Raw genomic sequence first — 57,671 nt, 5'->3', positions numbered from 1 at the left:
CCGAACACGTCGCCCGACATGTCGCCGACGCCGGCCACCGTCACCGGCTGCGACTGGATGTCGATATCCATTTCGCGGAAGTGGCGCTTCACCGCTTCCCACGCGCCGCGGGCGGTGATGCCCATCTTCTTGTGGTCATAGCCCTGGCTGCCGCCGGAGGCGAAGGCGTCGCCGAGCCAGTGATGCTTTTCCGCTGAGAGGGCGTTCGCCGTGTCGGAGAAGGTCGCCGTGCCCTTGTCGGCGGCGACGACGAGGTAAGGATCGTCACCGTCATGGCGCACGGTATCGGCGGGCGGCGTTATATGATCGCCCTCGATGTTGTCGGTGAGCTGCAGCAGGGTGCGCACGAAGATGCGGTAGCTTTCCGTGCCCTCGTTGAGCCAGGCCTGACGGTCGCTCGGCGGCGGCAGGTGCTTTGGAACGAAGCCGCCCTTCGCGCCGACAGGCACGATTACGGCGTTCTTGACCTGCTGCGCCTTCACGAGGCCGAGGACTTCCGTGCGGAAATCCTGCGGACGATCCGACCAGCGCAGGCCTCCGCGCGCCACCTTGCCGAAGCGCAGATGCACGCCTTCGACACGCGGCGAGTAGACGAAGATCTCGTATAGAGGCTTCGGCAGCGGCAGCCCCTCGACCTTCGCGCATTCGAACTTGAATGCGATGGTCTGACGCGGCAGGCCGTTTGGTTCCAACTGGAAGAAGTTGGTGCGGACCGCAGCTTCCATGAGATTGATGAAGCGGCGCAGGATGCGGTCGTCGTCGAGGCTCGTGACGCTCTTGAGCTGTTCCTCGATCTCGGCGCGTATCGCGGATTCTCTCGTCGCTCGCTCTTCCATCGTTTCGATGCGCGAATCGAAGCGGGCATAGAAATAGGCGACGAGCTTTGCCGCGATGGCGCTGTGCCGCGCCAGTGTCTCGGCGAGATAGTCCTGCGCATAAGGAATGCGGATCTGGCGGAGATAGCGGCCGAAGGCGCGCACCATCGCCACATCGCGCCAGCCGAGGCCGGCTTCCAGGACGAGGCGGTTGAAGGCGTCCGACTCGGCAAGGTCCCGGAACAGGGCGAGCAGGGCCGCCTCGATCAGGTCGCTGATCTCGGCAATGACGATGGGCCCGCCCGAGGCGCGCTCCAGCGTCATGTCGTGCAGCCAGATACGGTCCGCGCCGTTGGGGCCGGGCAGGACGACGCGATAGGTTCGCTCGTTCACCACCCGGAAGCCGAGGTTCTCGAGGAGCGGTACGCGCTCGGAGAGCGGCAGCGCCATCCCGCGCGAGAACACCTTCAGATGAACGCGCGTCTCCTCGTCGCCCTCGCGGCGGGAGAGATCGACGGCGCGCGGGCGCGCGTCTGAGAGCTGTTCGAGAATGCTCACGTCGACGATGGCTTCTTCGACGCTGAAAGCCTCGCGATAGCCGGCGCTGAAGGCGCGGGCGTAGCGGGAGGCAAGAGCGCGGGCGCGCGGGCCGCCGACGGTCTCGGCGAGGCGGTCGCTCAAGGAATCGGCCCAGGTGCGGACGATGGTGGAGATGCCCTTTTCGAGCGTCTCACGCGGCACCCTCGGCGTTTCGCCTTCATCGCGCCCGATGATGTAATGGGTGCGCGCCAAAGGCCCTTCCGGATAAGCCGGATAGATCGCGGAAATGCGGCCCTCGTAGATTCCGGCGAGGAATTCCGCGATGCGGCGGCTGGTGTCGGTGTCGTAGTGGTCCTTCGGCACGTAGACCAGGATCGAAACGAACCGGTCGAACTGGTCCGGCCGCGCCAGCGCACGCACGCGCGGCCGCTCGGACAGGTTCATAATGTCGATGGCGAAGTTATAGAGCGTGTCCTCGTCGATCTGGAAAAGATCGTCGCGGGGGTAGCTTTCCAGAACGTTGAGAAGCGAGCGGCCGGAATAACTCGCCGGATCGAACCCGGCACGCGCCACGACACGCGCCACCTTCAGGCGCAGGTAAGGCACTTCCGCCGTGGTGTTGTTATAGGCGCTCGATGTGAAAAGGCCGACGACGCGCAGTTCTCCCTGCACCTGACCTTTGCCGTCGAACAGCTTCATGCCGACGTAATCGAGATGCGCGCGGCGATGGACGAGCGACTTCACATTCGCCTTGGTGATGATGAGCGCCTTCGGCTGCGCCATGAAGGTGCGGATTTCCGGCGTCATCGCCACAAGCTCGCGCCCACGGCGCAGCACGCGCACGGACGGATCGCGCAACAGGCCAAGGCCCGTGCCTTCCACCGGATCGGCGGCGACATCACTCAAGGGCAGGCGGTATTCGCGCAGACCTAAGAAAGTGAAGTTGTTCTCGATGATCCATTCGAGGAAGGCGATGGCCTCCCGCGTCTCATCCTCCGGCAGCGGCGGCGGATTGGCCTTGTAGTCGCGGATGATATCGTTGAGGCGGGCGCGCATCGGCGACCAGTCACGCACGGCGACGGCGACATCCGCATAAACGCGTCTGAGGTTGGAAATCAGCCGTTCACGCTCCGCCGGCTCATCGATGCGCGGCAGATGAATGTGAATGAAGCTCTCGCGTTGCACGCTATCCTGCGCGGGGGCGGAAGCTTCGCCGACGAGACGAATCAGGTTGCCCTTCGCATCGCGCTCGACGGCGAGAATGGGGTGCGCCACGAGCAGCGGCTCAAATCCCTCGCTGACGATTTCGGCGAGCGTCGAATCGAGCAGGAACGGCATGTTGTCGTTGAGGACTTCAAGAACCGTTACATCCTTGCTGCGGCCATCATGCTCGATTTCGAAGTCGAGCAGGCGGATATCCGCCCCGTCCGCGCGCGGCGCGGCAAGGTGGGCGTAAGCTGCTTTCGCAAGGCTTGCGAGCGTTTGCGGCGTGTAGGCGCTGAGATCCTCGGACGGCACGCGGCCGAAGAGATCGCTCACGAATGTGGGGGGAAGGGTTGCGTGCTCAGGTTCGAGCAGAGCGACGGCAGCGGCAGTCAAGTCGCTTCCACTGGTTGGCGTTTCCAGTTTCATGCGGTGATCCTCTTAAGTGATCGTTATCGCGACCCCTCGCACGAACCACATATGGAAGCAACACCGGCCACGCATTCTTCAGCGCGCAATCGTGAAGTTTGAAACTTTCATGCGGCTTCAGCCCGTGTCGCCGTTACTAAATTCTCATCGCCCCAGATCTTCAGGGCCATGATGACCTGCTCAAGGCTGCGTCCGCGCACGGAAAGGCTGTATTCCACCCGCGGCGGCACCTCCGGATAGACCTTGCGTGTCAGAAGGCCGTCCGCCTCCAGTTCACGCAACTGGTTGGTCAGCATGCGCTGCGTCACGGCCGGCATCAGCCGGCGAAGCTCGTTGAAGCGTAGCGTTCCGCCTTTGAGCAACTTGTAGAGGATGACGATCTTCCACTTGCCGTCGATGAGGTTAAGCGTGGCCTCGACCGAGCAGGTGGGGCAGGCGGTCTGCCGCAAAGCCTTGCGGGGCATAATAGTATCCTTTTCGACACTATGTGCGTTGATTGTGCGTTCTTGCGTAAATGATTTGTATCATCGAACTTGCCTCCATCGCAACCAAGGAGGGTTTCATGCGTGCCGTCGCCTACAAGCAATCCCTGCCCATCGAGGCCGAATCGTCGTTGATCGATCTCGAGCTGCCCCGCCCCGAACCGGCGGGCCGCGATCTCCTCGTCGAGGTCCGCGCCGTCTCGGTGAACCCGGTCGACGTGAAGGTCCGCAAGCGGGCGCAGCCCGAGGCCGGGAACGCGCGCGTGCTTGGCTTCGACGCCGCCGGCGTCGTGGTTCAGGCCGGGCCGGAGGCGACGCTTTTCAAGCCGGGGGACGAGGTGTTCTACGCGGGCGACATCAATCGCCCGGGGACAAACGCGCAGTATCAACTCGTCGATGAGCGGATCGTTGGAAGAAAACCGTCCTCCCTCGATTTTCCGGCGGCTGCCGCCTTGCCTTTGACGGCGCTGACCGCGTGGGAGACCTTGTTCGACAGGCTCGATATCAAGCGCCCGGTGGCCGGCGCGGCGAATGCGGTTCTGATCGTCGGCGGCGCCGGGGGCGTGGGGTCCATCGCAGTCCAGCTTGCGCGCCAGCTCACGAACCTCACGGTGATTGCCACTGCGTCACGGCCCGAGACGCAGGAATGGGTGAAGGCGCTCGGCGCGCACCATGTGATCGACCATACGAAGCCGCTGGCAGCCCAGGTGGAGGCGCTTGGCATCGGCGCGCCCGCTTTCGTGTTCTCGATCACGCAGACGGACGCGCATTTTGGTGAGATCGCAAGCCTCATCGCGCCGCAGGGCCGCTTTGCGCTGATCGACGATCCCGAGCGGCTCGACGTCACCCTGCTCAAGCGCAAGAGCGTGTCGCTGCATTGGGAATCGATGTTCACCCGCTCCACCTTCAAGACGGCCGACATGGTGCGGCAGCACGAAATTCTCGATGAGGTTTCGCGGCTCGTGGATGCAGGTACGCTCCGCACGACGCTGGCCGAAACTTTTGGCGCGATCAATGCCGCCAACCTCAAGCGCGCACACGCCTTCATCGAAAGCGGCAAGGCTCGCGGCAAGATCGTCCTGGCTGGGTTCTGAAAAAAGAAAAGGCCGTCCCAGGGTGGGCGGCCTTTGTCTCGACGATGAAAGTGGCCCGGCCACCTGAAACGACCCAGGGGGCTGGGGGGCTGACGTGTCCGGGGAGGTCAAGGAGCCGGGCCGTCGAGGCAACACTGTCTGTATCGAGAGGCAGTGGGGCCGGTTCGCGGCGCGATTGCGGCAAGAATAAGATTTCCCAAATCGATCACGGTTCCTTGAACGGGCTATCGAAAACCCTTTGTTTCTGGCAGCCCGCCAAGGCGCTCCTGCGGAGTTGGTGAGCCGGCGAAAAGGATGGGGTTGAACCTGCTTCCGGCAAGGCTCATCATACAAATAGGATGAACGTTCGCCGGAGGCACCATGAGCGAAGGTGACATCGCAGAGCCGTTGCGCGGCAGCCCGGCCTCCGCAAAGGGGTCGGCCCAGATCCTGCCGTTTCCCGCCGCGCCAAGACACATCTCCTTCGATAGAAGCGAGTTGCAGACCATCCTGAATCTCTACGGCCGCATGGTCGCGGGGGGCGAGTGGCGCGATTACGCCATCGATTTCACGCCCGACAAGGCGGTCTTCTCCATCTACCGCCGCACGTCCGAGGTGCCGCTTTACCGGATCGAGAAAGACCCGAAGCTCGCCCGCAAGCAGGGGACCTACAGCGTCGTCGCCTCAAGCGGCCTCATCCTCAAGCGCGGCCAGGAGCTCGACCGGGTGATCCGCGTGATCGACAAGCCGCTCAAGGTGGTTTCGAGCTGAACGGGCGGTTCCGCTCGCAGCCTTCAGGCTGCGACGGAGGCCGCGCCCCTGAGTTGCAGCATCTGCCGCACTTCGTCGGGGGTGGCGACGCGATGGCCGAGCTCCTCCACGATCTTGCGGATCTTGGAAACCTGCTCGGCATTGCTCGCCGCCAGCTTTCCGCGCTCGATCATCAGGTTGTCCTCGAGCCCCACGCGCACGTTGCCGCCGAGAATGACGCCCATCGTTCCGAGCGGGAACTGATGGCGCCCCGCCGCGAGAACCGAGAAATGGTAGTCGTCGCCGAGCAGCCGGTCGGCGGTGGTCTTCAAGTGCATGAGCTGCTCCGGCGCGGGGTCGATGCCGCCGAGAACGCCGAGAACGAATTGCAGGAAGAGCGGCCCCTTGAGCAGGCCCTTCTTGCGATAGAACGCTACCGTCTGGATATGGCCGACATCGTAGCATTCAAGCTCGAAGCGCACGCCCTGACCATCGCCGAGATCGGCAAGGATCGCCTCGATATCGGCGAAGGTGTTCTGGAAGACGATGCTGCGCGTCGCTTCGAGGAACTTCGGTTCCCACTCGTGCCGCCATTCCGAATAACGTTCGGCCATCGGAAAGAGCCCGAAATTCATCGAGCCCATGTTGAGCGAGCACATTTCCGGCTTGAGAAGCCGCGCCGCCGCAAGCCGCTCATCGAGCGTCATGCGTGACGAGCCGCCGGTGGAGATGTTGAGAACCGCGTTCGTTTCCTTGCGGATCGTCGCAAGGATCTCGCGGAACAGGGCCGGATCGGCGGAGGGCAGGCCGGTCTGCGGGTCGCGCGCATGAAGGTGGATGATCGCAGCGCCCGCTTTTGCGGCGTCGATGGCTTGCCGCGCGATGTCCTGCGGCGTCACCGGCAGGTGCGGGCTCATGGTCGGCGTGTGGATGGAGCCCGTGATGGCGCAGGTGACGATGACCGGGTTGCTCATGCCGCCGCTCCGTAATCGAGGCCCTTTTCCTTCGCGAAGGCGTCGAGGCTGTCGGTAAGGATCGCCATGATCTCGTCGATCTGCGCATCGGTGGTGATGAGCGGTGGGCAGACGAGGAAGTGATCGCCGATGCGCCCGCCGCGCGTGCGGCGGGAATAGATGATGAGGCCGCGCTCATAGGCGATGTCGACGAGCCGGTTGTGAGCGCTCAGCTCCACCGGAAGCGGCTCCATCGTGTCGCGGTCGGAGACGAATTCGAAGGCGAGGAGAAGCCCCTTGCCGCGCACGTCGCCGATGAAGCCGTAGCGCTGCTTCAAGGCCTCAAGCCGCGCCTTGAGCTTGTCGCCCTGGGTTCGCGCCGCCTTCACGAGGCCGAGGCGGTCGATCTCGCCCAGCACCGCAAGGCCCGCCGCGCAGGCGAGCGGATTGCCCGCATAGGTGAAGCCGTGAATGAAGCCGCCATTGTCGATGACCGCATCGGCGATGCGCCGGTCGGCCACCATCGCGCCGAGCGGCACATAGCCCGCGCCGAAGCCTTTCGAGAAGGCGATAAGATCCGGGCGCATCTTCCAGTGGTCGCAGGCGAGATATTCGCCCGTGCGTCCCGCGCCGCTCATCACCTCGTCGGCGATGAGAAGAATGCCGAATTCGTTACAGATCTTGCGGATTTCTCCGTAGTAACTGTCGGGCGCGACCAGCGCGCCGGTCGACGCGCCGCCGACAGGCTCCATGATGAAGGCGAGAACCGTTTCCGGCCCCTGACGGAGAATTTCGTCGCGCAGGTAGCGCGCGTATTTCAGGCCGCGCTCGTGATCGGACAGGTTGTCCTTGTCGAGATAGCACGTCGGCGCGGGGATCTTCGGCATCTCGTTCATCATGGGCGAGAAGGGCGCGCTCATGAGCGACATGCCGGTGACGCTAAGCGCCCCGAGGCTCGACCCGTGGTAGGACGGAAAGCGGGAGATCACCTTCCAGCGGGAGGCCTGGCCCGTGGCGACGGCGTATTGCCGCGCGAGCTTCAGGCAGCTTTCCACCGCCTCCGACCCGCCGGAGACGAAAAAGACGCGGTCGAGGCCAAGCGGCATCCGCTCGGCGATCTGGCGGGCGAATTCTTCCGCCGGCTCGTTCTCGAAATGCAGGCGGTAGCCGAAGGTGGATTTCTCCATCTGCCGGCGCATGGCCTCCAGCACCACCGGGTTGGAATGGCCGATATTCGACACCATCGCACCGCTGGAGCCGTCGATGTAGCGCTTGCCGCTGACGTCCCACATGTAGACGCCTTCGGCGCGGTCCAGGAGGGGGCGACGCAGGCGCGTCTGGTAAAACAGGTTCGACATGGCCGCTCGTCTCGTTCTTTTCCGACTCGCCTCTCGCATCACGACCGGGCGGGGCCCGGTCGTCCGCGCCCTTGCCGCGATGGGGCACCAAGAGCAAGGGCGCGGACACCCGGCTGGAGGGCCGGACATGATGGAGGAGGCCGCTTTAACAAACACCGCTCGACATCAACGCGCAAATAAATAGGATGAACGCCTCGCATTCTCTAAAGGAATGGTCAGGCGTGAAGAACCGGCGCTCACAGCGATTCGTCTGGGACATCGACTGGAACTTGCTGCGGACCTTCATGGTCATCGTGCAGGAGAAGGGCATCACGTCCGCCGGCGAGAAGCTTCGGCTGAAGCAGCCGACCATCAGCAATGCGTTGCGGCGCCTGGAAGGGCATTTCGATTGTCGGCTGATCGAGCGGCGCCCCGGCGTGTTCGAGGTGACGCCCGCTGGCCAGCGCCTTTACGCGGAATGCGTCACGCTCTTCGATTCCGTCTCCGGCCTGCACACGCTCGTCCACGATCAGCCGGACGAGGTGACGGGGCAGATCGACATGGCCTTCGCCAGCCATGTGGTGTGCCCGTTCCTCGACGACATCCTGGCGGAATTTCATCGCGAGCACCCGCGCGTGACTTTCGCGACGTCCGTTCTGCCGAGCCAGGAGGTCATTGCGAACGTGACGCGAAAGGACGCCGCCCTCGGCGTGTGCCTTCTGCACGAGCGGCATCCCAAGCTCGAATTCAGGACGCTCTATCGGGAAAGCTTCGGTTATTTCTGCGGGCGGCAACATCGGCTGTTCGGCAGGAAGGACTTAAGCATCGTGGACCTGCGGGACGAGCCTTACGTTTCCTTCAAGACGGACCAGATGGCCGATGCCCTCTGGCCCATTGCGATGCTGCGCCAGCAGGAGAAGTTCACAGGCCCGATCATCGGCACCTCGTCCCATCTCGAAGAGGTCAAGCGCTTGCTCATCGCGGGTTTCGGCTTCGGCCCGCTGCCGATCCATGTGGTCGAAGAAGATGTGCGCAAAGGCCTTTTGTGGCGGCTGCCGCCTTACGAGAACCCGCCGGAGATCGACGTGCATCTCGCCTACGATCCGCAGGCCCGCCACACGCGCGCTGAAGCTCTCCTGCTCGAAAAGCTCCTGACGCGGATCGAGGAAACGCCGCTCTCCGAGCGCACCTATCCGATTTCCGGAGCATGAGCGGGATTGCCCAGAAACCTCATCCTGAGGAGCGGCGCAGCCGCGTCTCGAAGGAGGTTCCAGCGCGTACTGGAAACGCCTCGCCCTTCGAGACGCTGCTTCGCATCCCTCAGGGTGAGGCTCCGTCGCAGCGAAGTGTGAAAATGTTTCTGAAGGGAAAGATGGGCCGATGAATGCTCCCTGGATTTCGGTTCGCGAGATGGTTCGTGACGAATGGATCGACTTCAACGGGCACATGACGAACGCTGCTTACGTGACAGCGTTCGACATCGCTTCGGTTGCCCTGTTGTGCGACATTGGCATCGATCCGGACTATCGTGCGCGCCAACGCTGCTCGACCTTCGCGCTCGAACTCCACACGGTGTTTCACCGCGAATTGCCGGCCAAGGCGCCGTATCTGATCGAGACACGTGTGCTCGATTTCGACGCGAAACGCATCCACCTCTTCCATCAGATCAAGCACGCCGAAGAGGGGTTTCTCGCGGCGAGCCTCGAAGTGGTGACGATCCATGTGGATCTCGAGAAGCGGCGCTCGACGCCGCTGCCCGAGAGCATAACCGCGCGGCTGGAGGCCTATCGCAAGGCGTCCGACGCGTTGGAATGGCCGGAGATTGCCGGGCGTAGGGTCGGCCTCAAGCCCGCCTGATGCAGTGCGGTTTCAAGCCTTGGCGAGGCCGCACCATTGCGCGGCAAAGAGCGCGAGAACCTCACCGACATTAAGCATGCTGTCGATGGAAACCCATTCGTCGATGCCGTGATAGCTGCCGCCGATAGGGCCGTAGCAGGTGGCCGGGGTATCGCCGTAGAGCGCGAAGAAGCGTGCGTCCGTCGTCGCCGTCGAGGCGAGCCGCACAGGCTCTTCTTTCATGACCTGCCGGTGCGTGTCGGCCAAAAGCGTCATGAAGGGTGCATCCGGGTCTATGGTGCAGCCTTCCGCCTGAAAGCCGCTGTAGCAGATCTTGATGCCCACATTGGCGAGCTGGGGATGCTTCGCCTTGGTCGCGGCGATGTTGGCCTCGATGGTGCTCTTGACGCTTTTCAGCGAGGTTCCGGGATAGAAGCCGACGCGCACCAGCATCGTCGCCGAGCACGGCACCGTCGAACCCCAATCGCCACCATTGATGCGGCCGAGATTGAAGCTGACGGGATGCGCGTGGCCGCGAAATTCCGGATGAATGCTTTCAGGCTTGTTCCACTCGGCCTCGAGTTCACGCAATCCCTCGAAGAGCATGTAGGCGGCGGTGATGGCGCTTGTTCCTGCCGCCGCTTCCAGAACGTGAGCGGGCTTTCCCATCACGCGGATCGTCACCCACATCACCCCGAGCTGCGAGGTCATGATGGTTTGCTGGAAGGGCTCGGGAATGATCGCGGCATCCGCGCGATAGCCGCGCGCGACGCAGGACAGCGCGCCGTTGCCCGTGCATTCCTCCTCGATCACCGACTGGAACATCACCGGTGCCGCGGGCGCATAGCCAAGATCGCGCAAAGCCTCGAAGGCCAGGCAATAGGCGACGAGACCCGATTTCATGTCTCCCGCGCCGCGCCCGTAGATGCGCCCGTCGCGTATCGAGGGTTCGAAGGCGGGCGTCGTCCACAGGGAGGCTTCCCCCGGCGGCACCACGTCGATATGGCCGTTGAAGATCAGCGAGCGGCCTTTGGTCCCGCCTTTGGGCGTATGACGGGCGACGACATTCGGGCGGTTCGTGTAATCCGGCTGCACGGGCGGAGAGAAACCGGGAAGCTTGCCGATCACGTCCGGGTCGACGTCGAAGGTTTCGACCTCAAGCCCCATCTCATCGAAGATCCCGGCCATGATCTCCTGCCCGGCCAGTTCGTTGCCGAGGGTCGTCCGGGCGCGGACCAGACGGGTGAGCCGCTCGACAGCCTGACCGCGCCGCGCCGCGATGGCGGCACGCAAGTCGCTTTGGAATGTCTCGTCAATGGGCATCGTGACCTCGGCGGGCAGGGAGGGAATTTCCGTTTGAGGAGGAGCCCTGTTGTGCCGTTCCGTCAAATAAAAACCGGGAATGCCGCGCATTCACGGGCTCTATAAGGCGCGATAAGGCGCGCCCCGGCTTGCCGGGCCCGGTCCCTTCCCGCATTCTCAAAACCGATCCAACTTATTGCAAATATCTATTTGCGAAATGCCCCCGCGCCCCCTCATGCTCCGGGCGCGAGAAACAGGACATGGCGTGATGACGGTCAAGACCTTCCCCGATTTCGGCCTCACCCATGAGGAGCGCCGCCGCGCGGTGCGCGGGCACTATTACGAGCAGCCCGGCATGGACGGCACGCGCGGAGAGATCTGGTGCTACACCGACCGCTATTCCTATCGCGCCGGGGATACGCTTACCCTGTTCGTCAGTTCCACCGCCGGGCGCTACCGGCTCGAGATCGTGCGTGACGGCGGCGTGGAAACGCCGGTCATGGCCGTCGAGGGCTTGAGCGCGGCATGGCAGGATACGCCGGACCAATGCTCCGTTGTCGGCTGCGGCTGGCAGGCCTCTCATGCCATCCGCATTCCCGGCGAGTGGCCCTCGGGTGCCTATCGCGTCACGCTGACGGCGGAGGGCAATGACGGACGCCTGATCCGCTGCCATCACCTCTTCATCCTGCGGCCCGACGCGGGCAAAAAGCCTGGCCGCATTCTTCAGGTGGCGGCGACTGGTACCTGGACCGCCTACAACACCTGGGGCGGCTCCAATCACTACCAGGGCATCACCGGGCCGAACCGCGATCAATATGCGCCGGTGGTAAGCATCGAACGGCCGTTCTGCCGCGGCTTTGTCGTTTTGCCGCCGGGAGCGCCGCGCGTGCCGCTGGATGTCCCCGTGCCGCCCGCCATGCCGCCCCGCTATCCGCATATGGAATGGGCCTACGCCAACGGCTACAGCAAGAAATACGCCTCGTCCGGCTGGGCGAGCTACGACAGCCACTTCTTCCGCTGGGCGGAGCGGGCGGGCTACGACATCGACCTTGCCAGCCAGCATGAGCTGCATTTCGCACCGAACTTGCTCGACGGGTACGATTGCGTGGTCTTCGTCGGGCACGACGAATACTGGACATGGGAGATGCGCGACGCCGTCGAGGCTTATGTAAAGAAAGGCGGCAAGGTCGCGCGCTTTGCCGGCAACTTCATGTGGCAGACGCGATTGGAAGCCGAAGGCCGCCGCCAGGTCTGCTACAAGTACCGCGTCGAGGAAGACCCGATTTTGAACGGCGGCGACATCACGCGCCTGACGACGTCCTGGGAGGATGCCCGCATCGGGCGTCCGGGTTCGGAGACCTTCGGTCTTCTCGCCACGCGCGGGCTCTATGTGGGCTGGGGCGGCTGCGCGCCGCGCGGCGCGCGGGGTTTTCCGATCTATCGCCCCGAGCATTGGGCGTTCGAAGGCACCGGCGTTTATTACGGCGACATTCTCGGCGCGGATTCGCACGTCTTCGGCTACGAGGTGGATGGCCTCGATTACATCATCGAAGGCGGCCTGCCGCGCCCGGCAGAAGGAAGCGGCGCACCGGAGGGTCTCGAAATTCTCGGCCTCGGCATGTCCTCGCTCAAGGAAGAGAGCGCCGATATTCCCGCCGACGATCAGTTCCTCTCCGACGAGGACGCTCTTTTCGTTGCAAAGACCCTGATCGGCAATGAGGGTGCGGAGGCGGTGGACAAGGTCAAGCGCGGCGCGGGGATGATGGTCAATTTCCCGATGGGCAAAGGCGAGGTTTTCCACGCCGGAACCTGCGAATGGGTGGCCGGTCTCTTGCGCAGCGATCCCATGGTGGAAAGGGTGACCGCCAACATCATGAACCGGTATCTGAGAGCATGACCGAGGCCCGTGACATTGTCATTCGCGAAGCGGCGACGCCGGATCTGGAGAGCGTCGCGGCGATGCTGCGCCGGCTCGGCGCGCATGTGGGCGCAAATCCGAAAGTCACTGCAGACGATCTTGCGGCTTATGGGCCGAAGGGACGCGGCTTTACCGAAGTCCTCGTGGCGGAGGAAGGCGGCGCGATCATCGGCATCGCGCTCTACTCCATCGTCTTTTCCGCATGGCGCGGCCGTCCCGGCATCTACGTCTCGGACCTGTTCGTGGAGGACAGCGCCCGCGGAACAGGGCTAGGCACGCGGCTGTTACGCGCCGCCGTCGAACGGGAGACGCCGCGCGGCTGCGCCTACCTCAAGCTCGATGTAGACAAGAAAAATGCCGGGGGCATCTCGTTCTACGAGAAGCGCGGTTTCAAGCTCGATGACCACGATCACACGATGGTGCTTGAACGGGACGGCATGACGCGGCTGTGAATCAAAAGCGCGGGCTCCCGTGCGAAAGCCCGCGCCGAAAAAAGTTTTAAGCTGCGAGGGCGCTTGCTTCGAGCGCAATCGCCGCCGAGGCGATGATCGCCGCAAAGCGCACGGCGGTCTGAATAGCCTCCGTGGAGACGCCCCCCTGACGAAGCGTTTCCTCATGCGCGTCGATGCACATGCCGCAGCCGTTCATGGCCGAGACGGCAAGCGACCAGAGTTCGAAATCGATCTTGTCGACGCCGGGATTGCCGATCACGTTCATGCGCAGCTTCGCCGGCATCGTGCGGTAATCCTTGTTCGCGGCAAGGTGCACGAAACGGTAATAGACGTTGTTCATGCCCATGATGGCCGCTGCGGACTTCGCGGCGGTGAGTGCCTCCGGCGAGAGCTTGCCGGACGCTTCCGCAACGAGCGCGTTGCGCACGTCCTCATTGCGCGAGGCGATGCCGCAAGCAACGAAGAGGCCGTATTTCTGCTGCTCGGTCAGCACCTCGTCGCTCGCCATGGACGAGAGGTTGAGGCGCACGTCCTTGGCGAAATCGGGAATCGCCAGCTTCAGCGTTTCGATTGACATTGAGCATCCTTCCAATGGGCCGCCCTTGGGGCGGGAAGGTTCGGAGCGTGGTTATGCTCCGAACCCATTTGTTTGGCTTCAAGCCGGATCAGGCGGCCTTCAGCGTCTCGCCGCCGACCTGGCGGTTGCACGGGCAGAGCTCATCCGTCTGCAGCGCGTCGAGAACACGCAGCGTGTCCTTGGGCGCGCGGCCGACATTCAGGTTCGTCGCATAGACGTGCTGGATCGTGTTGTCCGGATCGACGACGAAGGTGTAGCGGTAGGGCACGCCATCCGGGGAGCGGACACCGAGACCGTCGATCAGCTCGCCCTTGGTGTCGGCGAACGACCAGATCGGCAGCTTGTCGAGATCGGCATGGTCGCGGCGCCAGGCCAGCTTCACGAACTCATTGTCGCCCGAGCCGCCGAGCACGACCGCGTCGCGGTCCGCGAACTCGGAGTTAAGGCGCGCGAATTCCGCGATCTCGGTGGGGCACACGAACGTGAAATCCTTCGGATAGAAGAAGATCACCTTCCACTTGCCGGGGAAGCTTTCGGCGGTGATGGTCTCGAAGGCCGAGACGCCGTTTTCTTCATGGCTGTTGAAACCGGGCTTGACGCCAGTCACGGAGAAGTTGGGCAGCTTGTCGCCGATGCCGAGCATTGATGTGGCTCCATTTCGAGGGAAATTTCGGACGCGGCGCCGCGAAGGCCTGAAGCTCGCCGCGCCGCTCTCGAAACAGATCTTGCATAAAGATGCGTTTCGGTCCAATCGATTAATAAAGAAAATAGCATCGATTTTTTCGATAGTGATGTTCCGCGAGGCCTTGCGATGGTGAACATTTCGGTCCGGCAATTGCGGTATTTCCTGGCTCTCGCCGATACGGCGTCCTTCTCGAAGGCGGCAAAGCGGGTCGGCGTCACGCAATCGACCTTAAGCGCGGCGATCCAGGAGATGGAGGCCGTTCTCGGCGTGCGCCTCGTCGACCGCAGCGGGCGGCATTTCGAGCTGATGGCCACCGGGGAGCTGCTCGCCCGGCAGGCGCGGGAGATTCTGGCGCGAATCGACGATCTGCCCGCCAGCCTCTCGCGGGAAGCGCGGCCATTGACGACGCGCCTTAGGCTCGGCGTCATTCCCTCCATCGCGCCGTTTCTCCTGCCCCGGGCCCTGCCGCATGTCCGCGCTGCGTTTCCCGAGCTTCATGTCGCGGTGCGCGAAGGGCTGACGCAGTCGCTGATCGCCGACATCCGTTCCGGCAATCTCGATGCCGCAATCATCGCGCTGCCCTTTTCGACGACGGGCTTTCAGGCCGAGCCGTTGTGCGAAGACGAGTTCTTCGTCGCCGTCAGCGCGCATCATCGTCTCGCCGACCGGGCAAACGTGTCCGCGAGCGAGTTGGAGGACGAACAGATTCTTCTTCTGGAATCGGGCCATTGCCTGCGCGACCAGATTCTCTCCACCACCGGCATTCGTCCGCCGGGCGATGCTGACAACATCAAGGCCATGAGTCTTCTGACGCTCGTGCAACTCGCCGAGAACGACCTTGGCATCACCTTCCTGCCGAGGATCGCGATTGCGGCGGGGATCGCTCAAGGGACGAGCCTTAGTCTGATCCCTTACCGGGGCAAGCGCTCATCGCGCACGCTCGCCCTGATCTGGCGCGCCGGCGCAAGCCGCACGCCGGATTACCTGATCCTGGCGAAGACGCTCCGAGAGCTTTGCCGGCAGTTTCTCGACGCTGATGTTCCCGCGCCTCGACCGGCTGCATGAGCTCTAGTCTTCGAGGTTCTTCGGCAAAAGCAGCAACCAGAGGCTCGACAATGTGAGGCCTAGCGCGGCGACCCACAAAACGGACCTGATGCCGACGATGTCCGCGCCTGCACCCGCGATCAGGGCCGCGATGAATCCGAGGCCTCCGGTCAACAGATGCAGCGTGCCGCCCTCGCGCCCGCGCATTGCATCGGGCGTCACCTTCTGCCGAAGGGCGACGGCGTTGGTGTAGAACACCACGTAGAGTCCATCGCCGAAAAGCTGCGAGACGCAGAGCAGCGCGGCTTTGAGCCAAAGCGGACCCTGCGCGAGGGGAATGAGGCAGCTGACGAGCCCGTAGGTGATCAGCATTCCCATCAGCAGGCGGCGCGGGGCGAACAGCGTGCCCGCCCGCTCGGCGAAGCGCGCGCCGATGAGCGCGCTGATGCCGCCGAGCGCCACGATGAAGCCGAGCATGCCCGGCTTTATGCCGAGATCGCGAACCGCGTAGAGCACGTAGAGCGGCGCGAAGAAGTAGAGACAGAACGTCATCGACGCGATGCACAGCGTCGTTGGTCGCAGGACAGGATGCGTGAAGACGAAGGCGAGCCCCTCTTTCGTTTCGCGCCAAAGATTGGGAGCGTGCTCACCCGTGACGAGGGGCGGCTCGACGCGCCTGATCGAGCCGAGCAGGATGGCAGACCACAGGTAGGACAACGCGTCGAAAAGTATGGCGAAGGGCGCGGTGAGAATCTGGATGCAGACGCCTGCGAGCGCGGGGCCTGCGGTTTCCGCGACAGCATCGGTGGTGGCGAGTTTCGCATTGCCCTCAAGAAGCTGATCCCGTTCGACCACTGTCGGCAGATAGGCGTTGTCGGCGGTGCTGAAGACCATCGAGAACAGGGCGACCAGGGTCGCGACGATCATGATCTGCCCGATAGTGATGGCGCTGAACCACGCCATGATCGGCAATGAGACCAGAACGGTGGCGCGCACGAGATCGGCCATGATGAGAACCCGGCGACGGCGGGTGCGGTCGATCCAGCTGCCCAGGAACGGGCTCAGGATTACGCCGGGAACCGCGCTCAACGCCACGAGCAGGCCGAGATCGGTCGCGGAAGCGTCGAGGGTCAGGGCCGCGATCATGGGCAGGCCTTCACGGGTGAAGCGGGTGCCGACGGCCGAGAGGCTCTGTGCGGCCCACAGCTTCATGAAATCAGGGTTCTGCCAAAGGCCACCGCGGGGCCGGGGCATCCAACGGGTCATGATGAAATTTCTTTGAAGGGGGTTAGGGATGGGGCGGCTGCGAGACGCCGGGCCCCAAGGGCCGTTGCATCAACACCGTCGAAAGCCAGCGGCCGTGCTTGTAGCCGATCCCCTTGAAGATCCCGACATGCTCGAAGCCAAGGCTTTTGTGAACGCCGATGGAGCCGTGGGATTCCTCATCACCGATGACGGCGACCATGAGCCGGAAGTCCTGCGCTTCGCATTCGCTAATCAGCGCTTCGAGGAGCTTGCGGCCAACGCCCTGCCGCCGGGCTTCTTCCGCGACATAGATCGAATCCTCGACCGTCGCGCGATAGGCGAGACGCGGACGGTACGGGCCCGCATAGGCATAGCCGAGAATCGCGCCGTCGCGCTCGGCGACGAGATAAGGGTAGCCACCTTCAAGAAGCGTCGCGCGGCGGCGGGTCATCTCGGCGGCATCGGGCGGATCGAACTCGAACGAGGCCGTGCCGTGCGTGACCGCATGGGCGTAGATCGCCGTGATGGCGGGAATGTCGGAATCGCGGGACGGGCGGATCAGGAGGCTCATGGGATGGCGATCCTAGTTTCAGCCATTCCTTTCGCGCAACAAAAAGCCCCGGCTTTGGGCCGGGGCTCGGTGTCTTTTAGTTAAGCGTGTTGCTTAGTTGTTGCGGTTGCCGAGCAGCGACAGCAGGAACTGGAACATGTTGATGAAGTCCAGATAGAGCTGCAGAGCGCCGTAGACCGAAATCTTGGCGGCGGCCTCGCCGTCGAAGTTCCCGTAGAGATACATCTCCTTGAGCTTCTGCGTGTCGTAAGCCGTGAGACCCGCGAAGATCAGCACGCCGATCACCGAGATGCCGAACTGCAGCGGAGCCCAACCGATGAACATGTTCACCAGCGAGGCGAGGATCAGACCGACGAGGCCCATGATCAGGAACGAGCCCATGCCCGACAGGCTGCGGTTCGTGGTGTAGCCCCACAGCGAGAGCGAGCCGAAGGCCGCCGCCGTGATGAAAAACACCTGCACCACGCTCGCGCCGGTAAAGACGATCAGAAGCGTGGAGAGGGACGCGCCCATCACCGCCGCGAAGGCGAAGAAGGTGCCGCGCGCGGCGGAAGCCGACATCTTGTCCATGCGGAACGAGAACAGGAAGATGAAGGCGAGCGGCGCAAGCGCCACAAACCACTTAAGAGGGGACATGTAGAGCGCATAGCCGAACTGAGTCAGGCCGATCCCACGGAAGTTAACCACTGCCTGGGAGGCATCGCTCGTTGTCGCAAGCATGTTCACGCCCAGGGCCACGAGGGCGGAGATCGCCAGGCCCAGGATCATGTTGTTGTAGACGCCGAGCATGAAGGCGCGCAGGCCCTGGTCGACCTCGGCGGCCGTTTTGACGCCAGCGCCGGCATATTGGTTCTGCTGATACGGTTGCATCGGAGTCCTCTCGCGGTGTCCCGTTGAATGTTCCCTCGACAGGCCGGAAATCGGCCTACGGCCGCCGGAATCCGGCGGCATCGGGAAATATGAGAGCACCCGCCCTTTTTCGCAAGGGGCAAGCTCAAGCTTCACGGGGGCGTGAAAGAAAAACCAAAGACGAAATGCGGCTGCACTCCCCGACAGGAGATGCGCGGGGTGCAGCCGGGAGTGGTGAAATCAAAGGTTTCTCAAGTATTGCGCGGGCTTCTGGTTCAAAATTCTCAACGTCCCGGCAAGGCCTAGACCCACCGTCACGAAAACCGCGAGGCTCGAAGCAAGGAGCGCGCCGGATAAATCCAGGGCAAAGCTTAGGTTCATCACGCGGGTGATGATGAGAAAGGCGGCGAGCGTGCCGGCGAGTAACCCGAACACGGCGGTGGCGAGGCCGAGCAGGCCGTATTCGAGGCCATAGGCCGAGAGCAGGCGCGCCCGCGTCGCACCGAGGGTTTTGAGCACCACCGCATCGTAGAGCCGTGCCCGGTGTCCGGCGGCGAGCGCGCCGGCGAGCACGAGAAGGCTCGCGATGAGCGCAATGGCGCTCGCCCCCCGGATCGCCATGACGAGCTGGGAGACGACATCGTCCACCGCCTCCAGCGCATCCTTCACCCGCACGCTCGTCACCATCGGATAGGCGAGCGCTGCGCTGCGCAGGATCCGCGCGTCGGTCTTCGCGTCCGAGCCGCCGGGGAAGGTGACGGTGGCAAGGTGCGTGTGCGGCGCGCCCGCGAAGGCGTTGGGCGAGAACACCATCACGAAATTGATGCCGAGAGAGCGCCATTCCACATGCCGCAGATTGGCGATGGTGGCGCTGATGTTGCGGCCGAGCACGTTGACCGTGATCTCGTCGCCAACCTTCAGGCCGAGGCCCTGCGCGACCTTTTCCTCGAAGGAGACCAGCGGCTTGCCGCGATAATTCTCGTCCCACCACTCGCCCTGAACGAGTTCGGAGCCTGAGGGAACCGCCTTGGCGTAGGTGATGCCGCGATCTCCGTCGAGAACCCACGAGGCGTCCTCGCTCGCCTTGACCTGCGCCACCGGCACGCCCTTCAGGCTCACCAGCCGTCCGCGCATCATCGGTACGCGGTCGATCTGCGCATTCGAAGCCTCGCCCTTGAGGAAGGTCTCGAACGCATCGGCCTGGGCGTTGGGAATGTCGAGGAAGAAGAAGCTTGGCGCATGCTCCGGCAGGGTCTGGCGAAGCTGGCGGGTGAGGTTCGAATCGATCAGCGCCAACGTCACCAGAAGCGTGATGCCGAGCCCCAGCGACAGGACGAGGGAGGGCGTCAGCGCGCCGGGCCGGTGGATGTTGGCAAGCGCGAGGCGCGGCGCGGTCCGCTTCGGTCGCGGCAGGCGGCGGGCAAGCGCCATGATGCCAAGGCCGATCACCCGCAATAATGCGAACGACGCGGCGGCTGCGCCCACGAACATCAGCGCGATGCGCCGGTCGTAGGCCGCGAAGACGGCAAGGCCCACAAGGGCGGCGAGAACGAGAACGAGCGTCGTCAGGTAGCGCCTGCGCGGCCATTGCCGCCCGGGCTCGATCTGGTCACGGAACAGGCCGGAGACCGGGACGTCGTGGGCGCGGCCCAGAGGCGCGAGGGCGAAGGCGAGGGCGGTGAGAAGGCCATAGAGAAGCGCGATGCCGAGCTCGCCCCACGCCAGCGTCGGGCGGATCGGAATCGGCAGGAGATGGCCGAACAACCCGTTGACGATGAACGGCAGCGCACCGCCGACGACAAGGCCGATGCCGATGCCGATGAGCGCGATCGTCATGACTTGCGTGAGGTAGAGCATCACCACCTGCCCGCCCGGTGCGCCGAGGCTCTTGTAGGTCGCGATGGAGGCGCGCTTGCGGTCGATGAAGCCGCGCACCGCGTTCGCCACCCCGACGCCGCCGACGAGAAGGGCGGTGAGACCGACGAGGGTGAGGAACTGCGTGAAGCGCTCGATGTTGCGGGCAAAGCGCGGATCGGCGTTGACCCGGCTGCGGATGTCCCACCCCGCTTCCGGCAGGGCGCTCTTCGTTTCAGCCTCGAGACGTTCGAGCGCCGCATCGTCGACCTGCGGAATGTTGAGCCGGTAGGTCCAGCGCACGAGGCTTCCGGGCTGGATGAGGCCGGTGGCGCGCAAGGCCTCCTGCGAGACGAGGAGGCGCGGGCCAAAGCCGATGCCGCTCGCGATCTTGTCAGGCTCGGAGACGAGCGCCGCGCGCAGTTCGATCTGTGCATCGCCGACGCGGATTTTGTCGCTGGTCTTCAAATCGAGCCGCGCGAGAAGGGCAGGATCGGCGACAGCGCCGAAGACGCCATCGCGGACCTTGAGAAGATCGGCGGGAGAGCTTTGCGGATCGGTTTCGAGCACGCCGATGGTGGGATAGGTCGGGCCGACGGCCTTCAGTTCGACGAGCGCCGAGCCCTTGTCGCCGGCAATCGCCATCGCGCGCATGGTGGCGATGGGAGCGACCTCGCCCTTTGATGTCAGAAAGGTGAGTTCCGCCGGGCTCGCTTCCCGCTGCATCAGCGAGAACGCCATGTCGCCGCCGAGGATGCGGCGCCCTTCCTTGGTGATGCCTTCCGTCAGCGAGCGCGACAGGGCGGAGACGCCCGCAATCGCCGCGACGCCGAGCGCGATGCAGGCGAGAAAGATGCCGAACCCGGCAAGCCCGCCGCGCAACTCGCGAAACGCGAGGCGCAAGGTGAGGGGCAGGGAGGCGAGGAAGGGGCGCTTCTTCGGGGCTGCGGGAATGGTGCCGTGCATGGGGCCGCCCTCACGCCGACGCTTTGGCGAGATCGGCCTCGATGACGCCTGAGCGCAGGCGCACCGTCCGGTCGCAGAGATGGGCGAGGTTGAGATCGTGCGTCACGAGGATCAGCGTCGAGCCTCGGTCGCGCTTGAGCGCGAAGAGCAGGTCGATGATTGAGCCGCCGGTGTTCTCGTCGAGATTGCCGGTCGGCTCGTCCGCCACCAGGATCGCCGGGTTCGGCACGATGGCGCGGGCAATCGCCACGCGCTGCTGCTCGCCGCCGGAGAGTTGCGCGGGATAATGATGGAGGCGATGACCGAGGCCCACCGCCTGAAGCTCGGCCTCCGCCCGCTCGAAGGCTTCCGCCTCGCCTGCGAGTTCGAGGGGCAAAGCCACGTTTTCGAGCGCCGTCATGGTCGGCACGAGGTGGAAGGACTGGAAGACGATGCCGATGCGCCGTCCGCGAAAGCGGGCAAGCGCGTCCTCGTCGAGCCCGGACAAGTCGGTGCCCTCGACGATCACCTTGCCGGAATCGGGCCGCTCGAGCCCCGCCATTGTCATCAAAAGGGTCGATTTGCCTGATCCCGAGGGGCCGACGAGGCCGACGGCTTCCCCACGCCCGATGGACAGGGAGACTCCCTTGAGGATATGCACTCGCGCAGCCCCGCGCCCGAGGCTCAAATCCACATCCTGCAGCGCGATGGCCTTGTCCTGCATGCCTTGTCATCCGATCTTTGAAAGCGCAGCCGGAAAACCGGCCATCCGAGCCATATAGGAATCATATCGATGAAGCGCCAATCGGGCCTGTTCATGGCAATCATTTTTGCGTGTGCGGGTTTTGTCGCGGAAATGGCCGCATTCCCGACTTCCAGCTTCGCGCAGGCCCAGCCCATCCGGCTGGTCGCGCTGGGCGACAGCCTCAGCGCCGGTTACCTGCTGCCGCAGGAGGCCGCGTTCCCGGCCGCCCTCGAGCGCGCCCTCAAGGCGAAGGGCTACAATGTGGAAATCATCAATGCGGGGGTCTCGGGCGACACCTCCTCCGGCGGGCTCGACCGGCTCGACTGGTCGGTGCCGGACGGAACGGATGGCGTGATCGTGGAACTCGGGGCCAACGACATGCTGCGCGGGCTCGACCCCGCCATTCCCAGGCAATCCATCGAGACCATCGTGGAGCGGCTCAAGGCCCGCAACATCGGCGTGATGCTGGCGGGCATGATGGCCTCCCGCAATCTTGGCCCCGACTACGCGCAAAAGTTCGATCCGCTCTATCAGGACATTGCGAAGAAGCACGGCCTTGTGCTCTACCCCTTCTTCCTGGAGGGAATCGCCGGCGACCGCTCCTTGAACCTTCCCGATGGCCTTCACCCGACGGCCAAGGGAGTCGAGGTCATCGTCGAGCGCATCCTGCCGAGCGTCGAGGCCTTCCTCGCCACTCTCCCCAAACGCTGACATCCGTTAGCGCCCTTCCTGCCTGAACGCGGCGGTCCTCCCGTCGCGAGGAGCCTTGCCATGCACTATCGCCGCCTCGGCCGCACCGATCTCAACGTCAGCCTGATCTGTCTCGGCACCATGACCTGGGGCCAGCAGAACACCGAGGCCGAAGGCCACGCGCAGATGGATTACGCCCTCGAGAAGGGCATCAACTTCTTCGACACGGCGGAACTCTATTCCATTCCTCCGAAGGCGGAGACGCAAGGTTCGACCGAGCGCATCATCGGCTCGTGGTTCAAGGCACGCGGCAATCGCGACAAGGTAATCCTCGCTTCCAAGGTCGTCGGCAGCACGGACATGACCTGGTTTCGCAAGGACGGCTCGAAGGGCGAACTCTCGCGCAAGCAGATCGAGGAAGCCATCGACGGCAGCTTGAAGCGCCTGCAGACCGATTACATCGACCTCTACCAGCTCCACTGGCCGGATCGTCCCATGCCCTGGGGCTCGAACCCGACGGTCTACCGGCCCGACACCCAGAACGGCGATGGCATCGCCATCGAGAAGACGCTGTCCGTCCTCAACGATCTCGTGAAGGCCGGCAAGATCCGCCATGTCGGCCTCTCCAACGAGAGCGCCTGGGGCACGATGAAGTTTGTCTCGACTTCCGAGACGAAGGGCTTGCCGCGCGTGCAGTCGGTGCAGAACGCCTACAACCTCGTCAACCGCACCTACGAGGTAGCGCTCGCCGAGGTGACCGCCCGTGAAGGCGTCGGCCTTCTCGCCTATTCGCCACTGGGCCAGGGCTATCTCACGGGCAAGTATCTCGGCGGTGCGCGTCCGGCGGGAGCCCGCACCACGCTCTTCAAACGCGGCCAGCGTTATGAGACGCCGGGTGCCGAGATTGCGATCCGTAAATATATCGAACTTGCCCGCGAGTTCGGGCTCGATCCGGCGCAGCTCGCGCTCGCCTTCGTCAATTCACGCCCCTTCGTGCATTCCAACATCATCGGCGCGACGTCGATGGAGCAGTTGAAGACGGATATCGCTTCCATCGACGTGACGATCACGCCGGAGCTCGAGGAGCGGATCAACGCGATCCATCTCCTGCATCAGAACCCGTGCCCGTGAAAAGCAAACGGGCGCTCTAAAGCGCCCGTTCTGAAAGTCAGATCTCGTGAAAGGGATGCGCCTGTTGAGTCGGGCGCATCCCTTTTTCGTTTCATGCGTAGAGGCGCTTCTTATCAAGCCGCTTCGGTGCGCTTGTTCTGGCGGTTCTCGACGAGATCGTCGACGACGCCCGGATCGGCCAGCGTCGAGGTGTCGCCGAGGTTGGAGAACTCGTCCTCCGCGATCTTGCGCAGGATGCGGCGCATGATCTTGCCGGAGCGGGTCTTCGGTAGTCCCGGCGCGAACTGGATGAGATCCGGCGAGGCGATGGGGCCGATTTCCTTGCGCACCCACGCCACCAGTTCCTTGCGCAGATCTTCTGTGGGCTCCACGCCTTCCATCAGCGTGACATAGGCGTAGATGCCCTGTCCCTTGATGTCGTGCGGATAGCCGACGACGGCGGCTTCGGACACCTTGATGTGGGCGACGAGGGCGGATTCCACTTCCGCCGTGCCCATGCGGTGGCCGGAGACGTTGATGACGTCGTCGACGCGGCCGGTGATCCAGTAATAGCCGTCCGCATCGCGGCGGCAGCCGTCGCCGGTGAAGTACTTGCCCGGATAGGTGGAGAAGTAGGTCTGGATGAAGCGCTCGTGATCGCCGTAGACCGTGCGCATCTGTCCCGGCCAGGAATCCGCGATAACGAGGTTTCCTTCCGCCGCGCCTTCCAGAACCTTGCCGTCGGCATCGACCACTTGCGGCTTCACGCCGAAGAAGGGCCGCGTCGCGGAGCCGGGTTTGAGCTTCGTCGCGCCGGGCAGCGGCGTGATGAGAATGCCGCCGGTTTCCGTCTGCCACCAGGTGTCGACGACGGGGCAGCGGTTGTCGCCGACGACGCGATAATACCATTCCCACGCTTCCGGATTGATCGGCTCGCCGACGGAGCCGAGGAGGCGCAGGGACTTGCGCGAGGTCTTCTTCACCGGCTCTTCGCCCGCCTGCATGAGCGAGCGGATCGCGGTCGGCGCGGTGTAGAAGATGTTGACCTGATGCTTGTCGATCACCTCCCAGAAACGGGAGATCGAGGGATAGGTCGGCACGCCTTCGAACATCAACGTCGTCGCGCCGTTCGCGAGCGGGCCGTAGACGATGTAGGAATGGCCGGTGACCCAGCCGACGTCAGCGGTGCACCAGTAGATGTCGCCCTCGTGATAATCGAAGACATATTGATGCGTCATCGCCGCGTAGACGAGATAGCCGCCGGTGGTGTGGAGCACGCCCTTCGGCTGACCCGTCGAGCCCGAGGTGTAGAGGATGAAGAGCGGATCTTCCGCATTCATCGGCTCGCACGGGCACTCGTTCGTCACCTGGGCGGCGGCCTCGTCATAATAGACGTCCCGGCCCGGCACCATGTTCACGGGCGAGCCGGTGCGGCGCACGACGAGGACGTGATCGACGCCGCCGACGCGGTCCAGCGCTGCGTCCACATTGGCCTTGAGGGGAACCTTGCGCCCGCCGCGCAGGCCTTCGTCCGCCGTGATGACAAAGGCGGACTTCGCATCCTCGATGCGGCCCGCAAGCGAATCCGGCGAGAAGCCGCCGAACACCACGGAATGGATCGCGCCCAGCCGCGCGCAGGCGAGCATCGCGTAAGCGGCTTCCGGGATCATCGGCATGTAGATCGTGACGCGGTCGCCCTTTTTCACGTCGCGGTTGCGCATGACGTTCGCCATGCGGGCTACCTCGTCGTGCAATTCGCGATACGTGATCTTCTTGGATTCCGACGGATCGTCGCCTTCCCAGATGATCGCGACTTGATCGCCGCGCGTCTCGAGATGCCGGTCGATGCAATTGTACGCCACGTTGGTGACGCCGTCCTCGAACCAGCGGATGGAAACGTTGCCCGGCCCGAAATTCGTGTTCTTCACGATGGTGAAGGGCTCGAACCAGTCGATGCGCTTGGCTTCCTCACCCCAGAAGCCTTCCGGGTCCTTGATCGACGCCTCGTATTTCGCCCGGTAGCCGGCATCGTCCAGATAGGCGCGGCGGCTCCACTCGGGCGAGACATCGTAGATCTTCTCTTGCATGGCGTTTCTCCCAGACTTCTGTACCTAGTTGGTTCTAGCTTTACGGAAAGACAGAGGCTGCGGGCAAGCGCAACCGGCTCGCACTTTGGTCGTTGCTACTTTCGGCGTTGGATTTTGTATCCATTAGTTGTGCAACCCAGAGAGGCTATGCAGAAATCGCCACCCTGAAGATTTGTGTGAAAAAATCACCCGACAAGCTTGATAAGGGAAATTTCAAAGCCCATGCTAATGAAACATTATAATATATTAAATCGAGCAAAAAACCGATAGCCGGTTTCTGTCATGGGGATTCAGATGTCTTATTCCGTTTACCGCAACGGACCCGAAATCCGTATGGACGTATCAGAGGGAAAGAACCCTTATGATCTTGAGGTGGAGGGTCTAAGCGACGGCGGATGGATCTCCTGCTGGATGGAAGGCTCTGCTACGGGACCCGGACAGGAACTATTCTTCCAGCGGTACAATGCCAAAGGCGAACCGGTTGGCACTGTAATACAGGTCACGAGCCCTCCGGTTGCCCCTGCAAGCACGGGACTGAACGGCCACGGGAATGTCACATTGATGGCAGACGGCGGCTGGCTCATCACGTGGGTTAATACTACGGCCACAGAGTCGACCGTCTATCAGCGCCGTTACGACAAGAATGGCGATCCGCTCAATGATGGACAAGTCATTGGCACTCCAACCGATGGTTTCAACCGCAACACCTATGCTGCAACCCTTAGCGATGGAAGCTACGTTGTGACGTGGGCACAATCAGCAACGTCAAGTGCGGATTTTGATGTTTATCAGCAGCACTTCGATGCTGACGGCAATCCCCTTGGTACGGAAAGCATCATCAGCTCGACGACAACAAATGACCAAGTGCGCTCGCAGATCGCAGCGCTGAAGGATGGCGGTTGGGTTGTCACATGGTACTCCGGCGGGGCGACCGGAGGGGAAATTCATCAGCAGCGCTTCAACAGCAGTGGCTCCAAAGTCGGGGCCGAGACAATCGTAAATGCAACGACCGCCGACAGACAGAGCATCCCGGACATCGCGGTCCTAGCAGATGGCAGCTATGTCATCACTTGGCAGTCGAACCTGCAGGACAGCAGCGATTTTGGCGTCTACCAGCGCCATTACGATGAAAACGGAAATGCCATCACAGGCGAGATACAGGTGAATACCTCTGTCCAAGGTTACCAAGGCGATGCCAACATCGCCGCTTTGGCTGATGGTGGCTGGACCGTAACGTGGCAGGGCGCAGATCAGAATCAGGCTGGCGTCTATCGTATTTTTCAGCAGACCTTTAACAGCAATGGTACTCAGCGTGGAGGCGAGACAATTGTTGATTTCGCTGCGCCCGGAACGGAAAATGCCGCTTCCCGCGCCAGCATCGCCGCATTGAAGGACGGTAGTTGGGTTGTCATTTACGCTGTCGGAGAAACGGAAGGGGCGCCCACAGCCGCATATGTGCAGCGCTTTGGCGTTAACTACGTGCCCGATCCTGTCATCGATGACAAGCCGGATCCCGTCGTAGCCCTGAACTGGGCCGGCACAGCTGGTAACGACGTAAAGGTGGGTACGATTCTCGACGATGTCCTGCGGGGGCTTGCAGGCAAGGATACCCTCTCGGGCGGCGATGGCGATGACAGGATCTATGGCGGCTATGGCAACGACCTGCTCACCGGCGATGCGGGCAAGGACATCTTCGTGTTCGACGCCAAGCTCGGAACATCGAAGACGGACCGGAAGGTGAATTTCGACACGATCACCGACTTCAAGGTCGGGCAGGACAAGATCTGGCTTGAAAACAAGATCTTCACCAAGCTCGGGAAGAAGGGGAGCGAAACCAAGCCCCTCGCGCTCGCAAAGAAATACTTTGCGGTCGGCGACAAGGCCAAGGATGACGATGATTACATCCTCTACAACAAGAAGACCGGCATCCTCTCTTACGATCCTGATGGCAACGGTTCGAAACCGGCAATCGAGATCGCAAAACTCTCCAAGAACCTGAAGCTGACGAATAAAGATTTCTTCATCGTCTGATGCTCATCCTGACATCCGGCGTGCGTGGCGCTCTCACAGGTGTCCCGCACGCGTGGAGTGAGGGGACTTCTACAGCCCGCCCATCTTGCAGATCAGCGCCCATTCCGCATCCGTCACCGGCTGCACGGACAGGCGCGAATTGTTGACGAGGATCATGTCCTTGAGCTTCGGCTCGACCTTGATTTCCTCCAGCGTCACCGCGCGCTTGAAGGGCTTCACGGCGTTGATGTCCACCATTCCGAACTTGCCCGTCTCATCCGTGTGGTCGGGATAGTATTCCTTGATGACCTCGACGATGCCGACGATCGCCTTGCCCTCGTTGGAATGGTAGAAAAAGCCCTTCTCGCCCTTTTTCATGGCCATCAGGTTCTGCTTGGCGACGTGGTTGCGCACGCCGTTCCAGAACGTGCCCTTGTCGCCCGCCGCCACCTGTTGGTCCCAGGACCAGACGGACGGTTCCGATTTGTAGAGCCAGTGCGCCATTCCTATCCCCATTCCTCGGATTTGATCGGCCTTGCCATCAACGCCTCGATGGCCTGATCGAGGTTCCACGTTCCGGCGAGAACCTGCGCCACCGCTTCGGCGATGGGCATTTCCACGTTCCTCGCCTTGGCCAGCGCCAGGAGCGCGCCCGCCGTTGTTGCGCCCTCCACCAATTTACCGCCGGAGGCCGCCTCGGAAGCAAGGCCCTGGCCGAGCCGCTGCCCGAAGGCGAAGTTGCGGGATTGGGCGGTGGAGCAGGTGAGCACCAGATCCCCGAGGCCGGACAGGCCCATCAGGGTTTCCGCCATGCCGCCATAGGCTTTTGCGAAGCGCAGCAATTCGGCAAAGCCGCGTGCGATCAGGGCCGCCTTGGCGCTCTCGCCAAGGCCTTTCCCGGCCACCGCGCCGCTGGCGATGGCGAGCACGTTCTTCGCCGCGCCGCCGATTTCGACGCCGCGCACGTCGGTGCGGTGATAGACGCGGAAGGTCGGGCCGGAGAGGGCGTTCGCCCAGGTTTCGGCAAGCGCGGCCTCCCGGCAGGCGAGGGTGACGGCGGTGGGCAGGCCCCGCGCCACATCGTCCGCGAAACTCGGCCCGGAGAGCACGGCTACCGGCGCGCCGGGGCGAACTTCGCTCACGATGTCGCTCAAAAAGGCGTTGCTGCTGCGCTCGATGCCCTTGGCGCAGAGAATGAGAGGCGCGTCGGCGCTCAGGATCGGCGTCAACGCCGCCGTCATGTCCCGCGTGGTCTGCGCCGGCGTGACGAGAAGGACGCATTGCGCCTCGGCAAGCGCGGTCAGGTCGTCAGTCGGGCGAACATTCGGATGCAGCAAGATGCCGGGCAAAAAGCGCTCGTTCATTCCCGTTGCGGCCAGGGTCGTCGCCTGGTCCGGGTCGCGCATCCAGAGGGTGACGTCGTTTCCGGCGACGGCTGCGACATTGGCGAGGGCCGTTCCCCAGGCTCCCGCTCCTGCAATGCCGATGCGGGGCCGGGTTGCGCTCACGCCTTCGCCCCCGCCTCGTCGCGGCTGGTATCGAGCGGCCAGCGGGCGCGGGCCGGGGTCGTGATGTCGTCGATGAGGCCGAGGCGCAGGCGCTCGAGGCCCGCCCAGGCAATCATGGCCCCGTTGTCGCCGCACAGGTTCACCGGCGGCGCGACGAGCTTGAGGCCGGTTTCCACCGCAAGGCGTTGCAGGGTGGCGCGCAGGGTCTGGTTGGCGGCAACGCCCCCCGCCACGACGAGGGCCGTCGGGTGCCCGGCAATGTCGCGGAAGGCGCGCAGGGCCGTGCGGGTGCGGTCCACCACGATATCGGCGACGGCGGCCTGGAAGCTGGCGCACAGGTCCGCCACGTCGCTCTGACTGAGCGGCGCGACGCGCTCCGCCTCGAGGCGAACGGCGGTCTTGAGGCCGGAGAGGGAAAAGTTCGGCTCGGGTCGCCCCTGCATGGGCCGGGGCAGGTTGAAGCGTTCCGGGTTGCCCTTCGCGGCCTCCCTCTCCACATGCGGCCCGCCGGGATAGGGGAGGCCCAGAAGCTTCGCCACCTTGTCGAAGGCTTCGCCGATGGCGTCGTCGATGGTGGTGCCGATGCGGACATAATCGCCGACGCCCTTCACCGCCACGAGCTGCGTATGCCCGCCCGAGGCGAGGAGCAGCAGATAGGGGAACGCGATGCCGTCGGTCATGCGCGCGGTCAGCGCATGGGCCTCCAGATGGTTCACGCACATCAGCGGCTTGCGGGTGACGAGCGCCAGCGCCTTGGCGGTGGTGAGCCCCACCAGCACGCCGCCGATCAGGCCGGGACCTGCCGCAACCGCAATGCCGTCGATCTCGTTGATGGTGGTATTGGCGTTCTTCAGCGCCCGGTCCACCAGCCGGTCGATGACCTCCAGATGCGCGCGGGCCGCGATTTCCGGCACGACGCCGCCATAGGCGGCATGCTGCGCGATCTGGCTCAGGACCTCGTTGGAGAGGATCTCGCCGCGTCCGTCGAATCCGACGCCCACCACGGCGGCGGCGGTTTCATCGCAGGTCGTTTCGATACCGAGAATGCGCATTCGACGTCCCAGAGCCGGTTTTTGGAAACAAAAACTTCGGGCTTCACGGCCCGTGTATCCTCCCCCTATAGTCCGCCGCGCCGCACAAGATCAAACACCGATCACGCGGACCTTCCGCGAGCGGGCGGCATAACCGGAATTTAAGGGCGCGACCGTCAATGCCGCGCCGACAAGAGACGAGATGAGAATGGCGGAAAGACTGACGATCGGCACGCGGGGCAGCCCCCTGGCGCTGGCGCAGGCGCACGAAGCACAAGACCGGCTGGCGCAATCGCTTGGCTGGAGCGCGGAGCAACTGCCGCTCAATCTTATCAAGACCACCGGCGACACCATTCAGGACAGGGCGCTGTCGGAGGCGGGCGGCAAGGGCCTCTTCACCAAGGAGCTCGACAACGAGCTTCTCGACGGGCGAATCGATCTCGCCGTGCATTCCTCCAAGGATCTGCCGACGGTTCTGCCCGAGGGCATCGTGATCGCCGGATATTTCCCCCGTGAGGACGTGCGCGACGCCTTCATCAGCCGCCGCGCGGCGTCCTTGAGCGATCTGCCGCAAGGGGCCGTGGTCGGCACCGCTTCGCTCCGGCGTCAGGCGCAGGTGCTGCGTCTGCGGCCCGACCTCAAGGTCACCCTGTTGCGTGGCAATGTGGAAACGCGCCTCGCCAAGCTCGACCGGGGCGAGGTCGATGCGACGTTGCTTGCGATGGCGGGCCTGCGGCGGCTCGGCCTCACCGAGCATGTGACCGCCGTTCTCGACACCGCCGATTTTCTCCCCGCCGTCGGGCAGGGCGCCATCGCCATCGCCGTACGGGAGAAGGACGCGCGGGTGCATGAGGCCTTGGCGCCGATTCTCCATGCCGAGACGGGTTATGCGCTCGCGGCGGAGCGGGCGTTCCTGTCAGTTCTCGACGGCTCTTGCCGCACGCCCATCGCAGGCCATGCCCGCCTTGAGGGCGGGGCGCTTGTCCTGCGCGGCCTCGTCCTTCGCCCGGATGGGTCGGACAGCCTGTCAGTCACGAAAACCGGCGCGCCGCAGGATGCCGAGGCGCTTGGGCGCGAGGCCGGTCTCGACCTCAAGGCCCGCATGCCCGCCGGGTTCTTGAACATCTGATGCGGGTTCTCGTCACACGGGCCCGGCCCGATGCGGAGCGCACCGCGAAGCGTCTCGTTGCTCTCGGTCATGAGGCTGTGATTGCGCCGATCCTCGAGATCGTCCCGACGGGCGCGCCCCGGCCCCCTGGGCCGTGGGAAGCGCTCATCGTCACCAGCGCCCATGCGGTTCCGGCTCTTGCCGCCATCGAGGACAAGGACCACCTCGTCTTCGCCGTAGGCGGGCGGACAGCCGAAGCCGTTGCGGAGGCGGGCTTCACGTCCATTCTGACGGCGGAGGGCGATGCCGTCTCCCTTGCCGCCATGATCCGGCGTGATCTTGCGCCCGGCGCGGCCCTGCTCCACGTCACCGGCCTTCACCACAAGGCGGAGCCCGATGCCTCGCTGCGCATGGCGGGCTTTGTGGTTGAGGTGTGGGAGGCTTACGAGGCGCGGGCGGTTCCCGTTCTTCCCGCCACTGCCGCAGAGGCCCTGCGGGCTGGCCGGATCGACGCCGCGCTCCATTATTCCCGCAGGAGCGTCGATATTCTGCTTCGGCTGGTGGAGGAGGCCGGGCTCTCACCCGCGTTCCGTGCTTTTCGGCATGTTTGCCTCTCGGCGGATGTCGCCGCGCCGCTGCAAGGCTTTGCCGCGACCCCGGTGGCGATTGCCGCGCGGCCTGAGGAGGAGGCCCTCTTGCAAGTCTTGCAGACCATGCAGACTTTCGGAAAACCGTCTCATCGGCCATCCTGAGGCTTAGGAGACCGATCATATGCCGCATTCAGGCCTCGCAGATGCCGCGCTCAAGGATGTCCAGTGACTGATTTCAACGACTCTCCCTCCGCATCTTCCAACGGCAGGAAGCCCGCGCGCGAGCCGGCGACGCTCGACTTGAAGGCGACCGTGCTCGACGAGGGCGCGTCCGCGTCGAATGCGGCCTCGGAAGGACAGCCGGTGGACGAGCCGGCTCCCTTCGAGGCAGGCCCCGGCGTCGATGCGATCAAGGACGAGGCGAAGACCGAGGGCGGCAACGGGCGCTCCACGCCGCCTCAGCCCCCGGTCTCCCGCCTCGACAGGTTTGGGCCGCTCGCCGGTGCGGGCATTCTCGGCGGGCTTGTCGGCGCGGGCATTGTGCTCGGCGTGCAGGCCGTTGCGCCGATCGAGAACCCGAGTCTTGCCCAGGTTGAGAAGAAGGTCGAAAAGATTGCGCAGCTGACGAGCGCGGGCATCATGGAGGCGCGCGTCGCGCAGCTCGAGGAATCGCGCCGGCTGATGGCCGAGCGGCTGCGGCGGAACCAGGCACTGGCTGGGCGCGCCGACCAGCGGGCCGTGGAAGCGCTGTCCCGCCCGCTGCCCGAGCCCGCCGCCCCGCAGGATAATGCAGCTCTCGAAGGGCTCTCGAAAAAGCTCGCCGCGCTGGAGGCGCAGGTACAGGGCGGCGCGCAATCGGCCACGGACACCGTGCAGGCCCTGCAGCAGCGCATCGCTGAGCAGGAGAAGCAGATTGCCGCCCTTTCCGGCCAGGTTTCCGGCAGTGTGTCGGACGCCGCCGAGGCGAGCGTGAAGATCGCCCTTGCCGAACGCCTGAACGCCGCCCTGCGGCAGGGCGCGCCTTATGCGGACGTGCTCACCGCCCTGCAGAAGGTCGAGAAAGACAACGCGCGGCTTCAGGCCCTCGCGCCGTTCGCGCAAGGAGGCGCGCCGACGGCGGACAGCCTCGCCCGCAGCTTCAAGCCCCTCGGCACGGCCATTCTGCAGGAGGCGCGCGGCGCATCCGGCAGCTTGAGCGATCAGGCGCTGCGGCTTCTCGATAAGGTCGTGACCATCCGCGCCGTCAACGCGCCGGATGCCTCCGGCGTCCCCGCCCTCGTGTCCCGGATCGAGGATGCGCTCGCGCAGGGCGATGTCGTCAAGGCCGTCGCGGTCTGGGAGGCGTTGCCGGAACCCTCGCGCCGCCTCTCCGAGGAATGGGGACGCCTCGCCAGGCAGCGGGCTCAGGCCGATGCAGCGGCCAAGGCGGTGGCGGCGGACGCCCTCGCCGGCCTCAACAGGCCGGCCCGATAACAGAAGGATCGACTGCAACATGTGGCGCGTTCTCGTCTTCATCGGCCTTTTGTGCATCGCAGCCTTCGGCGCGGTCTGGCTCGCGGATCGCCCCGGCACGGTTCTCGTGACCTTTGCCGGTTATGAAATGCGGACTTCGGTGGCGGTCGCCGCTGTCGGGATCATCGGCATCGCGGTGCTGCTTGCCCTGGTATGGGCGGTGGTGATGGGAATCCTGCGCCTGCCGTCGCGCCTCACCTTCGCGTCCCGCGCCCGCCGTCGGGCGCGCGGCTATCAGGCGGTGTCGCGCGGCATGGTGGCGGTCGGCGCGGGCGATCCGGTTTCCGCTCGGCGTTACGCCAACGAGGCGGAGCGGCTTCTCGGGGCCGAGGCGCTGACGCTGCTTCTGCGCGCGCAGGCCGCGCAGATCTCCGGCAACCGCGCGGCGGCGGAAGCCGCCTTCACGCAGATGATGGACGAGAGCGAGACCCGTGTTTTGGGCCTGCGCGGCCTCTTCGTCGAGGCCCGCCGCCGGGGCGATGCGCCTGCCGCGCGCGAATACGCGCTCGAGGCGACCCGCCTTGCCCCCGCCGCTGCCTGGGCGAGCGATGCGGTGCTCGAGGCGCAATGCGCCGAGCGCGATTGGCGCGGGGCGCTCGGCGCCATCGAACGCCGGGCCTCCCTCGGTCTTCTCGACAAGCCCGCCGCGAAGCGCAGCCGCGCGGTGCTGCTCACCGCCGATGCCCTGGACCGCGCCGAGCGCGACAGCGAAGGCGCGCTCGATAGCGCGCAGGATGCGCTCAAACTCGCGCCCGATCTCGTGCCCGCAGCAGCGTTGGCGGGAAAGCTTCTCTCCCACAAGGGCGAATTGCGCCGCGCGGCCAAGGTGGTCGAGACCGCTTGGCGGCGGCAGCCGCATCCGGACCTCGCGGAGGTCTATCTCAACCTGCGCCCCGGCGATTCGGCGCTGGACCGTTTAAAGCGGGCCGAAACGTTGCTGAAGCTTTCCAACGACGCGCCGGAAGGGCGGCTCGCCGTCGCCCGCGCGGCGCTGGAAGCGCGGGAATTCGCCCGCGCCCGCGCGGTGCTGGAGCCGCTTGTGGCCGAACGCCCGACCATGCGCGCCTGCCTCCTCATGTCCGATCTCGAACAGGCCGAGCATGGCGCGACCGGCAAGGGCCGCGAATGGCTCGCCCGGGCAAGCCGCGCGCCGCGCGATCCGGCCTGGATCGCCGATGGCGTCGTCTCCGATACCTGGGCTCCCATCTCCCCCGTGACGGGCCGTCTTGATGCCTTCGTCTGGCAAGCTCCGCCGGATGTGCTCATCGCCCCCGAACTCGCCTTGAGCGACGAGGTGACGGCGGATCTCGACGAGGAGCCGAAGGTTCTCCCTCTGCCGCCCCGGGATGAGGCCGCTCCGCAGCCGCTCCCGCTCTCAACGCAAGGCCCTGACGCGAGCCCTTTGGCAAAGGAGCCGCTGCCTAAGCCTGCGCCTGCCGCTCGGCCGGAGCCGGTGGTGTTTCCGTTGAACCATTCCCCCGACGACCCCGGCCCCGCCGAGCCGCCGCCGCTGGCTCGAACCTTGTTCCTGTAAGTTCCCGCGGTTTGGCGCTGCAAATACTCGCCAACCCCTTGCCAACCGGGAGGGCAACGGCTATGAGGTCGCCCTCTCCGATCAGTCGATCGCGACGCCGCAATAGCTCAGCTGGTAGAGCACCTCATTCGTAATGAGGGGGTCGGGGGTTCGAATCCCTCTTGCGGCACCATTCTTCGCTCAAAGACTTAGCGGGCAAGCAAACCCAGCAAAATGCTGAAAATTTGAAATTTTCGGCGCTATTGCCAACTCATTTCCCAATTAACAAAAGCAAAGTGCCGCCACAGTTTGCACCGGGCGGCACTTTAGAGACTCTATTTCGCGTTCACTAGATCACGAAGAAGTCGTTGTAATAGAGCTTCGTCTTGTTGGTGAGGGTGGCAAACTTCACCTGAGCCGATTTCCCGGTTCCGTCGGCATCGTAGTACAGGTTGCCGGTCTTCTTGTCGTAGATGATCCGATCATCCGCGTCGTGAGCCTTCGTGCCCTCATAAAACATGCCCGACTTGAGCTTCTCCGGCTTGGTCGGTGTACCCTTACCCAACTTCTTGAAGATAGCATTATCAAGCCAGATGCTGTCGTCTTTAGACTTGAAATCGTAGATCTTGTCTACATTCTTGCTCTTGTGCAAGCGTGTGTCGAAGATGAACGTGTCCTTGCCCGACCCGCCATAAAGCTTGTCATTGCCTTCCAGACCATAGATCTTGTCGTTCCCGCCCATGCCTTTCAGGATATTAGCGGCAGCATTTCCTCTGAGGACGTTGGAGCCGTTCGTTCCCGTCAGCGTCATGTTGACACCATCGGCAAGGGTAGCGTTGACGGAGGAAGGCAACTTGGACAGATCGTAAGCTGTCTTCAGCAGAACAGTGTTATTGCCCTCGTTGTCGATGATCACATCGCCGGCATCGTCGATGACATAGAAATCATCGCCTCCACCGCCAATCATCGTATCCGCGCCAATGCCGCCGTCAATCCAGTTTCCGGCAGCATTGCCGGTAATAGTGTTGTTCAGCTCATTACCCGTGAGGATGAGCGCGCCACCACCGATACCAGTCAGCGACTCGATATTCGCACCGAGGGTATAGTTGGCATCTGCGAAGATTGTGTCGGTGCCTTCACCAGCTTTTTCGACAACGACATCACCGAAGCTGACGTAATAGCTGTCGTCGCCTTCCCCGCCGATCAGGACATTCGCAGCGCTGTTCCCGACCAGAACGTCGTTAAACCGAGATCCGATGACGTTCTCGATCTCCGAATAGGTGTCACCTTGAGCATTGCCTCCGGCACCTTGTCCGGTGGCAAGGTTGACCGCCACGGCTGCTCCGGAATTGGAGTAATCTACCGTGTCAATGCCGCCTCCGCCATTCAGCGCATTGGCGTCCGCATCAGTGATGAACGTGTCGTTATAGCTGGAACCGATGGCGTTCTCGATGCTCTCATACTTATCGCCCTGAGCATGCCCGCCTGAGCCAATTTTGGCGGCAAGGTCCACCACGACACCAGCATTGGACCTTACGTAGGAGACGGTATCGCGCCCTCCATTGCCTCGCAGGATGTCGTTTCCTGCCCCGCCTTCAAGGGTATTGGCGTTGTCGTCACCGATGAGCGTGTCGTCGTGGGCGCTGCCGATCAGGCCCTCGATGCTTGTTGGTGCGCCTTGGTGAGTGTAGAAATCGCCCTCCGCATCGCCCTTGTTCAGAGTACGGTCTGCCAGCGAAGCCGTCACACCTTTGGTGGCATTCTCGTAGGACGCGAAGTCAATGCCGGCACCACCAACCATGGTGTCACCACCAGCGCCTCCACGAAGAATGTCGTCCCCATCGCCACCGTCCAGGAAGTCGTTGGCCGTCCCGCCAATCAGCGTATCATTACCGCCGTAACCCCAGAACTCGTTGTATGTGTTAGCGGCGCCGATAAAGGTGTCGTCATATTGAGTCCCGCCATACGCATCGATCTTGATATAGAAATCGCCCTTCGCTTCGCCGGTGCTCCTGTTAGCCGCGCCTGTATTAAGCAGATCGAGCGTGATGCCTACGCCGGCTCTGGAGTATTCATAAGTCGCGATATCCCATAGATCGCCGCCTTCAAGTGTATCAGCTGCTTCACCCGCACCACCATAGAGCCGGTTGACGCCGCCGCCACCGTAGATGTGGTTCGCGCCCGCATTGCCGCCCAGAATATCATTGCCGGCACCGCCGTTTAGATTTTCGATCGACACATAAATGTCGCCCAACGCATCTCCCGTGTTGGCGAAGTCGCCACCCAGGCTCGCGTGCAGAGCTGAACTGCCAGCGTAATCGGCCATATCAGCGTCGCCTGCGCCGCCGTCAAGAAGATCCGCGCCTGCGCCACCGTTGAGAATATCGCTCCCGGCGCCACCGTAGAGCTTGTCGTTTCCGACACGCCCGAACAGAATGTCTAGGTCAAACTCGGTGCCGTAATAAATATCGTCGCGCGCTGTCCCCTCGACTGTGACGGCTTTGATGCGTGGATCGACGATTGTCGTCGAGACACTTGCTCCACCAGGATATGTCGGATCATGCCATGTGATGGCCAAGCGTCCATCCGTCATTTCCGATATCGCAGGTGTGTATTGCTGCCCTGCGCCGTCGTTTGCAGCCCGAGCATTGACGAGGATCTTACCGCCGATCTTACCATCGGCTTCAATGATGCTCACATAGACATCGCCATTATCGACTACTTTGCCATCTGAACCATAAACGATTTCAGTATAGACGACAGCAGTTCGACCTCCTCGCAACGCTGTTGCGCCGACGTAGTCGAACTGGTCCAATCCATTTCGCGTGATCTCAACGGTCGCGCCGCTGGACAACTTTGCTGTTAAGGTCTGCCCGTTATTGTAAACAATGGCGGAAGCGCCCGTTAGACTGCCCAGATCATCCTTTAAAGCGACCACATCCGAGCGGGAGCCCGACCCAACTAGCGTTTGCGCGCTAAGGGCACCGCTCGCGGACATCGCCCGGTAATATACCGTGCCGCTGATGGAATAGCTGACGATATATCTGTCGTCATCAGTGGCGATGACATCGACCCATTGAGCGCCGTTGTTTGACACTACATCGTAGGTATTAGCGATTGTTCCATTCGGGTTGTGCACCGAGAATTTGATAATGTTTCCGGTCTGATAAGCCGAGACAAATCCACCATCCAATTTGCTCGCTATCGCGGGCCGAGACTGGTTAGCGCTGACGATATTTTCTGCAATGAATTGCGTATCCTTGACCGTTCCATCGGCTTTGAATATGCGAAATTTGTAGCTCCAACCGTTGGCTGAACCCTTTGACTCCTGCCAGCTTACGACGAAGTCACCGTCCGATCCATAAGCCTGGATTTCCGAATCAAACTGCTTGTCGCCTGCGGTATCGACCGCCGTCCGCGTACCAACCTTTTGTCCGGCGCCATCATACCGCTGGAGATAAATACGACCGTCGTCGCTTTCGGTCCAGGACACCACGTACCCACCGTTTGGCAAGGCCGTGATATTCGTCTTTTGCACGCCCGATTTCGCCAGGACTAAGTCCTCGGTGCCCCAAATCTTTAATGTCATATCTTCATCCCTTTCACGGTCGTGGGCATCGGCCCGTCTCTTATCGAATCGAAAAGTCGATGTATTGGGCGAAGGTGATGACACACATGACGTAGCGTCTCGCTGGTTGAACAACTAGGAAAGTACGGAGCGACCATCTCGCGTGAAGCCGATGTGTGCTGTCGCACTCGTCCGGACTTTGCTTTGCCCAGTACTGCTTTGAGCCTCTCAGAGTGCTAGAGAATCAACGTTGCGTATGGAGAGACGGAAGACACCGCTGGGTGACCATCTCTTCGAGTTATTCTCAGATTGGGGAAGGTGCTTCTCCGGGCTGGCCCAGAGAAGCGCAACGGGACCATAGTCTCACCCGCACGAGTGTTCTCGCCGTTGGTACACAAAGCTGGTGCGGAGCCCGCGGCCCTTGGGTCGAGAAACGCTTATTTTGCTTAGGTTCTGCAAGGCGGTTTAGCATCCCTCTTGCGGCACCATTTAATTCCCAAAATCGTTGAGTTTGTTGCGGAAGAATTCCGCCGTTCGGCCGGGTCGCAGCCCTGCTGTCTGCCGCTGCTGTCGGAACAGGTGGTTAGGCTAATCGCAGCCGCGATCCTCTGGTTAGAGTGCAGCCGCACGTCGAGCGTCGCTCCGTGACTGAAGAGGCGACACGCCTCGAAATCCTTGTTGTTTGAATAGGGAAGACGCAACGTAATCGTGGTATTCGCGGATCAATTTTCAATGAAAGCCGATCCAGGAAAGATAAACATGGCAGCGCCTGCCCTTTGGGGTTTTTCTTTTACGCTTAACTCCACCACGGACAACATACAGCACAATTCGAAAGTGGCGGCTCTCAGGGATGGCGGCTTCGTGGCCGTGTGGGAAGATCTGAGCGCCAGCGGCGGCGACACCAGTGGCCGCGCTATTCGCGGACAACTGTTTAATGCCGATGGGACAACGCGCGGCGATGAGTTTCTCGTCAACAGCACAACGATTGGCGATCAGGTTACTCCGACGGTGGCGGTCTTCCCGGATGGCCGGTTTGTGGTCGCGTGGACGGAACATCCTGAATTTACTACTGCTTCCTATGTGCGCGCCTCGATCTTCAACTCAAATGGGACACCGACAGGCCCTGATTTTTTGGTCTACAACGTGCCCGGCTCGCAACCATATCTTAGAGAAAATGCCATTTCCGTCATCGATAATGAAAGCTTTTACGTCGGTCTCACAAAATCTGCGGCCAGTCCAAGCAATATTCGATTTAGTATTAAAGATTCAGTTCTTGAAAAGAACTACCAAGAATCTATCGGACATATAAGCGTTGACACTGGTGGTATAGCTGTTGTTGCCCTCAATAATGGAAATGTTGTTCAGTTTAATTCACTTTATGAAGACTCTGATGTCGGTACTCCCGGTCACATCTATTTTTCGATCTTGACGAAAGAGGGTGTCCTCGTTCGGGAAAATGTTCTTGCCCACACGACTCTGACAGGAGAGCAAACCAGACCTTCTGCGACGAAGCTCTCCGACGGCCGTATGGTTGTCACCTATATCCATTGGGATCCGGCCAGCGGCGATGGCTCGGGCCAGTCGATCCGGGCACAAATCATCAATGCCGACGGTTCGTTGGTCGGAACCGATTTCCAGGTCAACACCGTGACCGTGGGCGATCAGATCCAGCCGTCGGTGACGGCCCTGATCGATGGCGGCTTTGCCGTGCTCTACAACGATTTCAAATTGGGCGCGGCCGGCGACAAGGACATGGCCCGCATCCGGATCTTCTCCAAGGACGGCGTTGCCCTGGATCAGGATTACCACATCGCGATCCCGCAGGGGCCTGACGGGTATGAGGCCCAGACCGGCCCGGCTCTCACGACTCTTGCCGACGGCCGCATCATGGTATCGTGGACCAACGTCATCGGAGCAGGCATCGACAAGATCGACATCAAGGGTCAGATCATCGATCCACGCACCGCGGCTGTCACGGTCGATGGTACGTCAGCCGATGATCATTATTACGGCACGGCCTATGACGACACCTTCAGAGGATATGGCGGCAACGACACCCTCGAGGGCGGTGGCGGTTTGTATGACACGGCGGTTTATGCCGACGCCTATACAAAATACACGGTGACCACCAACAGCGACGGAACCGTCACGGTTGCCGGCCCCGACGGCATTGATACCTTGCGCGATATCGAGGTTCTTAAATTTGCCGATCGGACCGTGTCGCTGGGCACCGACACTGTGCTTTACGGCACTCCGGTCGCCGATTTCCTGCAGGGCGGAGCTGGCAACAATGTGATCTATGGCTATGCCGGCAACGACACGCTGCGTGGCGAAGCGGGCAACGACAAGCTCTATGGCGGTGCCGGCAAGGACACTCTCTACGGCGGCGATGGAAAAGACATCTTCGTCTTCGACACGAAGCCGAACAAGAAGACGAACGTCGACAAGATCGTGGACTTCTCCGTGAAGGACGACACGATCCATCTCGCCAAGTCGATCTTCAAGAAGATCACCAAAAAAGGCGTGTTGAAGTCGGGTGAATTTTATGCCGGCGCCGCAGCGCACGATGCGAATGACCGCATCATCTACAACAAGAAGACCGGAGCGCTCTATTATGACGCCGACGGTACCGGCTCCGCCGCGCAGGTCCAGATCGCCACGCTCTCAAAAAAGCTCAAGATGACGTACAAGGATTTCTACGTCGTCTGATCCTTCCTGTAGCGCCTCTCCCGCCCCTCTTCGGCTCTGGCTGAGAGGGGCTGGTTTGAATGATCGTGCAGAGTGAAGGTCGCGGCTTGCGCGGAAGCGCCTCTGACGTCCCGGCTCACTCGTCGCCGGGTTTTTCCGACAACGTTTCCTGCACGAACTGCACGAAAAGTTGCGCGGCGTTCTCACTCATCGAGCTGATGGCGGCTTCCTCGCAGCTCATGTGGAATTGCAGGCTGCCGAAGCGATCCGTTGCGGGGTCACGGACCTGGTAGGCGGCGATCGTGATGGCGCCGGCGCTGATCATGCGCTGCACGCGAACCTGATCGGCGCTGTCGTAGAGGTCTGTCAGCATGTGCAATCCCGTCGGTGGGAGACGACATGCCTAACCCGTACTGCGTGACGCTGTCGTGGCGCTTGCAGGATGATTGCTCGTGAAACCGGGACGGTGACCCAAGGAATCGGCTACAACTCTCATACTTTCGTTGCAATCGGTGCTTGCGATGGCCGGACTGCGAGGGCATGTCGGCGCTAGATGCCAAGTAATTCTTCGCCGTGCTGAAGTTTCTTCCCAGTCCTGTCGCACTGTTTATTTTGCGCTGCACCCAAACGCTACGTCAAAAGCTTGGCCATATCGATATATGGTAGCTGGCTACAAATTATTGCGAAGCTTTTATTGTCAACTTAGGCTCGTCCCATAAATAGCCGGGCTTGAACCCGGAATGACGAGGGAGATAACGCTTGGTGGCAGGGCTCGGCACGGCAGTGCTTGGGGTTGCGGGCGCGTTTGCGCCAGGCGCGGCCCGCCGGTTCGGGAAGATGCCGAACCGCCGTCGATCCGGTTTGGAGCACGCGCGATGACGCTGGTTCTGGATCGGGTCGGCAAAAAGGTCGGCGCGCAAACCTACATCGACGACGTGTCGCTGAGCCTCGAGCGCGGCTCGCTCAACGTTCTCCTCGGGGCGACCCTTGCGGGCAAGACATCGCTGATGCGCCTCATGGCCGGGCTCGACGCGCCGACAAGCGGGCGGGTCGTGATCGACGGCAAGGACGTGACCGGATGGCCCGTGCAGCGCCGCTCCGTCGCGATGGTCTACCAGCAATTCATCAATTACCCCTCGCTCAGCGTCTATGAGAACATCGCCTCGCCCCTGCGCGTGGCGCGACTTCCGGCGGCGGAGATCGAGGCACGGGTGAAGGACGCCGCGCGGCTCCTCAAGCTCGAGCCTTATCTCGACCGCAAGCCCCTGAACCTTTCCGGCGGGCAGCAGCAGCGCACCGCGATTGCGCGCGCTCTCGTCAAGCGCGCGGATCTTGTGCTTCTCGACGAGCCGCTCGCCAATCTCGATTACAAGCTGCGCGAGGAATTGCGCGAGGAATTGCCGCGCGTGTTCGCGGCGTCGGGCGCGATCTTCGTTTACGCGACGACGGAGCCGCAGGAGGCGCTGCTTCTCGGCGGCAACACGGCGACCCTGTTCGAGGGCCGCGTGACGCAGTTCGGCGTGACGCCGCAGGTCTATCGCCAGCCGAAGGACCTGACGAGCGCGCGCGTGTTTTCCGATCCGCCGCTCAACACGCTCACCGCACGCAAGAGCGGCGCGACGGTTGCGCTCTCCACCGGCGGCGAGGCGCGCGCGGCGGGCGCTTTCGCGGCGGTGCCGGACGGCGAATACACCGTCGGCTTCCGCGCGCATCATTTGGGCTTCGAGCCTCTGGGCGGCGATGCCTTGTCGATCCCCGCGACTGTCTCCGTTTCCGAGATCACGGGGTCGGAGAGTTTCATTCATCTCGATTCCGGCGAGCGGCGTTTCGTTGCCCTCGTTCCCGGCGTCAAGCGGTTCGAACCGGGCGCGTCCGTGACGGCTTATCTCGATCCGCGCCATCTCTTCCTGTTCGACGAAGCGGGCCGCCTCGTGGCGTCCGATCTTCCCAAAGCCGCGTGAGGAGAGGGAACGATGGCGCGCATCACTCTCGATCATCTCGCCCATGCCTACCGGCCCGACCCACAAGGCCCGCAGGATTATGCGCTCAAAGAGATCAACCATGTCTGGACGCAGGGCGGCGCCTATGCGCTGCTTGGCCCTTCGGGTTGCGGAAAGACGACGCTTCTCAACATCATCTCCGGCCTCGTGCGCCCGACGCGTGGGCGCATTCTGTTCGATGACCGCGACGTGACCGACCTGCCCACCGAAGCGCGCAATATCGCGCAGGTGTTCCAGTTCCCGGTGGTCTACGACACCATGAGCGTGCGCGAAAACCTCGCCTTTCCGCTGAAGAACCGTCATGTGCCGCGGGACAGAACCGCCGCGCGGGTGGAGGAGATTGCGCGGCTGCTCGATCTTTCGAGCGTTCTCGACCGCAAGGCGAGCAACCTCACCGCCGACATGAAGCAGAAGATCTCCCTCGGGCGCGGCCTCGTGCGGCCCGACGTTGCGGCGATCCTCTTCGACGAGCCGCTCACGGTGATCGACCCGCACCTGAAATGGCAGTTGCGCTCGACCCTGAAGGAGATTCACCGTGCGCTCGACATCACCATGATCTACGTGACGCACGACCAGACCGAGGCGCTGACCTTCGCCGACCGGGTGGTGGTGATGCACGATGGCGCGGTGGTGCAGACCGGCACGCCGGATGAGCTGTTCGAGCGCCCCGCGCACACCTTCGTCGGCCATTTCATCGGCTCGCCCGGCATGAACGTGCTGCCTTGCAGGGTCGAGGGTGCGACGGCCTTTGTCGAGAACAATGCTATCGCCCTGAAGCAAGCCTATCCCGGTTTGCCGCAGAACCAGCGGATCGAACTCGGCATCCGCCCGGAATTCCTGCAATTGCAGCCGAAGGGAACCGGCGTTCCCGTGCATGTGCGCCGCATCGACGATATCGGCCGCGCCCGCATCGCGCGGGTCGATCTTGCGGGGCGCGCGATCGCCGCGAGCGTACCGGAGGGTGTTCTAATCGCGGGCGATGAGGCTTCCATCGCCTTCGATGCGCGCCATATCCACATCTACGCCGATGGGCATCTCGTTCCCGGCCAGCCTACGGGAGCGCATGTCTGATGATCAAGATCGTCAACAACAAGGCGTGGTTTCTCGTCCTGCCGGTCTTCGCCGTGGTCGCGTTCTCAGTGGTTTTGCCGCTGATGACGGTGGTGAATTACTCTGTGCAGGATAGCTTCGGAAACAACCAGTTCTTCTGGAACGGGGTCGGTTGGTTTCAGGATCTGCTCGATCCGTCAAAGGAGCTCGGCGGGCGCTTCTTCGATTCGCTGTGGCGCAATCTTCTCTTCTCCGGGATCATTCTCGCCATCGAGATTCCGCTCGGCATCGCCATCGCGCTCGCCATGCCGCGCGAAGGATGGAGCGTCGCGCTCTCGCTCGTTCTCATGGCGCTGCCGCTTCTCATTCCGTGGAACGTGGTGGGCACCATCTGGCAGGTGTTCGCGCGCAGCGATATCGGCCTGCTCGGTTGGGCCGTGAACAATCTCGGCATCGACTACAACTACACCGGCCACACCCTCGATGCGTGGATCACGCTCGTCGTGATGGACGTGTGGCATTGGACGAGCCTCGTGGCGCTGCTCTGTTATGCGGGCCTCAAATCCATTCCGGACGCCTATTATCAGGCGGCGCGCATCGATGGCGCTTCGCGCTGGGCGGTGTTCCGCACCATCCAGCTGCCGAAGATGCGGCGGGTTCTTCTCATCGCCGTTCTCCTGCGCTTCATGGATTCGTTCATGATCTATACCGAGCCCTTCGTGCTCACCGGCGGCGGCCCCGGCAACGCCACGACCTTCCTGTCCATCGATCTCGTCAAGCTCGCGCTTGGCCAGTTCGATCTCGGCAAGGCGGCGGCCATGTCGCTGGTCTACAACCTCATCATCCTCGCGGTCTGCTGGGTGTTCTACACCGTCATGACCAGCGCCGATGCGAAAGCCGAGAGGGTCGAAGCATGAGCGACGTCGTTGCGATCAGGCCGGCGCTGCCCGGCAATGTGAGCGATGCGGGACAAGGCGCCTTCAACCGCGCCCTCGCGCCTTCGCGGGTCAATGGCCGCACGCTTGTGATGGCGCTTTATCTCCTGTTCCTCATGTTGCCGATCTACTGGCTCATCAACATGAGCCTGAAGACTAACACCGAGATCTCGACGACCATGACCCTGTGGCCGCGGGACATCACCTTCGAGCATTATCGAAAGATCTTTACGGACGCGAGCTGGTATGGCGGGTACATCAACTCGCTCACCTATGTCGTCATCAACACGGTGCTTTCCATCTCGCTCGCGCTGCCTGCGGCCTATGCCTTCTCGCGCTACCGCTTCCTGGGCGACAAGCACCTGTTCTTCTGGTTGCTCTCCAACCGCATGGCGCCGCCCGCCGTGTTCGCGCTGCCGTTCTTCAATCTCTATTCGGCCATCGGCTTGTTCGACACGCCTTGGGCCGTCGCGTTGGCGCATTGCCTGTTCAACGTGCCTCTCGCGGTGTGGATTCTCGAAGGGTTCATGTCGGGCGTGCCGCGCGAGATCGACGAGACGGCGGCCATCGACGGTTATTCCTTTCCGCGCTTCTTCATCCGCATCTTCATGCCGCTGATTGCGTCCGGCATCGGCGTCGCTGCGTTCTTCTGCTTCATGTTCTCGTGGGTCGAGCTTCTTTTGGCGCGCACCCTGACCTCCGTGAACGCCAAGCCCATCGCGGCGACGATGACGCGCACGGTCTCGGCGGCGGGCATGGATTGGGGGCTCCTCGCGGCTGCGGGCGTTCTCACCATTGTCCCCGGCGCGCTCGTGATCTGGTTTGTCCGCAACTACATCGCCAAGGGCTTCGCCCTGGGGCGCGTTTGAGGAGAGTTTCATGCCCGATCTCGCCTGGATGGCCTGGACCTGGCAGACCGCGATCTTCTTTTCGGTCATTGCCGTGCTTCTGCTCGTGATGACCGCGCTTGCGATCTTTTATCCGGAAACAGAGCGGATCGGCGTTTTGCGCATTCCGACGACGCGCGGCGATCGCCTGTTCATCTCACTCATCGGTTCCGCCTTCATCAATCTCGCATGGCTCGGGCTCGTCGGCCCGGACCTGTGGTGGTCGCTCGGCCTTTCCCTCGTCTACGCGGCGGCGGTGTTTCGCTACGTGTGAGGCAAGGCCTTCAAAGAGCTCTCCGGCCCAAGAGGCCGCAGGGTATGGCCGGTTCCAGAGGCCGGCCATATGAAAACTGGGAGGAAGTCATGACTAAACCTCAGAGACATTTGAGGCTGCTCGTCTCGGCCAGCGCCGTTGCGCTCGTGCTCGGCACCGGCGGCGCGCTCGCGGGCATGGACGAAGCCAAGAAGTGGGTCGACGGCGAGTTCCAGCCTTCGACGCTCTCGAAAGAGCAGCAGATGAAGGAGATGGAATGGTTCATCAATGCCGCGAAGCCCTTCGCCGGCATGGAGATCAACGTGGTCTCCGAAACCATTACGACCCATGAATACGAAGCCAAGACGCTCGCCAAGGCGTTCTCGGAAATCACCGGCATCAAGCTCACCCACGACCTCATTCAGGAGGGCGACGTGGTGGAGAAGATCCAGACACAGATGCAGTCCGGCAAGAACATCTACGATGCGTGGGTGAACGACTCGGATCTCATCGGCACCCATTTCCGCTACAAGCAGGCCATCGCTCTTGACGACTGGATGGCGGGCGAGGGCAAGGACGTGACCTCGCCGACGCTCGATGTCGATGACTTCATCGGCAAGTCCTTCACCACCGCGCCTGACGGCAAGATGTACCAGCTGCCGGACCAGCAGTTCGCGAACCTCTACTGGTTCCGCTACGACTGGTTTCAGCGTCCGGACTTGAAGGAAAAGTTCAAGGCCAAATACGGCTATGATCTCGGCGTGCCGGTGAACTGGTCGGCCTATGAGGACATCGCCGAATTCTTCACCAACGATGTGAAGGAGATCGACGGTGTCAAGGTCTATGGCCACATGGACTACGGCAAGAAGGACCCGTCGCTCGGCTGGCGCTTCACCGATGCGTGGCTCTCCATGGCCGGCAACGGCGACAAGGGCATTCCGAACGGATTGCCGGTCGATGAATGGGGCGTGCGCATGGAAGGCTGCCGTCCTGTCGGCTCCTCCATCGATCGCGGCGGCGACACCAACGGCCCGGCAGCTGTCTATTCGATCACCAAGTACATCGAGTGGCTGAAGAAGTATGCCCCGCCGCAGGCGAACGGCATGAACTTCTCCGAGTCCGGCCCCGTTCCGGCGCAGGGCAACATCGCGCAGCAGATGTTCTGGTACACCGCCTTCACCGCCGACATGGTGAAGCCCGGCCTGCCGGTGATGAATGGAAACGGCACGCCGAAGTGGCGCATGGCTCCGTCTCCGAAGGGTTCCTACTGGAAGGACGGCATGAAGCTCGGTTACCAGGACGCCGGGTCCTGGACGCTTCTGAAGTCCACGCCGGTCGAGCGCCGCAAGGCGGCCTGGCTCTATGCGCAGTTCGTGACGTCGAAGTCCGTCTCGCTGAAGAAGAGCCATGTGGGCCTCACCTTCATTCGCGAAAGCGACATCTGGGACAAGAGCTTCACCGACCGCGCGCCGCAGCTCGGCGGCCTCGTCGAGTTCTACCGCTCGCCCGCGCGCGTGCAGTGGACCCCGACGGGCAACAACATCCCGGATTATCCGAAGATGGCCCAGCTCTGGTGGCAGAACATCGGCGATGCGTCCTCGGGCGCGAAGACGCCGCAACAGGCGATGGACGCTCTCGCCGCCGCGCAGGACGACGTGCTCGGCCGTCTCGAGCGCGCCAACGTGCAGGGCGAGTGCGGTCCCAAGCTGAATCCCAAGACCTCCGCAGAAGAGTGGTTCAAGAAGGCGGAAAGCTCCGGCAACATCGCTCCGCAGCGCAAGCTCGCGAACGAGAAGCCGAAGGGCGAGACCATCGACTACGACACGCTCATCAAGAGCTGGCCCGCTTCTCCGCCGAAGCGCAGCTGATCGTCTGTCATCGATACGCGTGAAGGGAGAGGGGCGTCAGCCCCTCTCTTTTTTACGGTGAACGCGCGTCGGGAAAATCCCGCGCCCAATATCTTTATTGACGGCTTGCCGCCGGGCAGGCAGGGATAGTTGGCGAAGGGTTGATGGAGCAGGGGCAGAGGCTCAGACCGGAGGCCTGTTGCTGCCCCCCGACGGCGATGCAAGCCGCGTCCTCCGTCAGTTGGAAAAATCGAGCGGTTCGGCTCTTTTTAAGCCTTTCAAGATCGATAGCAGTCTGCGGCCCGATGATTTTGACGTTGTAGTGTCCCCCGCTGAAGAACGACGCGTAGAGATCGAGAATATCGCGCCTCATGATGGTCTCACCGTTCCGGGAAGCGGGAGTGAACACCAGGGCCGTCGCGCGTGAGGCGGGGCCGAAAAGCGCGGTTCCGATATCGCGCGCGAAAGCGAGGTTGTCCTGCGGAAAAGACTTTCTGTGGCGGCCGACGAACTCCCATCCGTGAATGCTCGCTCCCGCAAGGACGATAGCATAGACGGCCAGCCCCAGCGCCGTCCATGATTGGCGGCCCAATTGCAGAAAGACGAGCATTCCGAACGCCGCGCAAAGGGGAGCCAGCATCCAGACAAGGCGCATGCGCGTATCCTGCCAGAGACTGACAGTCGTGGTGTGCACGCCCGGGATGCCGACCAAATGCGGCGAGACGGGAATGAAGCTCTCTCCCAGGAGGATCCACCCGCCGGTCCATATCAGAAGAACCACGCAAAGGGCTGACGCGAAGGTTGTAAGAAGCATGCTCCGCGACGGCGCATCGCACATCGCTTGGATGCGCCGGAAAGCGAGAATAGCAAGGAGCGGATAGGTGAACTCGAAGTAACGCGAGCTCATGAAGGAAGGGAGATCCGCATTGGCGGTGAAGGATATGTCGTGGATCAGGGTCAACGCGACGTAGAATGTCACGAAGCCGAGCGTCACAATTTCGAATTGCGTTGCCGGGTTCCGCAAGAGGGACTGGAGGCGCGGGAAAAAGCCCACCCCTTCCATGCCGGCGAAACGCGCCTTCCAATCACCCGCCGCTCCACCGGCGAGAAAGGGCAGGAAAGGTGCAAGAATAACGGCAAGGTAAAGGAGATAGAGAACGATCCATATGCCCATGCGATCGTTCGTAAACTGCCCGGTATTGAACACCGCATCGGAGGTCTTGATGCCGAGCGAGGCCGCGAGTGGGACGCCTTGCCCTTTTGCATAGAGAGCCCAGACGCCGATTGTCGCGGCGATCACCAGAAGCACGACGGCGACTTCCCGGGCGAACGGGAAAGCCTCTCTCCGGGCTTGTGGAGCGGACAAACGGAACAAGACCCACAGCAGAACAAGCGCGGCGGCGCCCGGAAGCATGATGAACTTGGTGAGGAAACAGGCGGTGACAAAGAAGCCGAAGGCAATGTTGTTCGGCCAGCGCACCCGGCCTTCATTGCGAGGAGCCAAGGCGAAATAGACGGCACAGAGGAACAGGGGGATGGCGAGATTTTCCGCCATCAGGAATCCGACATTGCCGGGGAAGGGCACGAGCACCACCGTTAGCGCTGCCGCCAGCGCAAGCGGGCGGTTCATGACGCGGGCGGCGAGGCCGTAGGCGGGAAAGAGCGAAGCGCTGTAGACGAGACAATTGAGCGCCAGCATCGGCCCGTAGAAATGCTCCTGAAAGAGAAAACCCGGAGCGAGCAGCAGCGGATAGAGCGGCGGGTAGATGAAGGCGGCTCCGGACCAGCGGTAGGGAGCGCCATTGTAAAGCGCCGCCGCATGCCACTGGTAAAGCCATTCGTCGAGGGCGACACTCGGGCCGTTGACGGGCCAGATCACATAAAAGCGGACGAGGCTGACGATGAGCCAGAGAGCCATAAGCACAGGCACGACGTCTTTGAGCTTGGCTCTTGTCGTGCCTTCAGTGCTGCCTGCTCTTTGACGAGTACATGACGTCGAAACAATCATCCAAAGACACTCATCGTGGCTGATCCTCACTATTGTGCCGCGAGAGAGACCTCCAACAAAGTTACTGAGTAGTAAGGGCTATCCGTCCCATCGGCGGAACGAATCTCAAACTGAACGTCGTCCCTGTTTTTCAGAAGCGTGGTTGGCACAGTGAAGGAGTACCAACCCCCTGGGAAACGATTTTTTACAATTGTGTTTCCCACGACAACGCCATTCACGGAGACAACTATTTCTTGCCATCCGACGCTGGAGAGACGCATGCGCAGTTTGTATTGATCGCTTGTGGGTTGGGCTCGGAGAGGTAACGAAAAGGTCGCCCTCGTCGCTGTTGTTTGGGCGCCAAAGTTGCCGACTTGCCACTTTTCATTGAAGATTGACTTAATGCTCTCGGAATCATTGGCGTTCTCGATAACGGAATAGGCCGCAATCGTCCCCTGATGCTGATCGGTGATTGGGTTTGTTGCGATGCCGCAATGCAGGTCCGACGATGGCGGTGCTTCGATCGCGCACGGGCAGAGGGCCGCCCGTTTCACTGCGCCCAGTGTCGGGTCTTTGACGGTTCCAAGACAAGCTGCGCTTAACTTCGGCTTCAAAGTATAGAAGGCAATTCCTTTGTCTCGTATAGAGTCCGGCCGCGTATAGAAATCCTTATGGGCGAAATGTACGTCGTAACGATTCCCGCTGAAGAACGATCCGTAGAGATCAAGTACGCCTTTGCCTAGGACGCTGAAATTAACAGCGTTCGTTGGGTAAAATATGACCGCTTTCTGCTTCGAAGGAGACCCAAAAAGCAGAGCGCCGACGCCGCGCGCAAGATTGACCTGAGAGGACCCTATCGGCATCCGGCCCCGTCCGGAAACGCTCCACCCGTAGGCACTTGCCGTCGCCAGTATAGAACTCAGAAGGAAGAGAGTTATTCCAAGCTGAGCAATGTGCTCGCTGCGTTTGAGAAAGAGGATTGCTGCAGCAACAACAAAGGGAGAAAGGAGCCAGATCGTCAGGAATACATTATTGAACCAGAGGCTATAGGTTGTGGTGTGTACACCATGTACGCCGGTGACATAACTCCCGATGTCAAAGACGGCACGTTGGCCAAAGACGGCCCAGCCAAAGGCGACTATAGCGGAACCCGTAAGGCCGATCGCGAGCATGCAGATCTGTGCCGATCGCGGAATTGGACACTCAATCAAGGCAGAGACACGCCTGAACGCCAAAAGGACAAGCAGCGGAAAAAGGAAATCAAAATACCTTGAACTCATCATCGATGGTCGTTCCGCATTAACCAGGAACGACAGATCGTGAACGAGTGTCACAGCCATATAGAAAGAGAGAAAGCCAAGCGTGATGATTTCGAAACGAAAGGTAAAATCGCGCAAGATAGCAACGATTTTATTCGGTTCACCCGCCAGACTAGCTAGGCGGACTCGCCAATCGAGCGGCGTAAGAGCCAGAATTGGAGCGAGGAAGGGAGCGATAAGCGTGCCGAGGTAGGTGAGATACAGAACAACCCACACAAACACCTGATCGATCTTGAACTGGCCCGTATTAAAAACGGTATCGGATGCAACCATGCCGAGCGCGTTTTTTATCTCGAGGTTTTGCGACCGTGCGTAGATGAGCCAGAGACCCAACAAAGCGCAAAATGACGAAACGGCGACGACGCTGTTTCTCGCAGCCTGTATCAGGGTTCCTGATCTATAATATCTCAAGACCTCGAAAAGAATGAAGAAGATGAGGAGAGCAATGCTTCCAGGCAACAGGATGAACTTGGTGAGGAAGCAGGCCGCGCTTAAAACGCCCACGAATACCGCCCGCAACCAGGAACGGGAAATAATCTCTTCCTCAAGCAGCAGGAGCAGTGCAAGCATGAAAAGTGGAATTGCCAGATTTTCCGCCATCAGGAAGGACACATTGGCGGGGAACGGGATCAAAGCGACCGTTACAGCGGCGGCCAAAGCCAGCTCGCGAGGCATCATGCGCCTCGCCAACCCGTAAGCCGGAAAAATAGCGGCCGTATATACAAGGCAATTCGTCAAAAGCATCGCATCGTAAAAATGCGACTTGAAGAAAAACGCCACTGACAAAACAAGGGGATAGCCCGGCGGATAAACGAAGGGATCCCAGAGATAATATTGGGTTCCTGCGAACAGGCTGGCCGCGTGGTGGTGATACATCCACTCGTCGAACGCGGCCATGGGACCAACGGCCGGCATAATCAAGGCGAATCTTAGGAAACTCAAGACAAGCCAGGTTACGAATAGAGCTCGCAGCGGGGAGTTTCTGATAAAAGTAGTCGCGGACTGGTAAATCAAAGCAGCGTTCGTTTTCATTCGTTTATCTTGTGAACCGCGATCAGACGTCGACGCGCTCACCAATCAAAAGGAGATTGCTTGGCCAACCGAGGAGAGTGGCTGTTTCCAGTCGGACACGAAACCCCGTTAGCTCCTCTCCGATCGAGCGCAATTCACTTGCCGTCATTAGGTTCAGGTTTTCTTCCTTCGCGAAGAAGGGATGTCCGAACTTCGTCAATGCGGCGCGATGCCAGGGCTTCGGCAGCCAGTGCAGCAGCGGGAACTGCGTGTGGTAGTCGATGGGAAACCAGCGGTTCGGCGTGGTGAGGAAAAACCCGCGCCTTGCGACGCGCGCGCATTCGGTGACGAAGCGCGCCTGGTTTTCGGCGGAGCCGACATGCTCGAGAACGGCGGAGGAATGGACGTAGTCGAAGGAGCGATCCGCGAAGGGTAGGTTCAGTCCGTCCGCCGGCACGAACTTTACGCCGGGATAGAGCGTTTCGAGATGCGAGGCGTCATCGACGCCGCAGGCAGTGATGCGGTCCTTATGAGGGTAAAGTGCTTCGAGGTAGTTCGAGGATTCATACGACGTGTCGGAGGTTGCACCGACATCGAGAAGCGTCGCGTCCCGGTCCGGATGGAAAGCTTCCATAAAGGTGAGGAACATGCGGCGGCGAACACGCGCGGCCACTCGAACGGAGAGGCTTCCGGCCGAAGCGAGGTTGTACTGTGCGTTTGCGGATCTGCTCATTGTGGTCTGAAAGCCCAGCGGCTGAGGAAAATGTAATTCGCACCGACGACGAGTGCCGCCGATACGCCGAAGACGATGAAGCCCGGAATTTCGGGAACCCGTGCGAAAGCCGCCGCGAGAGCGGAGGAGAGGACCGTGTTGACCATTTGCACGGCGCAATAACGCGGAAAGGCTGACGCATGCGCGCGCGCTGAGCGGAAGGCCAGTTTCTTCTGCGCCAGGTAGGCGAAGGGAATGCAGATCACATAAGAAAGGCCGCTGGCGAGCCAGGCGGCCATGCCGAGCCGCCCGAAGCAAGTTGCGATCACGACATAGGCGAGCGCCGCGGCAAGGCCGATCAGGGTGAAGCGGGAGAACTGCCATCGTCCCGCGAAGGCCAGCACGCGGGACTTCATGATTGTTGTCGGCGCCGGAAGGGAATTTCGAGAATGCCGAGGAAGAACGCCGCGAAGGCGGTCTGGATGCCGATCAGCACAGTGCACAACGACAAGAGCAGGACGCGCGGAACGAGCGGGGAGGGCAGGGGGCCGAAATCCACGCTCGACCATTGCTTCACCGCCCAGAGTGCGCCGCCGAGGCCCGTGACGAACAACAGGCCGGCGATCTGCACGAGCCTGTCCGTCGACAGCCAGCCGAACAACCGCTCGGCCCGCGTTGTCTTCGGAAGGAAGCCCGCCTTGCCTGCGAAGGTGCGTGCAATCGCGCCGAGCACGATCAACTGCACGCCGAGCACGACAAGGAAACAGGCCGCGATGAAGCTATTCACGTCAAGGGCGAGATTCGAGCCGAGATGGACTGGCCCGCGCAGCAAAATCATGACGAGGGGCAGCCCGATCAGGACAAGCAGGCTGCCGGGCACGAGAAACAGCCAGCGCGGGCTGTACATCAAAAGAAATTTCAGGTGCCGCCAGCCGTCTCGCCATGTCTTGAGGTGCGGCGCACGCGAGCGCCCGTCGACATCGAGGGTGGTCGGCACTTCCTCGATCCTGAGAGTGCTCAGGGCGCTTCGCACCACCATCTCACTGGCGAATTCCATGCCCGTTGTCTGCAAGGCGAGGCCGCGGATCGCATCGGCGCGAAAGCCGCGCAGGCCGCAATGAAAATCGCCGACGGGAATGTTGAAGAACAGGCGGCCGATGAAGGAGAGCACCGGATTACCGAGATAGCGGTGAAGGAACGGCATGGCGCCCGGCGCGATGCCGCCCTTGAAGCGATTGCCCATCACCAGGTCCGCGCCGCTGCGCAGGCGCTCGACGAAGGGCATCAGGCTTGAGAAGTCATAGCTGTCGTCGGCATCGCCCATGATGATGTAGGCGCCGCGCGCGGCCTCGATGCCACCCATGAGCGCCGCGCCGTAGCCGCGTTGGGGGATCGGCACCACGCGCGCGCCAAGGGCCTCGGCCATCGCCTGCGAGCCGTCCGTGCTGCCGTTGTCGGCGATCAGCACTTCCCCGGCGATGCCGGAGCGGGTGAGAAAGTCGCGTGCCTTGCGCACGCATTGCTCGATCGTCTCCGCCTCGTTGAGGCAGGGCATGAGAATCGTCAGCTCGACAGTATCAGTGGAGGGGGTTTTCATTTGGATCGCCGAATCGCTGGACATGTCGTCGCTTCTTAAAATGTGTTGCATATAGATTTTCCGGAGGTGATCAGATCGTCTGGTTATACGCGCCGACTTCCGGATTCTCGCGCAGCACCGCGTCCACGGCCTTGAACATGGCGTGCAGGCGCTCCTCGGAGGCCGGGCTTTCCACGACGACGACGAGTTCGGGCTTGTTCGACGAAGCGCGGATCAGGCCCCAGGTGCCGTCATCGGTGCGCACGCGAACGCCGTTCACGGTGTTCACGTCCACGATCTTGTGGCCCGCGATGCTCTCACCCGCATCGGACATGGCCTTGAAACGCTTGGTCACGCGCTCCACCACGTCGTACTTCACTTCGTCCGCGCAATGGGGCGACATGGTGGGGGAGCCCCATGTCTTGGGCAGGGCCGCGTAGAGATCGGCGACGCTCTTGTCCGGGTTGCGGTCGAGCATGTCGAGAACCGCGATGGCGGTGACGAGGCCGTCGTCATAGCCGCGGCCGACCGGCGCGTTGAAGAAGAAGTGACCGGATTTCTCGAAGCCGGCCAGAGCGTTCAGCTCCTTCACGCGGCGTTTGATGTAGGAATGTCCGGTCTTGTAGTAATCGGTCTTCGCGCCCTGCGCGATAAGAACCGGATCCGACGCGAAGAGGCCCGTCGATTTCACGTCGACCACGAATTGCGCGCCCGGGTGGATGCTCGAAAGATCGCGCGCCAGCATGACGCCGATCTTGTCTGCGAAGATTTCATGGCCGTTATTGTCGACGACGCCGCAGCGGTCGCCGTCGCCGTCGAAGCCGAGGCCGATATCGGCCTTGTGCTCCTTCACCGCCACCGCGATGGCATGGAGCATCTCCATGTCCTCGGGGTTCGGGTTGTAGTTCGGGAAGGTGTGGTCGAGATCCACGTTGAGCGGAACGACCTCGACGCCGAGCGCCTCCAGGATCTGCGGTGCGAAAGCGCCCGCCGTGCCGTTGCCGCAGGCGATGATGGCCTTGACCTTGCGCTTGAGGCGCGGGCGATTGGTGAGGTCGGCGATGTAGGTCGCCGCGAAATCCTTCACGAATTGGTAGCTGCCGCCCTCGCGCAGCTCGAACGCACCCGCGAGCACGATGTCCTTGAGGCGCGACATCTCCTCGGGTCCGAAGGTGACGGGGCGCTGCGCGCCCATCTTCACGCCCGTCCAGCCGTTGTCGTTGTGCGAGGCGGTGACCATCGCCACCGCCGGAACGTCGAGCGCGAACTGGGCGAAGTAGGCCATGGGGGAAAGGGCGAGGCCGATATCGTGCACCTTGCAGCCCGCCGCCATCAGGCCCTGCGTGAGTGCGATTTTGATCGCCATCGAGTAGCCACGGAAATCGTGCCCCACCACGACTTCACGCTTCACGCCGAGCTGGCCGAGAAGCGTGCCGAGGCCCATGCCGAGGGCCTGGACGCCCATGAGGTTGAGTTCCGGCGCGACATCGGAGCTCGGATGCCCGAACCACCAGCGGGCGTCATACTCGCGGAACCCCGTCGGCTTGACCAACGGTGTGTTCTCGAAGGCGAGCGTGTTGACGCGAACGTCCGGCAAGGGCTTTACGAACATGAGGAATTCCCGCTGAGAAAGTCGCCTAGGCCTATATGAGCCGATATTGTCTTTCAAGCATCCGCGCCCGAGAACCCGCCCAAATCGGCGGCGACATGACGCATTGAGTTGGGAGTGTTCCTTGGCCACAGAGAAGCTTCAAAAAATGCAATCCTGTTGCGTAAATGTCACGCGCGGTCAATTACACCCCGCTTTTGGAGGTTCCCCGGCGTAATTTCAGTTGCATTCGGCGTGGGGAATCAGTTTTGCATCGTCCCTTGATATTTCGGAGAAATCCTATGAATCAGCGCACTGTGTTTTGGAGCGTGTTGGCGCTCGCCGCTTTGACGAGCCCGGCCTATGCCTATCTTGATCCCGGCACGGGCAGCATTCTCCTGCAGGCCCTGATCGGCGGCATTGCTGCGAGTGTGACCGTCGGCTCCCTCTACTATCAGAAGGTCAAGGCTTTCTTTTCCAGCGTTTTCTCGAAGCGCGACGGAAAATAGGCTGTGTTGATGACATCTGCGCAACGTAACGCGGGCTCCTTCCGCGATCCGTCGGGGCACGTCTTCGAGAGCGCCGGACGCATTTTCCGGACCATCAACGAGCGCGCCCGTTCCGATTACGAAACCGTGCGGGACAAGGGCGTCCTGACCTCCGCCGTGGAGGCCGGGTTCCTGATCGAGAGCCGTGAAATCGAGAAGCCGCAATGGAAAAGCGGCCTCGAGCGTGCCGCTTATGTCGTCGAACACCCCAAGATCGACTTCATCTCCTATGCTTATGAATGGTCGTTCGGCGCCCTGAAGGCCGCTGCCCTGCACCATCTCGATTTCCAGCTTCATCTCCTGAAGCAGGATGCGGTTTTGTCGGACGCGACGGCCTACAACATCCAGTTTGTGGGCTCGAAGCCGGTTTTCATCGATCTTCTGTCCGTCCGCCCCTACCGGGAAGGCGAGTTCTGGATCGGCCATCGCCAGTTCTGCGAACAGTTCCTCAACCCGCTTCTGCTGCAATCGACTTTGGGCATCGCCCATAACACCTGGTTCCGCGGCAATCTCGAAGGCATCCCGACGGCGGATCTCGCCCGGGCGCTCCCGTTCAAGAGCTGCTTCTCCTGGAACATGCTGAGCCAGGTCATCCTGCAGGCGAAGTTGCAGGCCAAGGCGACTGACGCGCCGGACCAGGCGATTCAGAGCGCGAAGAAGACACGCACGCTCTCCCGCACCGCCTATGAGGGCATGCTGCGCCAGCTCCGCAACTGGATCGCGACGCTCAATCCCGCCAATACCGGTAAGACCGTGTGGGGCGACTACGCCAAGGACAACACCTACAGCAGCGACGAGGCGAACGAGAAGCGCCGCTTTATCGCCGAGTTCGCGGCGGCGACGCGCCCGAACGTGATGATCGACATCGGCTGCAACACCGGCGACTACTCGGTCGCGGCCCTCGAAGGCGGCGCGAATTACGTGGTCGGCTTCGATTT

The 57,671-nt window shown here is 62.2% G+C and carries 47 protein-coding genes and 1 tRNA gene (2 of these 48 cut by a window edge); 24 read left to right on the top strand and 24 right to left on the bottom strand.

The window, feature by feature from the left end; genetic code table 11:
- Together DQW91_RS01700 and DQW91_RS01695 are read right to left on the bottom strand one after the other, a co-directional pair.
- Positions 1 to 2,987: the 5' portion of an NAD-glutamate dehydrogenase gene (locus DQW91_RS01700; protein WP_112661840.1), read on the bottom strand. The gene continues 1,846 nt to the left of window position 1, outside the view; the window shows 2,987 of its 4,833 coding nt (coding positions 1-2,987); its start codon is at positions 2,985 to 2,987; the stop codon falls past the left edge of the window.
- Between the two features lie 107 nt (positions 2,988 to 3,094).
- Positions 3,095 to 3,451 carry a winged helix-turn-helix transcriptional regulator gene (locus DQW91_RS01695; RefSeq protein ID WP_112661839.1) on the bottom strand — a complete coding sequence of 119 codons (357 nt, stop codon included), beginning with the start codon at positions 3,449 to 3,451 and terminating at the stop codon, positions 3,095 to 3,097.
- Between the two features lie 98 nt (positions 3,452 to 3,549).
- Here DQW91_RS01695 and DQW91_RS01690 point away from each other — a divergent pair, with 98 nt between their 5' ends.
- Together DQW91_RS01690 and DQW91_RS01685 are read left to right on the top strand one after the other, a co-directional pair.
- A complete protein-coding gene (locus DQW91_RS01690) occupies positions 3,550 to 4,563 on the top strand; it encodes a zinc-binding alcohol dehydrogenase family protein (RefSeq protein WP_112662406.1) in 1,014 nt (337 codons plus the stop codon).
- Between the two features lie 360 nt (positions 4,564 to 4,923).
- Complete coding sequence (locus DQW91_RS01685; RefSeq protein ID WP_112661838.1) at positions 4,924 to 5,313, top strand: DUF2794 domain-containing protein; 390 nt, start codon at positions 4,924 to 4,926, stop codon at positions 5,311 to 5,313.
- A gap of 23 nt (positions 5,314 to 5,336) precedes the next feature.
- Here DQW91_RS01685 and kce read toward each other — a convergent pair whose 3' ends face one another.
- Both kce and DQW91_RS01675 read right to left on the bottom strand, forming a co-directional pair.
- The gene (kce, locus tag DQW91_RS01680) at positions 5,337 to 6,266 is read right to left on the bottom strand and encodes a 3,5-dioxohexanoate:acetyl-CoA acetone transferase (RefSeq protein ID WP_112661837.1); all 930 of its coding nucleotides are present in this window, start codon (positions 6,264 to 6,266) and stop codon (positions 5,337 to 5,339) included.
- Positions 6,263 to 7,603: an aminotransferase family protein gene (locus tag DQW91_RS01675; protein WP_112661836.1), complete on the bottom strand. Its 1,341-nt coding sequence runs from the start codon at positions 7,601 to 7,603 to the stop codon at positions 6,263 to 6,265. Before DQW91_RS01675 ends, kce begins: the two co-directional genes overlap by 4 nt.
- A 221-nt stretch (positions 7,604 to 7,824) precedes the next feature.
- On the opposite strand from DQW91_RS01675, the gene DQW91_RS01670 reads away from it, so the two are divergent.
- A complete protein-coding gene (locus DQW91_RS01670; protein WP_112662405.1) occupies positions 7,825 to 8,793 on the top strand; it encodes a LysR family transcriptional regulator in 969 nt (322 codons plus the stop codon).
- Between the two features lie 169 nt (positions 8,794 to 8,962).
- Positions 8,963 to 9,439, top strand: coding sequence for a thioesterase family protein (locus DQW91_RS01665; protein ID WP_112661835.1), 477 nt, complete (start codon positions 8,963 to 8,965; stop codon positions 9,437 to 9,439).
- A gap of 12 nt (positions 9,440 to 9,451) precedes the next feature.
- On the opposite strand, the gene DQW91_RS01660 is transcribed toward DQW91_RS01665, so the two are convergent.
- Positions 9,452 to 10,831 carry an ArgE/DapE family deacylase gene (locus DQW91_RS01660; RefSeq protein ID WP_198411747.1) on the bottom strand — a complete coding sequence of 460 codons (1,380 nt, stop codon included), beginning with the start codon at positions 10,829 to 10,831 and terminating at the stop codon, positions 9,452 to 9,454.
- Between the two features lie 157 nt (positions 10,832 to 10,988).
- Here DQW91_RS01660 and DQW91_RS01655 point away from each other — a divergent pair, with 157 nt between their 5' ends.
- Both DQW91_RS01655 and DQW91_RS01650 read left to right on the top strand, forming a co-directional pair.
- A complete protein-coding gene (locus DQW91_RS01655; protein WP_112661834.1) occupies positions 10,989 to 12,617 on the top strand; it encodes a N,N-dimethylformamidase beta subunit family domain-containing protein in 1,629 nt (542 codons plus the stop codon).
- Positions 12,614 to 13,090, top strand: a complete 477-nt coding sequence (locus DQW91_RS01650) for a GNAT family N-acetyltransferase (RefSeq protein ID WP_157961304.1) — start codon at positions 12,614 to 12,616, stop codon at positions 13,088 to 13,090. The genes DQW91_RS01655 and DQW91_RS01650 overlap by 4 nt, the downstream gene beginning before the upstream one ends.
- 46 nt (positions 13,091 to 13,136) lie before the next feature.
- On the opposite strand, the gene ahpD is transcribed toward DQW91_RS01650, so the two are convergent.
- Together ahpD and DQW91_RS01640 are read right to left on the bottom strand one after the other, a co-directional pair.
- A complete protein-coding gene (gene ahpD / locus DQW91_RS01645; protein WP_112661832.1) occupies positions 13,137 to 13,667 on the bottom strand; it encodes an alkylhydroperoxidase, AhpD family in 531 nt (176 codons plus the stop codon).
- Positions 13,668 to 13,755: 88 nt separating this feature from the next.
- A complete protein-coding gene (locus tag DQW91_RS01640; RefSeq protein WP_112661831.1) occupies positions 13,756 to 14,310 on the bottom strand; it encodes a peroxiredoxin in 555 nt (184 codons plus the stop codon).
- 168 nt (positions 14,311 to 14,478) lie between these two features.
- On the opposite strand from DQW91_RS01640, the gene DQW91_RS01635 reads away from it, so the two are divergent.
- Complete coding sequence (locus tag DQW91_RS01635) at positions 14,479 to 15,417, top strand: hydrogen peroxide-inducible genes activator (RefSeq protein WP_112661830.1); 939 nt, start codon at positions 14,479 to 14,481, stop codon at positions 15,415 to 15,417.
- 3 nt (positions 15,418 to 15,420) lie between these two features.
- Here the strand turns inward: DQW91_RS01635 and DQW91_RS01630 are convergent, their stop codons facing one another.
- The 5 genes from DQW91_RS01630 to DQW91_RS01610 form a co-directional block, all read right to left on the bottom strand.
- A complete protein-coding gene (locus tag DQW91_RS01630; protein ID WP_157961303.1) occupies positions 15,421 to 16,608 on the bottom strand; it encodes an MFS transporter in 1,188 nt (395 codons plus the stop codon).
- 76 nt (positions 16,609 to 16,684) lie between these two features.
- A complete protein-coding gene (locus DQW91_RS01625) occupies positions 16,685 to 17,212 on the bottom strand; it encodes a GNAT family N-acetyltransferase (protein WP_112661828.1) in 528 nt (175 codons plus the stop codon).
- Positions 17,213 to 17,305: 93 nt separating this feature from the next.
- The gene (locus DQW91_RS01620) at positions 17,306 to 18,082 is read right to left on the bottom strand and encodes a Bax inhibitor-1/YccA family protein (protein ID WP_112661827.1); all 777 of its coding nucleotides are present in this window, start codon (positions 18,080 to 18,082) and stop codon (positions 17,306 to 17,308) included.
- 219 nt (positions 18,083 to 18,301) lie between these two features.
- Positions 18,302 to 20,881 carry an ABC transporter permease gene (locus DQW91_RS01615; protein WP_112661826.1) on the bottom strand — a complete coding sequence of 860 codons (2,580 nt, stop codon included), beginning with the start codon at positions 20,879 to 20,881 and terminating at the stop codon, positions 18,302 to 18,304.
- Between the two features lie 10 nt (positions 20,882 to 20,891).
- Positions 20,892 to 21,584, bottom strand: coding sequence for an ABC transporter ATP-binding protein (locus DQW91_RS01610; RefSeq protein ID WP_112661825.1), 693 nt, complete (start codon positions 21,582 to 21,584; stop codon positions 20,892 to 20,894).
- 69 nt (positions 21,585 to 21,653) lie between these two features.
- Here DQW91_RS01610 and DQW91_RS01605 point away from each other — a divergent pair, with 69 nt between their 5' ends.
- Positions 21,654 to 22,316, top strand: coding sequence for an arylesterase (locus DQW91_RS01605; protein ID WP_112661824.1), 663 nt, complete (start codon positions 21,654 to 21,656; stop codon positions 22,314 to 22,316).
- A 60-nt stretch (positions 22,317 to 22,376) separates the two neighbouring features.
- The gene (locus DQW91_RS01600) at positions 22,377 to 23,426 is read left to right on the top strand and encodes an aldo/keto reductase (protein ID WP_112661823.1); all 1,050 of its coding nucleotides are present in this window, start codon (positions 22,377 to 22,379) and stop codon (positions 23,424 to 23,426) included.
- Between the two features lie 113 nt (positions 23,427 to 23,539).
- On the opposite strand, the gene acs is transcribed toward DQW91_RS01600, so the two are convergent.
- Positions 23,540 to 25,492 (bottom strand): acetate--CoA ligase, encoded by a 1,953-nt coding sequence (gene acs, locus DQW91_RS01595; protein WP_112661822.1) that lies wholly within the window; start codon positions 25,490 to 25,492, stop codon positions 23,540 to 23,542.
- Positions 25,493 to 25,786: 294 nt separating this feature from the next.
- Here acs and DQW91_RS16470 point away from each other — a divergent pair, with 294 nt between their 5' ends.
- Positions 25,787 to 27,523, top strand: a complete 1,737-nt coding sequence (locus tag DQW91_RS16470) for a calcium-binding protein (protein WP_157961302.1) — start codon at positions 25,787 to 25,789, stop codon at positions 27,521 to 27,523.
- Positions 27,524 to 27,592: 69 nt separating this feature from the next.
- Here DQW91_RS16470 and DQW91_RS01585 read toward each other — a convergent pair whose 3' ends face one another.
- From DQW91_RS01585 to tsaD, 3 genes are read right to left on the bottom strand one after another with little or no spacing between them, the layout of a single operon-like run.
- Positions 27,593 to 28,006, bottom strand: a complete 414-nt coding sequence (locus DQW91_RS01585) for an EVE domain-containing protein (RefSeq protein WP_112661820.1) — start codon at positions 28,004 to 28,006, stop codon at positions 27,593 to 27,595.
- A gap of 2 nt (positions 28,007 to 28,008) precedes the next feature.
- Positions 28,009 to 29,010: an NAD(P)H-dependent glycerol-3-phosphate dehydrogenase gene (locus DQW91_RS01580; RefSeq protein ID WP_112661819.1), complete on the bottom strand. Its 1,002-nt coding sequence runs from the start codon at positions 29,008 to 29,010 to the stop codon at positions 28,009 to 28,011.
- On the bottom strand, positions 29,007 to 30,062 hold the full coding sequence (gene tsaD, locus DQW91_RS01575) for a tRNA (adenosine(37)-N6)-threonylcarbamoyltransferase complex transferase subunit TsaD (protein ID WP_112661818.1): 1,056 nt from the start codon (positions 30,060 to 30,062) through the stop codon (positions 29,007 to 29,009). The genes DQW91_RS01580 and tsaD overlap by 4 nt, the downstream gene beginning before the upstream one ends.
- A gap of 187 nt (positions 30,063 to 30,249) precedes the next feature.
- Here tsaD and hemC point away from each other — a divergent pair, with 187 nt between their 5' ends.
- From hemC to DQW91_RS01550, 5 genes are all read left to right on the top strand, one after another.
- Positions 30,250 to 31,170, top strand: coding sequence for a hydroxymethylbilane synthase (gene hemC / locus DQW91_RS01570; RefSeq protein WP_112661817.1), 921 nt, complete (start codon positions 30,250 to 30,252; stop codon positions 31,168 to 31,170).
- Complete coding sequence (locus DQW91_RS01565) at positions 31,170 to 31,901, top strand: uroporphyrinogen-III synthase (RefSeq protein ID WP_112661816.1); 732 nt, start codon at positions 31,170 to 31,172, stop codon at positions 31,899 to 31,901. The genes hemC and DQW91_RS01565 overlap by 1 nt, the downstream gene beginning before the upstream one ends.
- A 63-nt stretch (positions 31,902 to 31,964) precedes the next feature.
- The gene (locus DQW91_RS01560; protein ID WP_112661815.1) at positions 31,965 to 33,212 is read left to right on the top strand and encodes a COG4223 family protein; all 1,248 of its coding nucleotides are present in this window, start codon (positions 31,965 to 31,967) and stop codon (positions 33,210 to 33,212) included.
- A 19-nt stretch (positions 33,213 to 33,231) separates the two neighbouring features.
- Positions 33,232 to 34,785: a heme biosynthesis protein HemY gene (locus tag DQW91_RS01555; RefSeq protein ID WP_112661814.1), complete on the top strand. Its 1,554-nt coding sequence runs from the start codon at positions 33,232 to 33,234 to the stop codon at positions 34,783 to 34,785.
- A gap of 96 nt (positions 34,786 to 34,881) precedes the next feature.
- Positions 34,882 to 34,957 (top strand) — tRNA-Thr (locus tag DQW91_RS01550).
- 156 nt (positions 34,958 to 35,113) lie between these two features.
- Here DQW91_RS01550 and DQW91_RS01545 read toward each other — a convergent pair.
- Positions 35,114 to 38,353, bottom strand: a complete 3,240-nt coding sequence (locus DQW91_RS01545) for a calcium-binding protein (protein ID WP_112661813.1) — start codon at positions 38,351 to 38,353, stop codon at positions 35,114 to 35,116.
- 738 nt (positions 38,354 to 39,091) lie between these two features.
- On the opposite strand from DQW91_RS01545, the gene DQW91_RS01540 reads away from it, so the two are divergent.
- Positions 39,092 to 41,041: a calcium-binding protein gene (locus DQW91_RS01540; protein WP_198411745.1), complete on the top strand. Its 1,950-nt coding sequence runs from the start codon at positions 39,092 to 39,094 to the stop codon at positions 41,039 to 41,041.
- 115 nt (positions 41,042 to 41,156) lie between these two features.
- Here the strand turns inward: DQW91_RS01540 and DQW91_RS01535 are convergent, their stop codons facing one another.
- Positions 41,157 to 41,393, bottom strand: coding sequence for a hypothetical protein (locus tag DQW91_RS01535; protein WP_112661811.1), 237 nt, complete (start codon positions 41,391 to 41,393; stop codon positions 41,157 to 41,159).
- Between the two features lie 502 nt (positions 41,394 to 41,895).
- Here DQW91_RS01535 and DQW91_RS01530 point away from each other — a divergent pair.
- From DQW91_RS01530 to DQW91_RS01505, 6 genes are all read left to right on the top strand, one after another.
- Positions 41,896 to 42,981 carry an ABC transporter ATP-binding protein gene (locus DQW91_RS01530; protein ID WP_112661810.1) on the top strand — a complete coding sequence of 362 codons (1,086 nt, stop codon included), beginning with the start codon at positions 41,896 to 41,898 and terminating at the stop codon, positions 42,979 to 42,981.
- 12 nt (positions 42,982 to 42,993) lie between these two features.
- A complete protein-coding gene (locus DQW91_RS01525) occupies positions 42,994 to 44,091 on the top strand; it encodes an ABC transporter ATP-binding protein (RefSeq protein WP_112661809.1) in 1,098 nt (365 codons plus the stop codon).
- A complete protein-coding gene (locus tag DQW91_RS01520) occupies positions 44,091 to 44,987 on the top strand; it encodes a carbohydrate ABC transporter permease (RefSeq protein WP_112661808.1) in 897 nt (298 codons plus the stop codon). Before DQW91_RS01525 ends, DQW91_RS01520 begins: the two co-directional genes overlap by 1 nt.
- 110 nt (positions 44,988 to 45,097) lie before the next feature.
- A complete protein-coding gene (locus tag DQW91_RS01515; RefSeq protein WP_112662403.1) occupies positions 45,098 to 45,874 on the top strand; it encodes a carbohydrate ABC transporter permease in 777 nt (258 codons plus the stop codon).
- 10 nt (positions 45,875 to 45,884) lie between these two features.
- A complete protein-coding gene (locus tag DQW91_RS01510; protein WP_112661807.1) occupies positions 45,885 to 46,166 on the top strand; it encodes a DUF2160 domain-containing protein in 282 nt (93 codons plus the stop codon).
- 89 nt (positions 46,167 to 46,255) lie between these two features.
- Positions 46,256 to 48,013, top strand: a complete 1,758-nt coding sequence (locus DQW91_RS01505) for an ABC transporter substrate-binding protein (protein WP_112662402.1) — start codon at positions 46,256 to 46,258, stop codon at positions 48,011 to 48,013.
- Positions 48,014 to 48,107: 94 nt separating this feature from the next.
- On the opposite strand, the gene DQW91_RS01500 is transcribed toward DQW91_RS01505, so the two are convergent.
- From DQW91_RS01500 to DQW91_RS01475, 6 genes are all read right to left on the bottom strand, one after another.
- On the bottom strand, positions 48,108 to 49,910 hold the full coding sequence (locus DQW91_RS01500) for a glycosyltransferase family protein (protein ID WP_157961301.1): 1,803 nt from the start codon (positions 49,908 to 49,910) through the stop codon (positions 48,108 to 48,110).
- 119 nt (positions 49,911 to 50,029) lie between these two features.
- Positions 50,030 to 52,330, bottom strand: a complete 2,301-nt coding sequence (locus tag DQW91_RS01495) for a glycosyltransferase family 39 protein (RefSeq protein ID WP_112661805.1) — start codon at positions 52,328 to 52,330, stop codon at positions 50,030 to 50,032.
- A gap of 22 nt (positions 52,331 to 52,352) precedes the next feature.
- A complete protein-coding gene (locus DQW91_RS01490) occupies positions 52,353 to 52,982 on the bottom strand; it encodes a class I SAM-dependent methyltransferase (protein ID WP_157961300.1) in 630 nt (209 codons plus the stop codon).
- A gap of 56 nt (positions 52,983 to 53,038) precedes the next feature.
- A complete protein-coding gene (locus tag DQW91_RS01485) occupies positions 53,039 to 53,437 on the bottom strand; it encodes a GtrA family protein (protein ID WP_112661803.1) in 399 nt (132 codons plus the stop codon).
- On the bottom strand, positions 53,434 to 54,642 hold the full coding sequence (locus DQW91_RS01480) for a glycosyltransferase family 2 protein (RefSeq protein ID WP_112661802.1): 1,209 nt from the start codon (positions 54,640 to 54,642) through the stop codon (positions 53,434 to 53,436). The genes DQW91_RS01485 and DQW91_RS01480 overlap by 4 nt, the downstream gene beginning before the upstream one ends.
- Positions 54,643 to 54,688: 46 nt before the next feature.
- A complete protein-coding gene (locus DQW91_RS01475; protein WP_112661801.1) occupies positions 54,689 to 56,209 on the bottom strand; it encodes a phosphomannomutase/phosphoglucomutase in 1,521 nt (506 codons plus the stop codon).
- A gap of 278 nt (positions 56,210 to 56,487) precedes the next feature.
- On the opposite strand from DQW91_RS01475, the gene DQW91_RS01470 reads away from it, so the two are divergent.
- Positions 56,488 to 56,694, top strand: a complete 207-nt coding sequence (locus DQW91_RS01470) for a hypothetical protein (protein WP_112661800.1) — start codon at positions 56,488 to 56,490, stop codon at positions 56,692 to 56,694.
- Positions 56,695 to 56,703: 9 nt separating this feature from the next.
- A protein-coding gene (locus DQW91_RS01465) for a class I SAM-dependent methyltransferase (RefSeq protein ID WP_112661799.1) crosses the window boundary here: on the top strand, positions 56,704 to 57,671 show its 5' portion. Its footprint extends 433 nt past the window's final position; only the first 968 of its 1,401 coding nucleotides appear in the window; its start codon is at positions 56,704 to 56,706; its stop codon lies beyond the right edge, outside the window.

Source organism: Microvirga flavescens (genome assembly GCF_003290125.1).
In the GTDB taxonomy this organism is placed as follows: Bacteria; Pseudomonadota; Alphaproteobacteria; order Rhizobiales; family Beijerinckiaceae; genus Microvirga; species Microvirga flavescens.
Note: the sequence above shows the minus strand (reverse complement) of the source record. Positions and strands in the feature narration are given on the sequence as shown.

Bases quoted from the DNA above. Each gene is read 5' to 3' on its own strand.
- DQW91_RS01520 (WP_112661808.1), top strand. From the start codon at position 44,091: ATGATCAAGATCGTCAACAACAAGGCGTGGTTTCTCGTCCTGCCGGTC.
- DQW91_RS01530 (WP_112661810.1), top strand. From the start codon at position 41,896: ATGACGCTGGTTCTGGATCGGGTCGGCAAAAAGGTCGGCGCGCAAACC.
- DQW91_RS01655 (WP_112661834.1), top strand. From the start codon at position 10,989: ATGACGGTCAAGACCTTCCCCGATTTCGGCCTCACCCATGAGGAGCGC.
- tsaD (WP_112661818.1), bottom strand. From the start codon at position 30,062: ATGCGCATTCTCGGTATCGAAACGACCTGCGATGAAACCGCCGCCGCC.
- DQW91_RS01515 (WP_112662403.1), top strand. From the start codon at position 45,098: ATGGCGCTTTATCTCCTGTTCCTCATGTTGCCGATCTACTGGCTCATC.
- DQW91_RS01525 (WP_112661809.1), top strand. From the start codon at position 42,994: ATGGCGCGCATCACTCTCGATCATCTCGCCCATGCCTACCGGCCCGAC.
- DQW91_RS01475 (WP_112661801.1), bottom strand. From the start codon at position 56,209: ATGTTCGTAAAGCCCTTGCCGGACGTTCGCGTCAACACGCTCGCCTTC.
- DQW91_RS01660 (WP_198411747.1), bottom strand. From the start codon at position 10,831: ATGCGCGGCATTCCCGGTTTTTATTTGACGGAACGGCACAACAGGGCT.
- DQW91_RS01585 (WP_112661820.1), bottom strand. From the start codon at position 28,006: ATGGCGCACTGGCTCTACAAATCGGAACCGTCCGTCTGGTCCTGGGAC.
- DQW91_RS01665 (WP_112661835.1), top strand. From the start codon at position 8,963: ATGAATGCTCCCTGGATTTCGGTTCGCGAGATGGTTCGTGACGAATGG.
- DQW91_RS01555 (WP_112661814.1), top strand. From the start codon at position 33,232: ATGTGGCGCGTTCTCGTCTTCATCGGCCTTTTGTGCATCGCAGCCTTC.
- DQW91_RS01600 (WP_112661823.1), top strand. From the start codon at position 22,377: ATGCACTATCGCCGCCTCGGCCGCACCGATCTCAACGTCAGCCTGATC.
- DQW91_RS01610 (WP_112661825.1), bottom strand. From the start codon at position 21,584: ATGCAGGACAAGGCCATCGCGCTGCAGGATGTGGATTTGAGCCTCGGG.
- DQW91_RS01545 (WP_112661813.1), bottom strand. From the start codon at position 38,353: ATGACATTAAAGATTTGGGGCACCGAGGACTTAGTCCTGGCGAAATCG.
- DQW91_RS01690 (WP_112662406.1), top strand. From the start codon at position 3,550: ATGCGTGCCGTCGCCTACAAGCAATCCCTGCCCATCGAGGCCGAATCG.
- DQW91_RS01480 (WP_112661802.1), bottom strand. From the start codon at position 54,642: ATGTCCAGCGATTCGGCGATCCAAATGAAAACCCCCTCCACTGATACT.
- DQW91_RS01650 (WP_157961304.1), top strand. From the start codon at position 12,614: ATGACCGAGGCCCGTGACATTGTCATTCGCGAAGCGGCGACGCCGGAT.
- DQW91_RS01695 (WP_112661839.1), bottom strand. From the start codon at position 3,451: ATGCCCCGCAAGGCTTTGCGGCAGACCGCCTGCCCCACCTGCTCGGTC.
- DQW91_RS01640 (WP_112661831.1), bottom strand. From the start codon at position 14,310: ATGCTCGGCATCGGCGACAAGCTGCCCAACTTCTCCGTGACTGGCGTC.
- DQW91_RS01675 (WP_112661836.1), bottom strand. From the start codon at position 7,603: ATGTCGAACCTGTTTTACCAGACGCGCCTGCGTCGCCCCCTCCTGGAC.
- ahpD (WP_112661832.1), bottom strand. From the start codon at position 13,667: ATGTCAATCGAAACGCTGAAGCTGGCGATTCCCGATTTCGCCAAGGAC.
- DQW91_RS01540 (WP_198411745.1), top strand. From the start codon at position 39,092: ATGGCAGCGCCTGCCCTTTGGGGTTTTTCTTTTACGCTTAACTCCACC.
- DQW91_RS01565 (WP_112661816.1), top strand. From the start codon at position 31,170: ATGCGGGTTCTCGTCACACGGGCCCGGCCCGATGCGGAGCGCACCGCG.
- acs (WP_112661822.1), bottom strand. From the start codon at position 25,492: ATGCAAGAGAAGATCTACGATGTCTCGCCCGAGTGGAGCCGCCGCGCC.
- DQW91_RS01630 (WP_157961303.1), bottom strand. From the start codon at position 16,608: ATGAAGCTGTGGGCCGCACAGAGCCTCTCGGCCGTCGGCACCCGCTTC.
- hemC (WP_112661817.1), top strand. From the start codon at position 30,250: ATGGCGGAAAGACTGACGATCGGCACGCGGGGCAGCCCCCTGGCGCTG.
- DQW91_RS01685 (WP_112661838.1), top strand. From the start codon at position 4,924: ATGAGCGAAGGTGACATCGCAGAGCCGTTGCGCGGCAGCCCGGCCTCC.
- DQW91_RS01505 (WP_112662402.1), top strand. From the start codon at position 46,256: ATGACTAAACCTCAGAGACATTTGAGGCTGCTCGTCTCGGCCAGCGCC.
- DQW91_RS01535 (WP_112661811.1), bottom strand. From the start codon at position 41,393: ATGCTGACAGACCTCTACGACAGCGCCGATCAGGTTCGCGTGCAGCGC.
- DQW91_RS01485 (WP_112661803.1), bottom strand. From the start codon at position 53,437: ATGAAGTCCCGCGTGCTGGCCTTCGCGGGACGATGGCAGTTCTCCCGC.
- DQW91_RS16470 (WP_157961302.1), top strand. From the start codon at position 25,787: ATGTCTTATTCCGTTTACCGCAACGGACCCGAAATCCGTATGGACGTA.
- DQW91_RS01620 (WP_112661827.1), bottom strand. From the start codon at position 18,082: ATGCAACCGTATCAGCAGAACCAATATGCCGGCGCTGGCGTCAAAACG.
- DQW91_RS01470 (WP_112661800.1), top strand. From the start codon at position 56,488: ATGAATCAGCGCACTGTGTTTTGGAGCGTGTTGGCGCTCGCCGCTTTG.
- DQW91_RS01500 (WP_157961301.1), bottom strand. From the start codon at position 49,910: ATGGCTCTCTGGCTCATCGTCAGCCTCGTCCGCTTTTATGTGATCTGG.
- DQW91_RS01510 (WP_112661807.1), top strand. From the start codon at position 45,885: ATGCCCGATCTCGCCTGGATGGCCTGGACCTGGCAGACCGCGATCTTC.
- DQW91_RS01615 (WP_112661826.1), bottom strand. From the start codon at position 20,881: ATGCACGGCACCATTCCCGCAGCCCCGAAGAAGCGCCCCTTCCTCGCC.
- DQW91_RS01605 (WP_112661824.1), top strand. From the start codon at position 21,654: ATGAAGCGCCAATCGGGCCTGTTCATGGCAATCATTTTTGCGTGTGCG.
- DQW91_RS01635 (WP_112661830.1), top strand. From the start codon at position 14,479: ATGGTGAACATTTCGGTCCGGCAATTGCGGTATTTCCTGGCTCTCGCC.
- DQW91_RS01495 (WP_112661805.1), bottom strand. From the start codon at position 52,330: ATGAAAACGAACGCTGCTTTGATTTACCAGTCCGCGACTACTTTTATC.
- kce (WP_112661837.1), bottom strand. From the start codon at position 6,266: ATGAGCAACCCGGTCATCGTCACCTGCGCCATCACGGGCTCCATCCAC.
- DQW91_RS01625 (WP_112661828.1), bottom strand. From the start codon at position 17,212: ATGAGCCTCCTGATCCGCCCGTCCCGCGATTCCGACATTCCCGCCATC.